The organism is Cupriavidus sp. 21MJTG02-4 (assembly GCF_057798975.1).
This window is the reverse complement of record NZ_JBYOJP010000028.1, coordinates 1-57,637: the sequence shown is the minus strand read 5'-3', so window position 1 is coordinate 57,637 and position 57,637 is coordinate 1. Positions and strand designations below refer to the sequence as shown.

General features: G+C 60.9%; 49 protein-coding genes and 1 pseudogene. 26 read left to right on the top strand and 24 right to left on the bottom strand.

Annotated elements, in window-relative coordinates:
- The 5 genes and pseudogenes from AC3FKH_RS32605 to AC3FKH_RS32585 all read left to right on the top strand — a co-directional run.
- Nucleotides 1-89, top strand: a pseudogene (locus AC3FKH_RS32605) (AAA family ATPase); the annotation flags it as partial.
- A gap of 284 nt (nucleotides 90-373) precedes the next feature.
- Nucleotides 374-991, top strand: coding sequence for a DUF1173 family protein (locus AC3FKH_RS32600; RefSeq protein ID WP_488679731.1), 618 nt, complete (start codon nucleotides 374-376; stop codon nucleotides 989-991).
- Nucleotides 981-1,424, top strand: coding sequence for a DNA translocase FtsK (locus tag AC3FKH_RS32595; protein WP_488679730.1), 444 nt, complete (start codon nucleotides 981-983; stop codon nucleotides 1,422-1,424). The genes AC3FKH_RS32600 and AC3FKH_RS32595 overlap by 11 nt, the downstream gene beginning before the upstream one ends.
- Before the next feature lie 77 nt (nucleotides 1,425-1,501).
- On the top strand, nucleotides 1,502-1,912 hold the full coding sequence (locus AC3FKH_RS32590) for a hypothetical protein (protein WP_488679729.1): 411 nt from the start codon (nucleotides 1,502-1,504) through the stop codon (nucleotides 1,910-1,912).
- A 53-nt stretch (nucleotides 1,913-1,965) separates the two neighbouring features.
- The gene (locus tag AC3FKH_RS32585) at nucleotides 1,966-2,556 is read left to right on the top strand and encodes a hypothetical protein (RefSeq protein WP_488679728.1); all 591 of its coding nucleotides are present in this window, start codon (nucleotides 1,966-1,968) and stop codon (nucleotides 2,554-2,556) included.
- A 566-nt stretch (nucleotides 2,557-3,122) separates the two neighbouring features.
- Here AC3FKH_RS32585 and AC3FKH_RS32580 read toward each other — a convergent pair.
- Nucleotides 3,123-4,274, bottom strand: coding sequence for an integrase domain-containing protein (locus tag AC3FKH_RS32580; RefSeq protein WP_488679727.1), 1,152 nt, complete (start codon nucleotides 4,272-4,274; stop codon nucleotides 3,123-3,125).
- 299 nt (nucleotides 4,275-4,573) lie between these two features.
- Between AC3FKH_RS32580 and AC3FKH_RS32575 the strand changes: the two genes are divergently transcribed.
- Nucleotides 4,574-4,807: a hypothetical protein gene (locus AC3FKH_RS32575; protein ID WP_488679726.1), complete on the top strand. Its 234-nt coding sequence runs from the start codon at nucleotides 4,574-4,576 to the stop codon at nucleotides 4,805-4,807.
- 578 nt (nucleotides 4,808-5,385) lie between these two features.
- Nucleotides 5,386-6,387 carry a PRTRC system protein D gene (locus AC3FKH_RS32570; protein ID WP_488679725.1) on the top strand — a complete coding sequence of 334 codons (1,002 nt, stop codon included), beginning with the start codon at nucleotides 5,386-5,388 and terminating at the stop codon, nucleotides 6,385-6,387.
- 777 nt (nucleotides 6,388-7,164) lie between these two features.
- Here AC3FKH_RS32570 and AC3FKH_RS32565 read toward each other — a convergent pair.
- From AC3FKH_RS32565 to AC3FKH_RS32540, 6 genes are all read right to left on the bottom strand, one after another.
- Nucleotides 7,165-7,374 (bottom strand): hypothetical protein, encoded by a 210-nt coding sequence (locus tag AC3FKH_RS32565; RefSeq protein WP_316157472.1) that lies wholly within the window; start codon nucleotides 7,372-7,374, stop codon nucleotides 7,165-7,167.
- A 101-nt stretch (nucleotides 7,375-7,475) separates the two neighbouring features.
- Entirely contained in the window at nucleotides 7,476-8,552 is a 1,077-nt protein-coding gene (locus AC3FKH_RS32560; RefSeq protein ID WP_488679724.1) for a primase-helicase zinc-binding domain-containing protein, read from the bottom strand.
- A gap of 210 nt (nucleotides 8,553-8,762) precedes the next feature.
- Nucleotides 8,763-9,332, bottom strand: a complete 570-nt coding sequence (locus AC3FKH_RS32555; RefSeq protein ID WP_488679723.1) for a single-stranded DNA-binding protein — start codon at nucleotides 9,330-9,332, stop codon at nucleotides 8,763-8,765.
- A gap of 12 nt (nucleotides 9,333-9,344) precedes the next feature.
- Nucleotides 9,345-10,145: a hypothetical protein gene (locus AC3FKH_RS32550; RefSeq protein WP_488679722.1), complete on the bottom strand. Its 801-nt coding sequence runs from the start codon at nucleotides 10,143-10,145 to the stop codon at nucleotides 9,345-9,347.
- Nucleotides 10,146-10,148: 3 nt separating this feature from the next.
- A complete protein-coding gene (locus tag AC3FKH_RS32545; RefSeq protein WP_488679721.1) occupies nucleotides 10,149-10,577 on the bottom strand; it encodes a hypothetical protein in 429 nt (142 codons plus the stop codon).
- A 94-nt stretch (nucleotides 10,578-10,671) separates the two neighbouring features.
- Nucleotides 10,672-10,980: a hypothetical protein gene (locus AC3FKH_RS32540; protein WP_488679720.1), complete on the bottom strand. Its 309-nt coding sequence runs from the start codon at nucleotides 10,978-10,980 to the stop codon at nucleotides 10,672-10,674.
- Nucleotides 10,981-11,575: 595 nt separating this feature from the next.
- On the opposite strand from AC3FKH_RS32540, the gene AC3FKH_RS32535 reads away from it, so the two are divergent.
- The 3 genes from AC3FKH_RS32535 (at nucleotide 11,576) to AC3FKH_RS32525 (ending at nucleotide 15,327) form a co-directional block, all read left to right on the top strand.
- Nucleotides 11,576-12,784, top strand: coding sequence for a hypothetical protein (locus AC3FKH_RS32535; RefSeq protein WP_488679719.1), 1,209 nt, complete (start codon nucleotides 11,576-11,578; stop codon nucleotides 12,782-12,784).
- A 12-nt stretch (nucleotides 12,785-12,796) separates the two neighbouring features.
- Nucleotides 12,797-13,972, top strand: a complete 1,176-nt coding sequence (locus AC3FKH_RS32530) for a FlhC family transcriptional regulator (RefSeq protein ID WP_488679718.1) — start codon at nucleotides 12,797-12,799, stop codon at nucleotides 13,970-13,972.
- A 533-nt stretch (nucleotides 13,973-14,505) separates the two neighbouring features.
- Nucleotides 14,506-15,327: a hypothetical protein gene (locus AC3FKH_RS32525; RefSeq protein ID WP_488679717.1), complete on the top strand. Its 822-nt coding sequence runs from the start codon at nucleotides 14,506-14,508 to the stop codon at nucleotides 15,325-15,327.
- A 60-nt stretch (nucleotides 15,328-15,387) separates the two neighbouring features.
- Here AC3FKH_RS32525 and AC3FKH_RS32520 read toward each other — a convergent pair whose 3' ends face one another.
- The 14 genes from AC3FKH_RS32520 to AC3FKH_RS32455 all read right to left on the bottom strand — a co-directional run bounded on the left by AC3FKH_RS32520 (nucleotide 15,388) and on the right by AC3FKH_RS32455 (nucleotide 30,368).
- Nucleotides 15,388-16,653 carry an adhesin gene (locus AC3FKH_RS32520; RefSeq protein ID WP_488679716.1) on the bottom strand — a complete coding sequence of 422 codons (1,266 nt, stop codon included), beginning with the start codon at nucleotides 16,651-16,653 and terminating at the stop codon, nucleotides 15,388-15,390.
- Nucleotides 16,654-16,819: 166 nt separating this feature from the next.
- A complete protein-coding gene (locus tag AC3FKH_RS32515) occupies nucleotides 16,820-17,458 on the bottom strand; it encodes a type 4 pilus major pilin (RefSeq protein ID WP_488679715.1) in 639 nt (212 codons plus the stop codon).
- A gap of 50 nt (nucleotides 17,459-17,508) precedes the next feature.
- Nucleotides 17,509-18,735, bottom strand: a complete 1,227-nt coding sequence (locus tag AC3FKH_RS32510; protein WP_488679714.1) for a type II secretion system F family protein — start codon at nucleotides 18,733-18,735, stop codon at nucleotides 17,509-17,511.
- Nucleotides 18,732-20,558, bottom strand: a complete 1,827-nt coding sequence (locus tag AC3FKH_RS32505) for an ATPase, T2SS/T4P/T4SS family (RefSeq protein WP_488679713.1) — start codon at nucleotides 20,556-20,558, stop codon at nucleotides 18,732-18,734. Before AC3FKH_RS32505 ends, AC3FKH_RS32510 begins: the two co-directional genes overlap by 4 nt.
- Nucleotides 20,559-20,566: 8 nt before the next feature.
- Complete coding sequence (locus AC3FKH_RS32500; protein ID WP_488679712.1) at nucleotides 20,567-21,265, bottom strand: hypothetical protein; 699 nt, start codon at nucleotides 21,263-21,265, stop codon at nucleotides 20,567-20,569.
- A gap of 13 nt (nucleotides 21,266-21,278) precedes the next feature.
- A complete protein-coding gene (locus tag AC3FKH_RS32495) occupies nucleotides 21,279-22,622 on the bottom strand; it encodes a type IV pilus inner membrane component PilO (RefSeq protein ID WP_488679711.1) in 1,344 nt (447 codons plus the stop codon).
- Nucleotides 22,619-24,421: a protein PilN gene (locus AC3FKH_RS32490; protein WP_488679710.1), complete on the bottom strand. Its 1,803-nt coding sequence runs from the start codon at nucleotides 24,419-24,421 to the stop codon at nucleotides 22,619-22,621. Before AC3FKH_RS32490 ends, AC3FKH_RS32495 begins: the two co-directional genes overlap by 4 nt.
- An 11-nt stretch (nucleotides 24,422-24,432) precedes the next feature.
- Nucleotides 24,433-25,050 carry a toxin co-regulated pilus biosynthesis Q family protein gene (locus AC3FKH_RS32485; protein ID WP_488679709.1) on the bottom strand — a complete coding sequence of 206 codons (618 nt, stop codon included), beginning with the start codon at nucleotides 25,048-25,050 and terminating at the stop codon, nucleotides 24,433-24,435.
- Nucleotides 25,051-25,083: 33 nt separating this feature from the next.
- On the bottom strand, nucleotides 25,084-25,530 hold the full coding sequence (locus AC3FKH_RS32480) for a lytic transglycosylase domain-containing protein (protein WP_488679708.1): 447 nt from the start codon (nucleotides 25,528-25,530) through the stop codon (nucleotides 25,084-25,086).
- Nucleotides 25,527-26,744, bottom strand: coding sequence for a TrbG/VirB9 family P-type conjugative transfer protein (locus AC3FKH_RS32475; RefSeq protein ID WP_488679707.1), 1,218 nt, complete (start codon nucleotides 26,742-26,744; stop codon nucleotides 25,527-25,529). The genes AC3FKH_RS32480 and AC3FKH_RS32475 overlap by 4 nt, the downstream gene beginning before the upstream one ends.
- The gene (locus AC3FKH_RS32470) at nucleotides 26,741-27,523 is read right to left on the bottom strand and encodes a lysozyme family protein (protein ID WP_488679706.1); all 783 of its coding nucleotides are present in this window, start codon (nucleotides 27,521-27,523) and stop codon (nucleotides 26,741-26,743) included. Before AC3FKH_RS32470 ends, AC3FKH_RS32475 begins: the two co-directional genes overlap by 4 nt.
- Before the next feature lie 4 nt (nucleotides 27,524-27,527).
- A complete protein-coding gene (locus AC3FKH_RS32465; RefSeq protein WP_488679705.1) occupies nucleotides 27,528-28,757 on the bottom strand; it encodes a TraB/TrbI/VirB10 family type IV secretion system protein in 1,230 nt (409 codons plus the stop codon).
- On the bottom strand, nucleotides 28,757-29,644 hold the full coding sequence (locus AC3FKH_RS32460; protein WP_488679704.1) for a TrbG/VirB9 family P-type conjugative transfer protein: 888 nt from the start codon (nucleotides 29,642-29,644) through the stop codon (nucleotides 28,757-28,759). The genes AC3FKH_RS32465 and AC3FKH_RS32460 overlap by 1 nt, the downstream gene beginning before the upstream one ends.
- Nucleotides 29,645-29,660: 16 nt before the next feature.
- Nucleotides 29,661-30,368 (bottom strand): VirB8/TrbF family protein, encoded by a 708-nt coding sequence (locus tag AC3FKH_RS32455; RefSeq protein WP_488679703.1) that lies wholly within the window; start codon nucleotides 30,366-30,368, stop codon nucleotides 29,661-29,663.
- A 437-nt stretch (nucleotides 30,369-30,805) separates the two neighbouring features.
- Between AC3FKH_RS32455 and AC3FKH_RS32450 the strand changes: the two genes are divergently transcribed.
- The 14 genes from AC3FKH_RS32450 to AC3FKH_RS32385 all read left to right on the top strand — a co-directional run bounded on the left by AC3FKH_RS32450 (nucleotide 30,806) and on the right by AC3FKH_RS32385 (nucleotide 49,309).
- On the top strand, nucleotides 30,806-31,858 hold the full coding sequence (locus AC3FKH_RS32450) for a TadA family conjugal transfer-associated ATPase (protein ID WP_488679702.1): 1,053 nt from the start codon (nucleotides 30,806-30,808) through the stop codon (nucleotides 31,856-31,858).
- 17 nt (nucleotides 31,859-31,875) lie between these two features.
- Nucleotides 31,876-32,223: a prepilin gene (locus AC3FKH_RS32445; RefSeq protein WP_316157499.1), complete on the top strand. Its 348-nt coding sequence runs from the start codon at nucleotides 31,876-31,878 to the stop codon at nucleotides 32,221-32,223.
- 1 nt (nucleotide 32,224) lies between these two features.
- The gene (locus AC3FKH_RS32440) at nucleotides 32,225-32,554 is read left to right on the top strand and encodes a VirB3 family type IV secretion system protein (RefSeq protein WP_058698205.1); all 330 of its coding nucleotides are present in this window, start codon (nucleotides 32,225-32,227) and stop codon (nucleotides 32,552-32,554) included.
- A complete protein-coding gene (locus AC3FKH_RS32435) occupies nucleotides 32,548-35,001 on the top strand; it encodes a VirB4 family type IV secretion system protein (RefSeq protein WP_488679701.1) in 2,454 nt (817 codons plus the stop codon). The genes AC3FKH_RS32440 and AC3FKH_RS32435 overlap by 7 nt, the downstream gene beginning before the upstream one ends.
- A gap of 11 nt (nucleotides 35,002-35,012) precedes the next feature.
- Nucleotides 35,013-35,750, top strand: coding sequence for a TrbJ/VirB5 family protein (locus AC3FKH_RS32430; RefSeq protein WP_488679700.1), 738 nt, complete (start codon nucleotides 35,013-35,015; stop codon nucleotides 35,748-35,750).
- Complete coding sequence (locus AC3FKH_RS32425; RefSeq protein ID WP_488679699.1) at nucleotides 35,747-36,796, top strand: type IV secretion system protein; 1,050 nt, start codon at nucleotides 35,747-35,749, stop codon at nucleotides 36,794-36,796. The genes AC3FKH_RS32430 and AC3FKH_RS32425 overlap by 4 nt, the downstream gene beginning before the upstream one ends.
- Nucleotides 36,796-38,055, top strand: coding sequence for a TraI domain-containing protein (locus AC3FKH_RS32420; protein ID WP_488679732.1), 1,260 nt, complete (start codon nucleotides 36,796-36,798; stop codon nucleotides 38,053-38,055). The genes AC3FKH_RS32425 and AC3FKH_RS32420 overlap by 1 nt, the downstream gene beginning before the upstream one ends.
- On the top strand, nucleotides 38,055-39,911 hold the full coding sequence (traD, locus tag AC3FKH_RS32415; RefSeq protein ID WP_488679698.1) for a conjugative transfer system coupling protein TraD: 1,857 nt from the start codon (nucleotides 38,055-38,057) through the stop codon (nucleotides 39,909-39,911). Before AC3FKH_RS32420 ends, traD begins: the two co-directional genes overlap by 1 nt.
- A gap of 6 nt (nucleotides 39,912-39,917) precedes the next feature.
- Nucleotides 39,918-40,424, top strand: a complete 507-nt coding sequence (locus tag AC3FKH_RS32410; RefSeq protein WP_488679697.1) for a hypothetical protein — start codon at nucleotides 39,918-39,920, stop codon at nucleotides 40,422-40,424.
- A gap of 10 nt (nucleotides 40,425-40,434) precedes the next feature.
- On the top strand, nucleotides 40,435-40,692 hold the full coding sequence (locus AC3FKH_RS32405) for a hypothetical protein (protein ID WP_488679696.1): 258 nt from the start codon (nucleotides 40,435-40,437) through the stop codon (nucleotides 40,690-40,692).
- A gap of 3 nt (nucleotides 40,693-40,695) precedes the next feature.
- Nucleotides 40,696-41,313 carry an IncC plasmid conjugative DNA transfer DtrJ family protein gene (locus AC3FKH_RS32400; protein ID WP_488679695.1) on the top strand — a complete coding sequence of 206 codons (618 nt, stop codon included), beginning with the start codon at nucleotides 40,696-40,698 and terminating at the stop codon, nucleotides 41,311-41,313.
- 58 nt (nucleotides 41,314-41,371) lie between these two features.
- The gene (locus tag AC3FKH_RS32395) at nucleotides 41,372-42,217 is read left to right on the top strand and encodes an ATPase (RefSeq protein WP_488679694.1); all 846 of its coding nucleotides are present in this window, start codon (nucleotides 41,372-41,374) and stop codon (nucleotides 42,215-42,217) included.
- 246 nt (nucleotides 42,218-42,463) lie between these two features.
- Entirely contained in the window at nucleotides 42,464-44,191 is a 1,728-nt protein-coding gene (locus tag AC3FKH_RS32390; protein ID WP_488679693.1) for an ATP-dependent helicase, read from the top strand.
- A gap of 3,258 nt (nucleotides 44,192-47,449) precedes the next feature.
- The gene (locus tag AC3FKH_RS32385) at nucleotides 47,450-49,309 is read left to right on the top strand and encodes a site-specific integrase (protein WP_488679692.1); all 1,860 of its coding nucleotides are present in this window, start codon (nucleotides 47,450-47,452) and stop codon (nucleotides 49,307-49,309) included.
- A gap of 895 nt (nucleotides 49,310-50,204) precedes the next feature.
- Here the strand turns inward: AC3FKH_RS32385 and AC3FKH_RS32380 are convergent.
- The gene (locus AC3FKH_RS32380) at nucleotides 50,205-51,176 is read right to left on the bottom strand and encodes a ParB/RepB/Spo0J family partition protein (protein ID WP_078201873.1); all 972 of its coding nucleotides are present in this window, start codon (nucleotides 51,174-51,176) and stop codon (nucleotides 50,205-50,207) included.
- Nucleotides 51,173-52,384, bottom strand: coding sequence for a ParA family protein (locus AC3FKH_RS32375; RefSeq protein ID WP_078201874.1), 1,212 nt, complete (start codon nucleotides 52,382-52,384; stop codon nucleotides 51,173-51,175). Before AC3FKH_RS32375 ends, AC3FKH_RS32380 begins: the two co-directional genes overlap by 4 nt.
- Nucleotides 52,385-53,622: 1,238 nt before the next feature.
- On the opposite strand from AC3FKH_RS32375, the gene AC3FKH_RS32370 reads away from it, so the two are divergent.
- Together AC3FKH_RS32370 and AC3FKH_RS32365 are read left to right on the top strand one after the other, a co-directional pair.
- Complete coding sequence (locus tag AC3FKH_RS32370) at nucleotides 53,623-55,134, top strand: replication initiation protein (protein ID WP_488679691.1); 1,512 nt, start codon at nucleotides 53,623-53,625, stop codon at nucleotides 55,132-55,134.
- A 97-nt stretch (nucleotides 55,135-55,231) separates the two neighbouring features.
- Nucleotides 55,232-55,609, top strand: coding sequence for a hypothetical protein (locus AC3FKH_RS32365; RefSeq protein ID WP_078201556.1), 378 nt, complete (start codon nucleotides 55,232-55,234; stop codon nucleotides 55,607-55,609).
- Between the two features lie 929 nt (nucleotides 55,610-56,538).
- On the opposite strand, the gene AC3FKH_RS32360 is transcribed toward AC3FKH_RS32365, so the two are convergent.
- Nucleotides 56,539-57,637, bottom strand: a 1,099-nt coding sequence (locus AC3FKH_RS32360; RefSeq protein WP_488679690.1) for a transposase, incomplete at its 5' end; no start/stop codon positions are given.

Genomic DNA, 57,637 nt, shown 5'->3' with positions numbered 1-57,637 from the left:
GGCTGGTCCACCAGGCACACAAGGTGCCGCTCAAAGGCGAATCCATGCGCAAGCGCACGTCAACCGACGCCAAGAAACGGGCATCGTGATCACCTACGCTACAATCTCCTGACCGCGCAGTACCACCGTCCTTCCCTGATCACGTTCGCCGAAACCGCTGATCACCTTCACCGAAATCCGCAGTCAAGGCGCAGATCCGCGCGAAGTGGCTGTCCTGGCCCGGCCCGACTACCGCAACCAATTTCATCTACATCGTCGACGAACTGAGCGGTGACCGGGCACGCCGGGTGGCCGAGGCCAACTCCGGCCATACCGAGATCCGACGCCGCGCGTGGGAATCCGTGAATCGCCAAGCCGCGCTGGAGGTGGTCTAATGGCCCCGACCGACGAGCAGGACGCCGTCGTTGACGCGGTAAAGGGCGGCGACGCCCTCAAGGTCAAGGCTTACGCCGGCGCGGGCAAGACCTCCACGCTCCGCCTGAAGCTAGTGATACGGCGCCACCGAGATATCTTCCTGCTCGCCCGCCGGCAGCGCTCCCATGGCACGGCTCTCGCGGGGGTGGGTCAGCCTGATCAGCGTTGCGTGGCGATCCTGCTGTTCGAACGATCCAAGTCGAACTACCTCACGATCGTGGACGCGGCCGCGATGCTCACCAACGCGCAGTTTCTGCCTTGCGACTCGGCGCACGAGGTGGCGATGGCGGACCACCTGGTGGCACAGCGGCGCGCCTTCCGAAAACCGCTCCGGCACATCGGCACCGCGCCGGTTCATCCCGATTTCGTGCTGACCGACACATCGCCAGAGGTGGTAATCGACGTGCTGGGAATAGCTGGCAACCCGGAATACGACACCCGAATGGCGGCAAAGCGCCAGCACTACCGCGCCGCCGGCGGGCCGTTCGTCGAATGGAACGCTCCCGCGCAACCGCTTTCCGCGGTTCGGCTGCCGTCCCCTGTTGGGACAGCCCCGGAGGCCACCCATGCAGGCTGAACACGCAGCGATGGATGAAGAACTGTTCCATAGGGCAGTGGAACTGGTCCACCAACACCGTGCCGCGTCGGTGGCGCTAATCCAGCGCCATCTGCACATCGGCTGGCAAGCTGCGGAAGCACTGTTGGCCCGCATGGCCGCCGAAACGATGGTCGTTCGCAAGATGCAAAACGGCCTTTACCTCTACATCCACGGCCCTATCGGCGCGGAACTGGCGCGCCTGAACGGCTTTGCGCAGGAGGTGTTGGCCGCGCTTACCGAAGATTGCATCGACGTGGCCCACCTTCGGGCCTCTGCCATTCGCTATGGCCTGGCTGCAGAGACAACCGTCTCGGCCCGTTGCGGCGACCAGTGCGCCTGCGCGGCGCTCTTCGAGTTCCCGGTCCGATGCTTCAGGGCAAGCGGGGCAGCGCTGGGCTCTGGTGAGCCTTAGGCATCCACGACTTGAGCGAGATACAGGGGATCATCGTCGCCCCTATGCGTTGGTCCAACCCGGACGAGCGGATTCCTATGTCCACACCCAAGGCAGATGAAAAAGAAGCCGCGTCCGTCCAGCTGTGGGTCTACCGCGTTAAACATCACCGAGCCGAGAGGCTGACGGGTCCCACATCCACCCGGCCCTGCATTGGGCCAATCAACAAGGTAGCAATGCAGCAGTTCGATAACAACCAATCCGAATACCCGGCGCCTGAAACCGTCCTAGCCATTCGCGGCGCGATCGCAACCGGCCGCCACGGCGGTCCGATGGGGCCTGAGGGTCACTGGCTCAACGAGTTCTGGCAGATCGGCCGGACGCTTCGCGACCACAGAGAAATACTGCAGGGCTTCCAGGGCACGGCGTGCCGGAGCCTGCTCAGCACTTCGACTCGATACCTCGCCATCAACGAGCCGCTATTCGAACGGCCTGACGAGCAATCTTAACGGGCAGCCGGTCGGTGCAGGCATAATTCCGGCTTTTCCACCCGGACCTTGCCATGCCAACCGGCCTGCTCAACTGCGCCCACTGCGATGGCGCCCCGCTTTTCATCGCCGGCCGGCTGCAGGCCGTCGTCGTCTGTGAGGAATGCGGTATCTCAACGTCGCCAGTCCGCCTGGAATCCACTGACACGGGCACCGCTTTTGCGCAGTTGCGCTCGATCTGGAACACCCGGGTGGAACACCGGCCGGCAGACCAGCAGACGATTTCCATGCTCGCCCGCCGTGAGCTGACCTCCTCCGACATTCCTTATTTCCTGAACCTGCTCGCGTCGACTACTGGCGAATGGGCAACGAGCGGACCGAAATTCGCCGCCATGGCCGCGGCGTTGGCGCAGCCTGGATTCCAGTTCAAACATGTATCCCCGCCCGAAACCGTCCTGGAGGACGCCGGCCGGTACCGCAAACTCGTCCGCCGCTCGAAGGTCATCTATATAGATGGCGCCCCCCTGGTCCGGTTCGATCACATACCGGCCCTCGCCGCAGCAATCGCCGAGGAAGCGAAGGAAGACGATGAATGGCCCTTCCCCATTCTTGAAGAGTTTGTCGCGCGGGCATTAGACAGCTTGCCGGATAACGCCGAGCCTTGACTTCGCGCAGGCCGCGGCAAGCTGGAAGCTCCACAAGCCAGGACATTCCCATGCTGCGACCGCTCGCCTCCGCCCTCTCGATTTTCCTCTGCTTTACCCCAGCTGCGGCCAGCGCGAAGGACTCACCGGCTCGGGCCTGTGCACACGTAATGGCGCAAGGCGGGCGCCAGCCATCACCAAGACCAGCCAGACGCGGCTCTTGTGTTACCGCGCCTATGCCGTGACGCGCTCCGCTCAGACCCGAACGGCGCTCCGGGAATACCTTACCCCGAAAGCGGTGGATGCCGCCCGCGAGCTGCCGCGCGACAGCGACTGGCTTGCCGCGAATGAGCGCGCCAGCCTGGCTGACTATGGGGCAACCAAAATGGCAACAAAGCACAAGGGGCCCGCGCAAGGATTTTGCTTTGACGCGGCTTTTCGGTAAAAGCGACCCCTTTTCTGCGAGCTTTCTGGGAAAACAGTATGAGCATGCTCATACCTTTGCCATCGAGCGTTTGCGGATATTGGCCGGAAGGCCGGCCGACCAGCGTCGAATAGGGGCCTGCTTCCGCAGAGCAGTTCCGGCCTCAGCCCTCTTTGGCAAGAATTCGATAGAGCTTGGTCCTTGAAATCCCAAGCTGCCGCGCAGCCACTGCTTTGTTGCCATCGGCGGCCAAGATTGCGGCCTTGACCTCATTCAGAGTGGGTTCCTTCTTACCCAAGCTCAACTGGGTGGAATAGGTAGAAAGATAGGCATTCGCTTTGGTCGCCCTGCTGTGGCCAGCGGCCTCCACCACCTTGCGCATCGCTTCGCGGTGTGCCTCCACATCAACAACTCGCCCGCCCCCCTTCACAGCCGCCGGCTGGCCGCTCTCCCGCTTATACATCTGCTGCAGGTATTGGTGACGCAGCCCGTGCGCCGTCACACCGTCGCCGTCTTTGGTGATTCCGTGCTTCTCCAGAACGGTATAGAAGCGTCGGCGCCACCGGCTCTGGGAGAAGGAAGCAGGCATCAGCGTGCCTCGCTCCGGATTCGTGACGTATGCAAGTGTTGCCGCCTGGCCGAGCAACTCGTACTGCCAGCCGAACTCTATCGGGACCCGGCGGGCGCGCCCGCCTTTTGTGCCGTCATGCACGAGCAGCATTCCCGATGGCAGGACGTCCAAAGCAGGCCGCAATCGCCAGCTTTCCTTTGCTCGCAGGCCAAAGCCAGCTTCCAGCTTGAGCTGCAGTGCGACGTGGGCGTCCGTGACCGCGATCTCGGCGATCTTCGCCGCCGCGTCAATGCCCTTGCCATCCCACGACCGGTCTTCGCGCGCAACATAGTTGCGCTCGTATCCGGACGGTCGCTGCACATAGTCGTCGATTCGGCCGACCACGTTGGTCTTCCCCATCCATGACATCAGCGCACGCAGGTGGGTGAGGCGTAGCTCCACCGTTCCCACGTTCAGCTTGCGTTCCTCCACCCAATACTGGACCAGCCAGCGGATGTGCTTATGGCGAAGGCTATAGGGCGAGGTGACGGCCATACGCCCGATGCTGCGCAGCTCCACGAACATGGCGAGATGTGCCTGCACGCGCTGCCGCTGTGACATCTGCGACAGCGATCTGCCGCTGACTCGCGTCCCGCTATGCGGCAGGTGCAAGTGTTCCGCAGCCAGGACTGCGAACTCAGCCTTGAATCTCTCTGGCAGGTTGTATTGGTTAATGATGGGGCGCAGGTTGATAGTCTTGGTCATAGGCGTTCTCGAACGTTTGCGCTTCGCGCGTGCGGCCACGGGCGAGTGTCCGCCATCGGACCTCGCAGCTCGCTGCTGGACAGCGCCGCCCCCCGATCCGGCTTTGTCCCCTCGGTGCTCCGGGGTACCACCCCCAGCTTTCCGGCCCACCCAGCCGGTCTTGCCACTACCTTCCTGTCCTTTAGCGATGCCAAACCGATCAGCCCTGAGCATGGAAGCAATGCGTCGTGACTGTCCGCAGTGCGGGTGCAGGCCTTCGCCTTGCACGCCGCTGCGCGGCCACCCTATCCGGTGCATCAATGGATGCCAGCCCTGACCGCGCCAGGGATTTCGTCCTGGTGCAGCCGGCCGATGCCGTGATGAGTGATTACTTGTTGCGCCGTTCTGGTACCGGTAGCGCCCCCCGGGTCGATATTGCTCAGAAGCCTGCGTCCACCGTTCGTTCGGTACGCAAACAGCTCCCCGCCCCAAAGCCGGATCATCCCCGCCGCGGTGTGTCGAGCTTCGTGATCCGCGCCCAGCCAAGCGGCTGAAAGGGCGTCGGGCATTCGTGGAAATTCCACAGAGCACCTGTCCGGTGTCCGGCTTCGGAATTGTCCACACTACGGTCTATTTTCACGAACAGACCGCCAATCGGCTTGCTATCGCGGTGTCCGGTGTCCTCACTATCCGACACGGTCCACTTGATTTGATTGAAAAAAATGCCGGTTCAATTTCCGGCGTGAACAACTGGCGATCGCAAGGCCAGGATGTCGGGGCTTTGCGTGCTGGATTTGCCGCGCAACTGGCGGCGAGGTCGATGCGTCGGGGACGCGGTAAGTGCTCAAAGCATATACCAGGCGTGCGCCAAACGGCAACGTTTGCCACTGCAAAATCGCGAGCTTTCGGCGACTTGACTTCGAATTTCCGACGGTAGAGTGGGCTATGTCGATCTGCCAATTAATCCGACGTTCTCAAAGCAAGACCGACAAAGTCCGACCAAGTCCCAGATGCCCGCACCGCCCCGATGTGAGTGAGTGGGACTCGGGAGCACGAAGTCTCACTTGCTCGAGGTACGAAGGACATTCGGCAAATCGAGCCATCCACCTCTATGAATCGCCAAGGAGTCCAAATGAAGTTCTCGACCGTCGCAATCGATGTTGGCTACGGCAACACCAAGTCCGCCTTCCCACTTGGCTCGGACATCGCAACTAACATGTTCCCGTCCCTGGCACCCGTTGCCGCGACATCCTCCCTCACCACGCACGCTGGTGGCATCTTCCGGGCACGCAACGTCGTGAATATGGAGATCGACGGCGCGCGATATGAGGTCGGGCCTGATGTCTCGCTGAGCGCCGCCCATGTCCATACCGGTCGCTCCCTCTCCGAGGATTATGTGACGACGCCCAATTACGCTGCCTTGCTTGCCGGATCGCTGCACTACGCCAATGCCAAGGAGGTTGATCGGCTGGTCCTCGGCCTGCCGGTCCACAATACCCAGAAGTACTCGGCCTACCTCAAGGACCGTTTCACCGGCACCCATGACTTTGGCTGGGGCGATGTCCGAATCAACAGCGTCCTCCCGCTGCCGCAGCCGTTGGGCACGCTGATCACGTACATCCAGCAGAGCGGCAAGAAGTACGACCCTGACAATGCCTACCTGGTCATCGATGTCGGCTACTTCACGACCGACTGGGTGGTGGCGCGCGGCTACACCATGGACGACACCCGAAGCGGCGGGGCGCCCGGTGGCGCAGCGCGCATCTACCAGCAGGTGGCAAGCCTGATCTCGGCTGACCGTGGGCAGCCAACCGACAGCATCGAGCGCATCGACAAGGCCATTCGCGATGACAAGCCCATGGTGTTCTATGGTCAGGATCTGGATGTTTCGCCCTACCTGGCGGAGGCCATGGCCGTCGCCCATCAGCCAGTCAAGGAGATTCAGGCACGCGTCGGCCGCACCGAAGATATCCGGGCCATCATCCTGACCGGTGGTGGCGCCCAGCTGTATGCCCCGACCATCCGTGCTGCCTTCCCGCTCAACGTGATCCACATCATGGACGCGCCGTGCTTCGCCAACGTCCGCGGCTTCTACACCATCGGTTCCGCACGGCATGCCGCCAGGGCTGCCTGAGGATGCCGGCCATGGACAAGCTTCAGATGACCGTGACGCTGTCCGCCGACTCGGCTCCCGATCTGCTCGCTTACCTGCGGCAGTACCCGGGAGCCCGGGAGCGGGCGTTCATGCTTAAGCTGCTCGCCCAGCGAGGGCTACAGCTTGTGCTCAGCTCAGGTCCCGACACGCTGCTGCGCCCGCATACTGTACCAACGGCTCCGATCGTTGCACCATCGGCACTAGATGCTCCGCTCCGGGGTCGGCCTGATCGGTCAGCAGCGAGCGAAGAGGAGCCGCCCGCACCGTATGCAGCCGTGTCGCAGATCTCGCCGTCGTCGCCGGCAGCGGTACGACAGCTTGTTGTGGAAAGACCGCAACACGCGTTAGCCTCCGCAGCGGAGGGGCAGCAGGCTGCGCCAGTGACCGCACCAGTGTTGGTGCCTGTAGATCCCGGCACTGGCCCGCTTGCCGGCCTGGATGTCGGCGCGCTCAATGACGCCATGGCGCGATTCGGGTGAGCGAGGCGCCGCGGAGTTTCGCGGCGCTTGACTGACTCTCGTTGTGTGGCAACCTGATATCGTTCAAAGACACGAAGGATACCGAGCCATGTTCGAATACCTGTCCAACACTCAAGGCATTAACCGTTTCGTCTTCACCGTCCTCATTGGGTGGTGCCTTCTAGAGGCCACTCTGGTTGTCTACAATGGCATCAAGAAGCGAAAGCGTCGCTGATATCCTCAGACAAAAAAAATGCCCAGCAGTACGCTGGGCTTTTTTTGTTAATGGGATTGCCTCTCAGTGAAGAGTCGGCGCCAAACAGTAATCGAGGGCGGAATCGAATGAGAACTTCCGGCCCAGGAAGGTGAAGCTGCCGGACGGCTCACGGCGGTACACATCGAAGAACTCCGCTTCCGATTGTCCGGCCTGGACTTCCGTAGCTGCCGTAGCGCGCATGGCCTGGATATGCAGTTTGTTGATGATTGCTGTGAATCCCTTTTGCGGCATTACATTTCTCCTTGGAGAATCTGCCACGGGATACCCTACCCTATGGGAAGGACCCACAGGGCAGAGTTTAAGTATGACGCCACCGTCTGGTGGCGATCTGGTCAGGCTGTAGCTACCTGCTGAGACATCAGGCGCAGCTGGTGCTCGGTGCGCCATTGATCGCAAAAATCCGTGCCACGGACTTTCGGTCTATGCATGACCGTGCACAGCCCTTCGGCCCGCAACCGCTTCTCCAACTTCAACGCGTCGGCCATGCCGGGCGACTTGCCTGTCTTCGGATCGACCTTGTCGAAATCCGCGAAGATGTGCACGGTGTGGATGCCCAAGTCCGGTGGCACCACGAACTGGCTAAGCAGCACACGGTTCAAGCAACTCCAGGCCGGCACGCCAAAGAGCATGTAAGCTGCATAGGCATTCTCCAGCCCTTCGGCAACGCCAACTTCACCGGCACGCGGCTGCATCAATCGCACCGCGCCACCTGCAACCGGTAACGCCGATGCGTCATTTCGCTTGGCCGGCAGGATTTCACCGTCCGCGCTTACGATCGTCGCCTTGGCAGGCGATACCGGGTCCAGCGACGTCCGATGCACCGTGGCCATGCGTCCATCTGGCAGGCTGAACTGCGCAACGATGGTGGGATAGCGACCGACTAGCTGGCCCTCATACCAGTAGTCCTGCACCGCCAGCCGCAACGAAGCGGGCCGCGGCGCTCGCAGATCCGGAACCCGGGCTGCGAGATAGCGCATGGCGTGATCGCCATGTACCAACTCGGCGGCAGAGTTCCACTGCTTGACGATGCGCCGCATCTTGGCCGCGGAGTCATCGGGCCTGCAATGCGGCGCGGGAACAGGCCGGTAAGGCCGAGGATCAACCGGAACGGCTGGCTCGCCGTTCAATTCGCGCTGCAGTTGCCAATACGGCATGCCGGTGTAGCAGCGCACAAGCTCCAGACCGTCGCCGGCTTTGGGGTTGCCCGCATTGCACTTGCGGCACACCCAATCGCCGCGGCCGCGCTTGTTGTCATAGGTAAAGCGGTCATGGCCGCCGCATAGGGGGCAAGGACCAGGACGTCCTCGCCAGAAGTTGTCCGTCAGGACTTCCGCTGGCAGGTACTGTCTCACCAGAGCGTCCCATTGAGCGGGCGTCCAGCTTTTCACAATGTCACTCAGTTCTTTCATGGGATGGCTCCAGATGGAGGGTTGGTCGATGCCTGAGACAGGCGAAGGAACGCTTGCTCAAAAGACATCCCGGCCGTAGCCAGAAGGTCTTTTCAGCACGGCGTTTTGCTGGGGAATATGGGGATTTGGCCGACCGGCCGAGAAAGGCACCGCTGCTACCGGACAAGCCGGTAGCAGTCAGTTCAAAGAGGTACTTCTTGGAGCGGCGCGTCAGTACATCGGCGCGCCATCGTTGCGGAAAGGAATGCCATCGAGCGCTGCAGGTCGAGCGAACGGAATCTCCTCGTCGTCGAATCCGCCGAAGCCACCGGACGGCGGTTGCGCAGGCTGCTGACGCGCCCCGGCCGAGCGTTGCGTTGGCGGAGCCGAGCGCTGCTCACTCCCGCGACGCTGCTGCAAAGCCACTCGCTCTACGCCGGCATCGCCGTCGTCATCATTGGCACCTGCGCGACCACCGAGCATCTGCATTTGATCGGCGATGATCTCTGTACTGTACTTGTCCTGGCCGGACTGATCCTGCCACTTGCGCGTACGAATGCGGCCTTCGATGTAGACCGACGAACCCTTGCGCAGGTACTGACCAGCGATTTCTGCCAGCTTGCCGAAGAACGAAATGCGATGCCATTCGGTTGCTTCCTTCATTTCGCCGGACTGCTTGTCCTTGTAGCGATCGGTGGTCGCAATACGGATGTTTGTCACCGCGTCGCCACTGGGCATGTAACGAGTTTCAGGATCTGCCCCGAGGTTGCCCAGGAGGATGACTTTGTTGACGGATGCCATGGTGCTTCCTATTCAATGAACGAGATTGATGTTCCAGACCCACCTGTCCCAGAGTTTCTGCTCTCCGGTCCTTGGATCCTTAATGGGATCGCCAGTCTTCTTATCAAAGGCTGGCACCTTCTCCTTGCGCAGGCGTTTGACCGCAACACGGTCACCCAGCTTGCAACCGGCTTCTGCGAGAGCGTCCTTCAGACCTTCGCCCTGCAGGGTCTTCTCGCCGGCACCCGTGTACAGCTTGACGGCAAACGACGTGTAGGTACGAGGCCCACCAGACTTACGATTGGGGAACTCCATTTCGCCCCATTCGATGAGCTTGCCCACGGTGTAGGCGGAAGAGGAACCCTTTTCAGAGGAGGCGCTTCCGCCCCCTTCCCGCTCGCCGCCTTCACGTTTGCTGTGCGATGGCTGGGCGCCATCCAAGCTGCGCGTTGGCTGAAAGCGGCGCCCTCCTGCTGGTACGTCACTACTTGTCGGCGAGTCCGCCGGGAGTTCCCGCTCGGCTTGAAAAATGACGTCAGCCGCGACCGTCTCCAGCGCTTCGCCTGGATGCACGCTGACCTGTTTCCAACGAGGGATCACCTCCGGCAGCAGCTTGTCGCCATACGGCGTGCTTTGCAGCCGATGATGAAAGCCCCCAACGAAGTGGATTACGCGATCACCTTCGTCCCGAAGCAGATGGGGGATGCCGTGAACATAGAACTGCCGCTCGTTGGCGGCGCCTGTGCCGACCGGGATCATGCTGGAAGAGGATGACCCTCTCTGTTCCGCGCTCAGAACACCGGCCACACGCTTGATGAGATTGAGCCAAGTCATGGTCTAAAGAAGAGAGCCACAGCACAAACGTCGGACCGCATCGAGGTCGCCACGCAGCCTGGCGTGATTGAGAATCACGTCTTGCAGGGTCTCAGGGTCGACCCCGGATACGCCGCAGACGTAGCTGTATGGCAACGCGCCATTCCAATAGCCAAATATCCAGCCGAGCGTCATGGAGTATTCCTCCAGGTCGAGAGCCCGATTGCGCATGCGGGTACGCAACATCTCGGCACAGTCGATAAGGGACTCCGGCATGTTGTCGCCGCGGCGGCTATCGCAGGCGAGGCTGATGAGAGCGTCGACCATCTTCTCGCGCACCGCGTCGCTCCAGAAGGAGGGGTCGGGTAACGGGTCAAGCTTGGGAGGGGGCATTACGATGGCGGCCGCTTCACCGAAGAAGTCGAGCTGCAATCCAGCTGTTGTCGTTTTCATTTGGTCTCCGGACAGGCACCCGAAGACCCACCAGCCGGCGGGTAACGGGTACCCGCGACAGGTGGAAGCGCCGCCTCAGAAAGGCGGCAACGGATCAGGAACGCTCGTACGTTGCCGTTCGACGAATCGGCGTAACCACTGCCGAGCGCTCATAAGGTTGTTGCTTGGGCTCCGCCATCTCCTGCGCTTCGTGCTTCGATTTGGATTGGATATCCGGCATGGAAACCTTGGGCGCTGCGGGAATGGCCTTGTTCCAGGCTATGACCCGGTGATACAGGAATGACAGTCCAACGACGATCACAAAGGCACCGACGATGAATGACTGCGACGCCATGTACAACACCATACAGAGCATGAAGAATTTGAACGGACGCTTGATGAGATTCGTGACAAAGGGTTCCATGGTTTCTCTCCAGAAACGTTGCAAGGGACTTCCTGGCGGATGCCAGGCGATGGTTCGATGCTCCGAGGAGCAAGGAATCTCTGGAGGAACAGCTGCGCTTCAACGCGCTTGCGGCATGCAGTAGCGCATGGCGAAAGCACGCTGGCGTGGGCGGAGGACTATGAGATTGAGCGCTGCCGCCATTCGGCACGCGCTAGGTCGATGCGTCTGAACGCAGGCTTTTCACGATCCTACTGGGACCGGATCAGAGAAGGCAGGCAGAAAGCTAACCAAAACACGCCGGCTTTCCAGGAAAAACGCATGAGCGTGCTCATGGTTTCAGGTCGCGCCTGTAAATTAAAAAGCGTTTATTTCTGTTTTTCGAATATCTAATATCGACCCCTGACGTTAGGGGTAAACCCCTAAATTTTGGGCAGACGGCACCGATAAGCGACGCATAAGCAACCAGCTTTGCACCCCGCCCGGCAAAAGACACCCCTTAATGAAGAGCTTTTGCTACCCAAAGGGCGCCGCACGTTCCGTACTCTCGATGAGGACTTGACAACGCTTCTGGGCCGTAACTCTGGTTGTCAGGTTCCTTCCAAGTGAGCGAAACATGCCGCAGAAAAAAATCAAAACTGAAGACCTTCCTGCCGTGCGGGCAGACATCGTGAATTTCCCTTTGCAACCTGAGGTCTCCCGAGCGGAGATGGCCTTACGCAATGCGCTGGGTACCGTTCCAGTCAACGAGGACGCATTCAGCCGACTTCTCCAATGTGTCCGAAACATTCAGCGCACGAAGGACAAGATCTCTCGTCTGCTCCAGGACCTTGGGGCGGACCTTCAGCTCGTGCATGAATCGACGACGGAAATCGTCGCTGCTGAGTACGGCGACACCCGAGCGGCACGGTCTCGCGCGCGGGACATGTTTTTCACCATCGCTGAGGACGCCCTCGACCTCACTCGTAGCCAGGCACAGCTATACCTGAGTCTCTACCATCGCTTTCTGCAGCACAACGGCGCGCTTTCGAAGCTCAATATCGGTGAGCTGATGGTACTCCGCCGGCGTGACTACTCTGCGGAGGAAATCGACGCGGTCATCGAATTCAAGGAAAACGACCCGGCCTACCATCGCAAGGACATTCGCAAGTTCGTCGAGCGGCTTCGTAAGCAGGAGGAGGAGGTCATCGACGTCCAAACCAAGTTGGACATCGCGACGGCGGAGCTTGCAAGCACGGTTTCCGAGAATGCCGACAAGGATTTTGAGATTAGGCGCCTCAACGCTGAGCTCGGTCGATTGGCGTCAGAGCGCGACGCCGACCGGGAAGCGCTGAGTCACGTACGGGAGGAGATGACCCGTCAAAACTTGAGCTACAGCGCCATCCGAATGCAGATCGACGATCTGGAGCGCGAGAAGCGAGAGCTGCAAGAACGCATGGCGTTTTCGAAGGCCAATACCCGCCCGGAAACCGTTGAAGTGCAAGTCGTTCCGCCAGGCTACGCCTCCCTGGAAGACGCCCTGGCCGCCAAGAATGACGAACTCTCCGCTGCAAAGGCAGAGCTGGCCGATATCCAGTCGCGGCGCCAGCAGATTGAGGACGAAATCGCAGAACGCTCGTCCGTCCTGGATAAGCGGGCACGCGCCCGTGATGAACTCGCCAAACTGGTGACGGAATTCGAGCAACTCGTTTCGACATTCGCGTCGGCGCAGCTCACCGTACAGATGGCCGGAGACGTTTCCGAGTTCCGCCCGGTCTTGACGGTGCTCGACAGCATCGTCTCCCGTCTCCACGCCGACATTCGCTCGGCCCTGAATGCCCGATGAGAGCAAAGAGCTATGCAACACCACTCCCCCACCTCAGAGTTTGAGCGCTTGCGACTCACCAGGATGACCTGCGACCGGATTCGGTCGGCAAACTATCACCTCACCGATCACCTTGCGGAACTGCTCGGCGCGCACCCCGAGCTTGAGCAGATGCTGCATATCGGCAAAGGTTCCGTCGACAAGGTTCGCAAGGCTGAGGCCACGCAACGCGATTTGATGGGCACCCCGTTCCTCGTTGTCGTGCCGACGCTCTCCGAGGTACAGGACTGGCGTTGTTTGAGTGAAAACACAACGACCACGCTGGCCGTCGACACGCTGCGTTCCCAGTTACCTGGCTGGACCAACGACGACAAGCTTCGCTTGTTCTACAACAATCGCCATTACATATGGCTGATGGTTGAACTGCTCCATGTCAGCATTCTGGCCGCGCCTCTTCTCGGGATCACCAAGGATCTAGCGGAGTATCTTCGTTCGCTCCCGCAGCACGTCCTTGACAGGGCCATTGCGCGGGTCGACTTCCCGATTTTCCGTTGGCGCCTACATAGCAAGACTTTCTGGATCGACTTCGATTCCAGTCGGCTGGGGACCGATTCGAATGCGCATCACTTCCTGACCTCCACCCCGCTGCGCGCTGATCGCATGGCGACGAAGAACAGCTGGACCAACCTTCGTTTGGAGCCATTCCAGAAGAAGGTCTACAGCGAAATGATGGTCCGAAGCCACTGCCGCGCCTCGACTATCACATCGCTGCTGGGCATTACCTCGACGCGTACCCGCAAGCTGTTCCAGCAGATCCACGGAAAATCCTCGCCCTCGGGTCAGCTACCGACGTCGACGGCCTGGTACTTCGAACACCATACCCATCGCCTTCAGGCAACGATCATCGTCTCGCTGTATCGCATTGCATTGGCGTTCGGCGCCAATGTTCCGGAGGCATTCATCGCAGCCTACGATCTCTTCGAAAAATTCTTCGGAACTGCGTCCAAGGTCTCTGCCGATCGGGCATGTCACATTTGCCGAACCATGTCCACCGATGCGCAACTCGAATTGGCACCCTGCAGGGTATGTCGGACACCCTATCTCATTGCAAACGTGGCACCCCGTATTGAACTCAGCCATGCATTCTCCTGCCCCGGCTGCAGTGGCCTACTGGGCGGTGCAAATGGCGCGGCGCGCCGGCGCAAATAGATCAAAGAGGACTGAACGATGATGAGTACCGCTACTCTATTCGTTCTCGTCTTTGTGGTGCCCCCGGGCCTGGCATACAAGCTCGCGCGACAATGGGGACGAAGCGGCTGGAAGTGGGCGTTGATCTGCTTCTGCACACATTACATCGGCCTCTTCCTGCTGTATCTGCTTCCGTCACGGGCGACCCCAAGGCTTCAGCAGTACTGCGGGAAGCATCCTGAATGCCCAACGGGGAATGTCATGCCCTGCTCCTATTGCGGATCGCGCAGCATCCGCCTGTGACGCGAACAACGGTTCCTCTCCATGCGGCAGCACCATATTTGCAACCACTGCGGCCGGATCCTTTACACGACTGATGCTGATGCCCCACCTTCAGGGGGTCAAAGTTGGCTTTAGTTTGTCGTCTAGATAGTGGTCCCCTTCGTGTATGCTCACGCCGGCCGAAGGCTGGGCGCGGACTTGACTTTGCGCCCCGGACGTTAAGCTAAAAATAACGGACCGATCCCCGGCCGATTCAAAATCAGAGAAGAAAAATGCAAAACTCCAAATTCGCTCTCAAAGCACTGGCCACCGCTACGACGCTCGCCCTCGCGGCGTGTGGCGGCGGTGGTGACGAAGCGCCGACCAACGGCAATCCGTCGACCACGGCCCCTCCCCCGGCTCCGACGATTGTGGTTCAGGGTACGGCCCCGGCAGTGAATGCCGATCCGCTGGCGGTGATCTTCGTGCCACAGACGGAAACCTCCACCAAGTCGGTGCTGCAATCCATCGCCTCGAATATATTCCCGGCCTCCCTCCAGAAGGCGACTGCCGAAGGCGCATACACCCAACTCGGCATTGACGCAAACAGTCTCATCACTCTGACTAGCGGAAAGGTCGCCGACGTAGCTGGCAATGGTGACTTCGCAATTGGTCGGTGGACGGATGGATCGAGCAGCATCGGGAGCCTCAACGCGAACCAGGGAGCGCACTACGCTTTCGGTAAACCTCTGAAACTTCAGCCTGACCTCACGCCCGGCGCAGAAAAGGCATGCTCACTGATCGCTAGCACTGCGCCTACCGCCATTAGCGGCAACTTTGTACCAGGCAAGGTGAATGCAGCGACCGCCGCAATCGCAATGGTGGGGCCAACACTTAAGTCCTTCAGTCTAGATGTCGCAATTGGGTCGGATGCACACGCCAACGCAACCGCCACGCTGACGGCTCTCGATGGGGTACTGCAGTCACAGGGCTTTCTCCGTCATATTCAGGCAATGGGTAGCGACGCAACGAAGCCGCTGCTTGCAATCGGCTACGCAATGCCGACGCCGTCGAGTGGTGATGTGACCGGGGTGGTCGTTCTACAGTGTCAGTAAAGCAAGTAGCTGCATAGGAAAGACGGCGGGGAGTTCCCGCCGTTCGTGCCACACGATGAATTAGCCACCTCCGTTAGAGCATGATCCGCCAGACGGAGAGAACATATCTTTCGTTGTTCCGTTTGCGTAGACTACACGCCACCACAACCCAAAGTCGTTGTTGTAGCAGTTGCTCACGAACTGTATGTCAACGACTCCCGCGCCTCCCGACGAATTTCGCCAAACGCCATTTTGGCACGACATGATCTTGCCGTTTGGATCGCTTCGCATCGCCCCCTGCGGGTCGCCGCAGCCCCAACCTTCCCAAACCTGCTGTCCTCCGCCGGTTGAAGGAACGATTGCGCCAGCAGCGAAAAGATAACCAGAAGACCGAACTGACCCGTTAGACGCGACATCGCCCCACGACTGCACCACATTTCCATAGACGCCGTCGCCGATGACATTGGACCCGGCGCTCAGATCGCCGTTCGAGCGCACGTAGTTCCCATACACTCCATTGCCTGATATGTTGGAGTTCGCCCGCAGATCACCGTTCGACTGAACATAGTTCCCATATACACCATTGCCAGAAACGTTCGCCCCTGCCGCGACATTGCCGTTCGCGGAGACCGACCCATTCGATTGGAAGTTCCCAACCCGGTTCATCGCTTGGTTGTTCGCATCCATCGGGCCGGTGAGGTTCAACGAACCGTCGCGCTTGTAGAACTGGTTCATGCTTTGCGCGAGCAGCGAGGTATTGCCAACGCGCATCATCAGCACGCCGGCCTGGTTACCGGGTAGCGGATTCGGCGCCGACCAGCTGGCCGCCATCCCGGTAATAACCCCAGGGCTTTCGGCGTAGGACATACCAGCATCGACACCTGCGGTGGCAATCGCGCCGCTCAGCTGATCGGTACGCACACTGCCCGAGGAATCCCGGTATGCCGTAGTCGAGTACATGATGCCGGGGATCGTGCAGTTTGACAGGCCCGCGCTGCAGTTGGTCGGTGTCAGATCCACTTTGAACGACAGTCCGAGCGGGCTTACATCGCTGAATCCGATCGGTAGCAACTGCAGGTTGATCAGGTCCTGGATGGTTGGGTGCAGTGGACTGGCTACTGTCGCCGTCACGCTCCCCGCTGTGATCACCGTCGGGCCGGCTGGGCTGCCGGCCAGCACCGTCATATTGTCAAAGACGTAGGTGTTGACCGCGCTGCCGACATTGGCCATGTACTGGCCGGTACCCATCGCCAGTGCATCGTCGACCAGACTGTTGGTGTTGTGAATCATCACCGCCATCCCGGCGGCGGCGATGGTAAGCTGAAAAGCGGCTTCCGTCAGGAACACGGTGACCTCCGTATAGGGAAACGCCCAGCCAGAGGCCGGGCGCGAGTTGTACTGGAACTGTGCCTCAGATCAAGCCGGCACTGACGATCGAAAGGTCATGGATTTGCTATCTCTTTTCAGAGGAGCCGCATCCACGTGCCTGTCAGTACCTGCTCCAAGACCGTCATCAGGCAATCAAGAGGTCAATCGTGTTGCTGCCCCCCGAGCATGACACCTTGGTCGGATCGACGGAGCCGCCAACCGCCTTGATGGTGGTGCCGTTCACCAGAATCTTGCCGGCGCTGCCTTGATAAGAAGCGACGATCGAGATGCAAGCCGCGTCCGGCTGTTGCGGAATCGTCCATTGAATCGAGTCGTTTGCGCTCAACAGCTGGGCGGGCGCAACCGTCAGGGTGCCGCCGCCCGGCTGCAGGATTACCGAAGTGCCCGACACCGTCATAGTCGTCAGATCCTTGAACACGCCGTTACTGATGAGTGCCGTGACACTCACTTTGCTGTATTGGCCGCGGTAGCTGGTCTTCACCTTACCAACCACGCCGTTCAGCTCCGTGGTCAGCTGCTGCACCTGCGAGTCCGTCTGGTTGCGAGAGAACAGCACGAGGATCGCCACCAGTGCGATCCCGGCTAGCAGCAGGTAGAAGCCATATTCGTCCAGCACGCCGCCACCCCACTGCTTGCGCGTACGGCGATTGCGCTGCCCGGCCGGGGCAATCGTGGGGTCCATCAGATGCAGCTGGTTAGCGATCGGACGCACGTCGTTCGGGGCGTCTTGCGTTGCAGTCAGGGTCTTGGCTACGTCGGTCATTGAAGGTTCTCCAGGTGGAATCAGGGTTGCGGGTTGGAAGGACAGGGGTTTCAGGGTTGCGAGGACGATGCCGGCTGCACGGGACGCTGCCCGCCCATGCCGACCACTTGCGTGCGCATCTTCATCTCCTGCGCCATGAAGGCAGGCATGAAGGCGAGACCGGTGATTAGGATGATGAGGATGAAGGTCGCGCGGCGATTGAACTGCGAGGCACGCTGCAGCATCAGCTTGGGCGTCTCCAGCAGCAAGTCCTCGGCTACCATGTGCAGCATCTTCGACAGGTCGCTCTCGTACTCGGCGATGTCCTGAATCCGGTAGCTCGTATCCTTGTCAAAAATGCCCGTATCGAAGACCTTGCCGCCCTCGTTAGGGATGTATTCCAGATTCAGCTCCATGCGCTCGATGTGGTGCGCCAAATAGGGATAGGCATTGGCGCGCATGAGTGCCAGGCCGTCAGAGAGGCTTCGGATATCGCCGCCGAATCGCTTCGTGACGGCCGACAGGCCCGACAGGAACTGCGCACTCTGGAAGCGGCGGAAGAAGTCGAACACCAGGACCTTGCGGTCCAGCCACGCGCGGTGATGGCCGGTATAATTTTTGAGGGCGCGCAGCATCCATACGCAGGCCCCGACTTCGACCAGCAACACCAGCCAGCCCCAATGCCGCAAGAACGTCGTGGCGTTGTGGAAAGTCTTGCCCACCGGCCCATACTGGCTCACGTCCAGCATGGTGCGGAACGACTCATCGACCTTGGGACCAACGAGGAAGGCCATGGCCCCCAGATAAGCGTGCAGGATCAACAGCGTCATAGCGACGCCCGCGAGCGTTAGGGCGATGCCGGCACGCGCCTCGCCGAGCGCCGTCAGATTGCGTGCGAGCGTTTCAAGGCCTTCACGAATATCGCCGCCGTCCTCGGCCACGGCCAGGATCGGGATATCCTCGTCCGGCACCGTCCCGCGGAAGATTTCCGTCAGGCGCGAGCGCTGCATCTGGCCGTCAATACCTTCGGAGCGCGACAGCCAGTGCGCGGCAAGAATCCCCAGGGGTTCGCCTGCGCGGCGTGCTGCGTCCTTGGCGAAGTGGTTGGACACCGGCTCACCCGGCATATGCTGGATGCGCTTGGCGAGGTCGTGGTAGTACGTGGCCCGCATGCCCCGGAACCGGTACTTGGCCCAGAAGAGCTTGTCGGCGAATACTCGGTCGCCGGCGCGCAGGGCCGGTGTTCCCACCTTGCGCGAGAACACGGTGGCCACACGTTTAATCAGGTTCTGCATCATGCTTGAATCCCCATTGCATTGGCTGCGCGCGCCAGGTCACGCTGGCGCTTGGCTTCGTAGGCATCCAGCGACGTGAGTTTTTCTGCCTCGCGCGGATCGACGATGCCGGCGAACACCTTGTACAAGGCGACCTCAAATACAGTCTTTCCGGTACTGTCAGGCACGTCGAAGCCTAACTTTCGCTTGCTACGCTGGTAGGCGGCCAGCTCGATGTTCTTGGCGTCGCGGATAAAGGTGAGATCGAGCTCGTCGGGCTCGAACATTTCGGCCACGACCGTGCGCCCGCGCGCGCCGTTTAGATCCGGCAGGTTAGGTCGGCGGCACAGGTCACATCCTTCCGGGTTACGCAACCGGATCCCCTCCACGTCGAATTGGAAGAGCCGCTCAATCTGCCTGAGCTTGTCCGCGCCCAACACCCGCTTCATGTCGGCGTCGCACAGCCCGCAAGAGCAGGTGTTTGGGAGCAGCGCCTGGTAGACGTACAGGTTTACGAAGCCAGGCGTGGCCAGGACGCTGCGCGGAATGCGCAGCTCGCCGTCCGAGAGCCGATCCGGAGCTGTCAACGCGCTGGGCGCGTGGACGGTGGTGAGCGCTCGCAAGCCAGCGCCGGCCACATCCCGGAACAGGCCCGCCGATTCATGGTCACGCAGCTCGCCGACCATTACGAAGTGCGGGTTCATCCGCTTGATCTGGCGCTTGGCGGCAATGAACGGATCCTCGTCGCGGTTCGCGCCGTCCAGCGTGCGCGAGACCGAGAAATGGTGCGTGCCTTCGGCCAACAATTCCACCGGATCCTCGATCGCCATCTTGTTCATCCACGCTGGCAGGCGTTGCATAATCGCGTGCGCCGTGGTGGTCTTGCCCGAGCCAACGACGCCGACCATCACGGTCCCGCCGCCGAGATGCATGGTGTTGCGGTCGAGCAGCTTGGCCTGCTGTTCGAAGTAGCCTAGATCCTCCACGAAATCCACACGCTTGGTCTGCACTTCCTCGCGGTGCATCCGCATGACCGTCACATGGCCGGTTGCGCTTTGCATGGAAGCCCAACGAAACGCCACCGACTGGCCGTCGATCGTCGTGCGGATGCTTGTCTGCTGCGGTAGCACGCGGCTGAACACGCCATGCGAGCCGCCTTTGCCCTTCTGGTAGATGTGCGAGAGCGTGTCCAGCATCACCCCCGTTTCCATGCGGAATTCGGGTGGCGCGACCAGATAGCCATCGATGGCCAGGCGCACCTGCGAGTAGCCGCCCTGGTCCTCGATCTCCCAGTGCAAGTCGGAGGCGCCCTCGCGCAGCGCGAAACGACCGACCGCATCGAAGTTCTGCCACAGCGCGCTGGCGGGCTGCCGTCCCACCCCGACGGCGAGCTTGTCGCTTGCGCCCACCGGCTCGACGCTGCCGCGCGAGAGCGCGACCATCACCTGGGCCGCAGCCAGGTGCATCAGCGGTGATGCCGGGTCGAAGCGCAGGCGCAGTTGCCGAAGGATCTCCTCGGTCACGTCTGAGTTGGCCATGTCCCGCGTCAGGATCAAGGCGAATTTGCCCCGGCCGTCGCCGCTGGTGGCCGCCTCGATCAACACCGGGCAGATGGCATGTCGCAGCGATGGCGCCATGTCCAGCTCGTCGTAGAGCGTGCGCGCGAACACAGGCACGTCATCGACAGTCCCGATCTCGTCGGGACGAATCTCGCTCGCCTGCTGCACCGGCGCCGCGGGCTTGCCTGGTGCGGCCGGCAGGAAGGTCGCCGCGCCGCCCGTCACGACGGTGACACCGGAGCTGCCAGCCAAGCCCTCGCTCTTCGCGCGCTTGCCAAAGAATCCCATCTGCGCGCTCAGCGTTGGGCGAAGCTGGCCGACGGCGATGCCGCACCAACCGGCATAGCGGGCGTAGGGGGCAACGGGAATGGGGTTGGCAGCGTCGACGAGGCCCCAGGACCGGGGCCCATGGACGGCATCGGGAAGAACGGCGGCGTGCCCTGCGCCGTAGGCTGACCCGCGCCCTGAATCGGCAACGGACCCGAGCCGGCGGCTGCGCTCGCTTTGCTCGACTGTGGCGCATCATCCAGCAGCACCACCGCGTCATCCTGCACGACCGGTGCGAACAGCTTCGCCTTGCCGCGCGTGAAGGTAGTGCCGATCTCAGTGATCGCCGAGACGGTATAGCCGCGCCACTTTCCGCCGACCTTTGCCGGATAGACCTGGTCGCCCCAGCGCACATAGCTGCGCAACGTCATCGCGCCACCTGCAGCGCGGCCGTCCACCCCATAAAGGGCGATGGTCTGGGGGGTACGTTCGGCTGCAGGCTTGGCGGCCGCTGCGCCGGCGGGCGCAGCCGACACGGCAGGGGGCGGCGCGTTCTTGTCGAGCTCCTGCTGGAGCTTTTGCAGCGCCACCTTGGCGTCGGCATCGATCAGCTTTTGGGCGAGCGACTTATCGTCGTCGGCCAGCGCCGGGCCCGCCACCAGCAGGGCGAGCGCAGCCACGGCGGCGCGGCGCAACGGGTACAGAATCGGGATTGGGGTTGCACGCATGAGAGAGTCCTTTTCAGTCGCGAGCGAACGCATCGCCGCCGACCGTCAACATGAATTTCGATTGCTTCAGATCCGGTGCAGCGTTCAGATTCACCGTGAGGTCGATCGTCTTTACTGTGACGTGCGGCGGGAAGCCCGCAACCTCGGTCACATTGCGCAGCGGTCCGGCCAATTCCCACTTGGCAGACAGCACCGGATTGGGAATGGATGCCGGCCCTTCAGGCGGCACCGTGCCAAAGATCGACAGGTTTTTCAGATCCGCCCTGGTGGCGACCGGGCGCAGCGTCTGCAACTGAGAGCCGAAGCCCACCCGCAACGCCATTGCCGTAGGCAGCTTGTCCAGCACCATGCCGAGACGACGCGTCTCGCCCACCGGTACCTGTGTACTCACCACCGCCTTGGTGTCGTCGGCCTGAAACACCGGCGCCCCGAAACTGTCAGGCAATGCTGCGACAAAAGTCTGGTTGGTCAGGCCCCTGGCGTCCTGCTTAATCTCATAGGTCAGGGTGCAGTTTGCCTTGGGGGTCACTACGTCGGCGCACTGGATGCTCGCCAGAGACCAGCCGCCCACTTCCAGCGGCACCTCGTTGGCAAACCATTGTGCCCAGGCCGGCAGCGCCACGTCCGCCCGCGCGATCGGGCCAGCCGCGCGGGCGGCCAGATCCTCGGCGTAGCGTTCGGCCGGCGTCTTCTGCGGCGGGGGCGGATGCAGACGGCGCTGATAGGCGTCATACTCGGCCTTGCCATACTTCCAGCCGACCGTCACCATGAGCCCAAGCGCCGCGAGCGCCAAGGCGCGCTTGCGCTGGCTGGCTGTGCTGGGCTTCTTCAGGAGCGCTGCCTGACCGGCGTGGGATATCAGCATGTCCAGCGTATACGGGATATGCGTGACGTACCGCTCGGACGGTAGCAACGACAGTAGCTCAGGCGCGTTGCCTACCAGCTTGAAGTCGCCGTCGCACTTTGCCGGAAAATCCGCGGTCAACTGCCCTAGCGTCTTCTCGTCGTAAATGACCCGGTCGAAGCCCACCCGCGGGCGGCCCTTCACGATGCCACAGACGAGATACATCGCCTGCTGGCCCGGCGCTTCCAACCGGAACACAAAGAGCGCGTTGGGCACCAGCTCCGGGACGCGGGCAATGACGGCGGCACCAGAGTACAGCTTGTCCTTGATCAACGCCCGTGCGTCGGCCGCATCCAGATATCCCATGTGCAGCGCCTGGTCCTCATGCCAGATGCGTGTCGCCCGCACCTCGCGGGCGATGTTAGCCGCCAGCGCTGAGGGGGAGCCGCTGCCCGTCAGCGTGCGCCACTGCATACCGAAGACGAGCTTCTTGCCGTGGATGTCGAGAATCATTGCGGCTCGCCCTGGTCCTGCACCATTACCGTCGCCAGCACCAGCGTGAAGGTGCGCGACTTCGCGGCCGTCAGCGAACCCCCGAGGATGGTCGGCAGATATTCGCCAAGCGTGCGATGCGTCATCTGCGAGTCGGTCTGGTCGAACGCCGTCACCACCACGGTCTGGCCATTGCGCACGATCAGGTCCTGCGCCGGGATGCCCTTGGCCACGATCTTGGGCACCTGCACCGACTGCTGGTTGCTGCCCGAGCCGGAAGTAAACGTCTCGATCGGGCCGTCCAGCGCCGACTGGTCGAAGGCAAGCGTGAGGTTGACGTCGTCGCGCGTGGTCGCGTCGGGAAACACCGTCAGCTTGAAACCGACCGACCCGGTCGAGGTAGTAATGCCCGGGATGCCGCCCGTGCCGCCCGCGGTCGTGGAGGCCGGAGTGGTCGACGACACGTAGGTGAACTGGCGGCGGTTGTTGTACTGGGCGCCGTGCCGGTTGCGCAACGCCATCGGGATCGTCACCGTGGTGGTGACGGTGCCATACTGCTTAAGCGCGCTGACAATCGCCTGCGTGCCATTCCAGCCGCCCGAGGTGATACCCAGCCCGAAGCTGCCGGCACTTGACGACACGAGCGACGCCGGCGAGAGGGCCGTGAAGGTGAAGCCGGGAACGTGTTCGAGCGCCTTCGTGAGCACCGCGTTCCAGTCCACGCCCGCTTCGCCGTTGTCGGTCACCGTCCAATCGATGGTCTGGAATTTGAAATAGACCATGCGCGAGTAGATCGCCACTTGTTTGCGTACAATCTCGTCGGCGGCCTCGACGGCTTCCTTGGTGTCCTTGAGGGTCAGGATGCCGGTGGTCGGATTCAGCTCCGCGCGGCCCACCATGGTGAGCGCCGGCTCGATACTCTTGCGGATGCCCTCCATGTCGTCCATTTCCTTCGCCTCGGCCTTGACCGCCGCATCGATCTGCGTGGCCTGCCCGCCGCCGCCCACGTTTGCATTACCGCCGCCCTGCGCGGATTGCTTAAATTCCGTAGTGAAGGAGCTGGTGCCGGCCTTCATCGGCAGTTGCCACATCTTGGTGGTGAGCCGGTAGAAGCGAATGAGGCCCTTGGAGTCGCTGTACTCCCAGTTGATACCCAGGCGCGTCGAGATCAGGTCCAGCATGTTCGCCAGCGGCATCTTTTCGCTATTCTTGAACTCGACGCTTAGTGCCGACTCGACAAGCGGCGTGGCCTGGTTTGCGGCGGCCGTGCTGGCGCCCCCCGAGGCCAGCGATGCCGGCAGCGGACCATTCATGGTCGGTGTCGGACCCAGCCCCGTCGGAGTCAGCGGATTGGTCCCGAGAGGTGTGCTCTGGCTCCGCAGCTGCCCGCCGGCCTGCGCCACCAGGCTGCGCGGCATCAGCAGATTGGCTGGCAGGTATACGTCGGACTCGATCTTGACGGGAATGCCCGTCGCCATCGTGATGCGCTGCGCGGCCACGGCCAGCGGCATCACGCGCTCCGGGAACATGACCCACGTATCCACGTTGTTGCGCAGTGCGAGCGGCAGTGTCACATTGCGGGCGGTCGGCACGGGCTTGCCCACTAGATACGGCTTGGACACGTCCTGTTCGGCTTCCACGGCAGCGCGATCGCGGCGCATCTGCGCGTAGAGCGATTCCGTGCGGCTGGTGAAATCAGCGCGCGCGTCATCCGAGGCTCGCCGGGTGTCGTGCAACAGGCGCGGCGAGACACAGCCAGCAAGGGTCGAGCACACCAGCAAGGTGCCAACGGTGGGGCGAACGAGGCGGTTCAGTTTCATGTGGAGTCGGCTCACTTGCTGAGGTCGCACTTGGTGGTCTGCTTCACGACCCGCACGACGTTGTTGGAGTAGAAGCACGGCTTGATGATGTAGTCCGTCATCTCGGTGGACGACAGCACGCGGCGCACGGCATCCTTGAAGTCGCCTTCGAACACATCACTGCCAACGATGGGCACGTCCTTCTCCAGCTCCCACGGCGCCGCCCTCCAGCCGGCGCGCGGCGCCCAGGCTTCGATTAGCTGGCGGAAGTTGCCGTCAACCGGGGACACCGTCCATGAGGTGGGCGCCGGGGGTGCTGCAGGTGCGGCTTTGCTCGCTGCGGCGACCGTGCTGATTCGCGTAGCGGGGACGGAGACCGCCGTAATGTCGGCTGCCGGCGCTGCAATAACTGGAGCCGCAGCGACTGCAGCCGGCCTCTCGGCGGCGCGCTTCGTATTGGCGGCGAGCAGCTGCCAGCCCGTGCCGACCAGGGGCGCGGTCGGCTCGAAGTGGCCCACGCCGTCGACGCCGAAGGGCGACGCGCTCGCGAACACGGCAGGCATGTCTGCATGCGCCACGGCACAAAGGGACAGCGTGCCCGCCGCGACGACGGTCCGGATCAACCGGGCAGGAGAAAGAGACTGGAACATGGGTCGTACCTTCTGGAATCGGGATGCTTCTCGTTACTGGGGCTGCGTGCTGAGCAGGGTCTGGTAGATGCGATTCGCGTACCGAATTCGCTTCTCGGGAGCGCCGGCGTTATAGCAACCGACACCCGCCCAGGTCGCGCCGACCCGGTCGAGGCAATCGCGCAGGATCCACGCGCCGACATAGGCGCTCACGCAGGGATCGAACAGCTTGGCCCGCGTGATGCCGTAGGTGGCAAGGCGCGGCAGGTGCACCGAGTTGATCTGCATGAGGCCAATGTCTTCGGTGCCGTTGGCGTTCCGGTTCACCGCATAGGGACGCATGCGCGATTCGTGCTGGGCGATGGCGCGCAGCAACACCGGGTTCAGGCGGTGGTACGTCGCGGCGGCGTCGATACAATCGGCGCGGGCATCTCCGCTCAGGACAACCGAGCCAGCGACCAGAATTAGGCCTACGGTGGCGGTTGCAGCTCGGCGGATCATTGCGTCACCTCCCGCTCATAGAAGCGCACTTCCGGCACGCGATCGACCTGCACCACGTTGCCGTCGGCGACGACCGTCAGGTGCGCCGAAATGCCGTTGAACTTGTAGTAGCGATCCTTGTGCTCCCCACTGCCGCGCCGGCTTTCGTCGAACACCGAAATGTTGCCAACCGACTTGTCGAAGCTCAAATACGTCGCGCCGTCCTTCTCGAAGACGCGGGAGAGGCCGGCGTCGTTCTTTTTGGCGAAGAGGTAATGAATGCCCGGCACACGGGCCACTTCCACCGCCTTACCGCCGCCGCGCACCGTGAAGCGGTCCACGGTCGCCAGCGACAGCGTCTTGTCCTCGTCGCGCCACTCGGTGGAGAGCGTCTTGCCCGAGGCGTCCTGGAACAGCAACTCGCCCGGCTTCGCATCGAAGCGGATCTCAATGCGGCCCACTTTGTTGTCGCGAATCGCGTTGGCGTCGAATGCCGAAGCGAGTGTGGCGCCGTCGTCGGCCGGTGGAGCCGCAGCAGGGGCATTAACGGCTATCAACGAGGCGGCCTGGGAATCACTCTTGCGGACACCATCTACGGCGAACGCCTTGGGCGCAGTGGAGCGCAGGGCCACGTGCCGGCGCTCAAAATCCACTTCCGCGTATAGACCACGTTGCTCAAGCACTCGACCGAGTGCCTGCAGCCAGTTCTCACCTGCCGCGCTGTGCAGCGACACATCTTCTGTGAGCGCAATGTCCTTCTGTGCCGATCCTGTCCAGCCCGCCGGCGCGAGCGACTTGACCATCGCGGCCAGCGGCATCGCCGTGCGGCCGGCGCGCACCAGCGCGAGATCGCCGTGCTGGCCAATCAGGGCAATGCGTCCGGAGAAGCCGGCGAGGTTTTTCGGCAGGTCCCCAACCGGATTGGCGGGCTCGCTCGTGAAGCCGTTGGCGCGCTTCCAGCGCGCAACGACGCTCTGGCCGTTCGCGCTGTAGCGCACCACGTCCGGCACGCCATCGATGACCCAGTACGGGCCGTCCTGCAGGGCGCCGTCAGCCTGCACCACCTGGCCCGGCCGCGGTTGGATATACGTCGAGAGCCCGTCATTGAAGATGAGGGCGGGGCGATCCGCGGCCCGTGCAACGACCTGGTAGTCGAAATCCAGCGGCTCGGTATTGGTCGCAGCGTGAGCGCTCGCCGTCAACACCAGCGCGGAGAGAAATAGCGACCTGATCATCGGAATTGGGCGAAGTGGTTCATGAAACGAGCGAAATACGGCCCGCCGCGCTCCGGATTGGCGCTGTGGTACCAGGCCACGGCCTTCATCGGAGAGCCGCTGCGCCGCAGGTTTTCGGCCAGGATGTCCTCCGCGACGCGGATATTGGTCGCCGGTGCGAGCGCTTCCCACGGCGACGAGAATCGCTTGCCGTGATAGCACCAGTTCACCTGCATGAGACCGACATCAAAATCGCAGCGCTGGCTGGCCAGCAGGCGGTTGATGGCCGCGTACGCCTCCTCGCGCGTGGCGAAGAACATGCCGCGCCCCGCGACGTTCAAGGTCCACGGCCAAGGGCGGCCGCGGTATGCCGATTCATTCATCGCGATGCCAGCCGTAATCTTGGGATCGACTCGTTGGCCCATCTGAGAGAACGGCTCGGTCTTTGGCGCGCAAGCCCACCCGCCACGGCGCTCCGCGAGCGCTTCCTGGGCTGCTTCGGTGAGGATGGGCGGCCGCAGCCAGCCTTCGCGTGCGAGGAGGACTGCGATCGGCACGGCCTTCCCGTCGAGTTGGACGACCGGTCCTTCCTCGACCCCGGGCTCGATCGATGCGCCAACCAGCCTCGCCGACCAGCCTAGAAACGCGTCGAGGCCGCAATACAGGACCGGGTTTCCGGCGATCGTGTGCAGCCGATCATTGCCATCGGCATGCACTACCACCGCATTCGGGCTGATCACAGCCTGAATCGTTGCGGCTTGCGCCGCGCCGGCCAGTACCAGCGTGGTCAGGGCAATCATGGTGTTAGTCACGATATGCCTCCAGCACCATGTCGTGCTTGACTTGCACCATCATCTTCTGGCCCGGCTCGGTCGTGATCGTCGGACGGATACTTTGGTTGCGGTTCAGGATGGTGGATGCGGTTTGCGCCGCAATCTGGCCGGCAGCATTGCCGTACGTCGTCAGGCCAGACGGTCCCACGGTTGTGGCTGTGTTGCTGTCATTAAAGCGCTGCTGAAGCAGGCCAATCACTAGTGCGCCACTGAAGATCTTCCAGAAATGGTTGTTGACGTCTCCACTGATGCCGGAGTACCCGTTTGGGTCCGCCCCTTGCATACCCATGAGGGGCACCGTCTTCCCATTGGGCAACTGCATACGGACGAACGCGGCGAGGATGCGCTCCTGGCCGACCGTGACCTCGGCGCTGTAGGCACCTACCAGGGTGCTGCCGGCCGGGATCACCTTGCACCGCCCATTCACCGTGTCGTAGACGTCCTGCGAGACGGTCGCGCGGAATTCGCCCGGCTTGTCCGAATTGAGGCCGCCCGCGAACGTTGCCGGGATGACGAAGCCTCGGCTCAGCGTGCACTTCGGGAGCTTGCCGTCAAAGCCGGTGCGCAAGGTCGTCATGGCACCTGCTTCACGGAGAAACTGCTTGTCCGGCGAGACGGCCAGTTCCGGCGCTTCCGGCGCCCCGTTGGCAGTGCTGGCGCGGGCCACGGCGGCTTGCTGCAGCGCCCGCATCTGCGCGGGATCGGTCAGATCAGCAAGCCCGGCCGGCACCTTGGCCTGCCCGAGTTGGGACTTGCGTATGCCCTTCTTGAAGATCGAGGCCGTGAAGATATCGTCTTCTTCATTCTTCTTCGCATCGGATGCTGCAGCTTTGGCCGGGGCGGCAAGATCCTTCGCCGTCATCACTGGCGCGCTGCCTGTGTCCGGCTTCACTGCCAGTGCGCGTTGGCGCTCCGCTTCAGCACGCGCCTTGGCCGCCTGATCACGAATCGTGGCCTCAAGCGTCTGCCCGTTGTCGCCGCTGCTGGCCCGTTGGCGCAGCTGCTCCGCCCGATCCTGCTCGGCCTTGGCATCGGACTGCTCTTCGCTGACCGACTGGAAGTAGTAGCCGAGCCCACCCACCAGCAAGGCGGCGATCACGCCCAGCACCATGACGATGTTGCGCGGCAGCTTTCCCTTGACGGTACGCTCCTGCGCATCCGTCACATCGGAGACACCGGTGGATGATGTGCGATCGCGCATCAGAACAGCCCCAGGATGCGCCGGCGACCGCGCTCGACCTTGACCTCTTCGCTCCCGGAGCGCAGGGCGATGGCTTCCGCCAGCCGCTGTACGACCAGAAAGTCGCCACGGCGTATGAAGTTAACCACCACATAGTCGCTGCCGTCCTTGGCCAGCGGCACCGGCCAGTCCGCGCCCTTCGGTATCCGCAGCCACACCGCCTTGCCATCATCAAAGGCTGCCTCCGGCTTGAAGCTGGCGCTGCCCGAGATGGAATACTCGAAATTGAGCTGCTCAGGCCCTACGGCAAGGGCATCCGCATTGGGATCAGCTCTCCCCTCGCCCTGCTCGCCTCTCGCATCACTACGCGCCTTGGCCTTTGCTGAAAATGTCGTGGGGATACGAAAGCGCACTTTCTGGTAGAAGATGCCGCCCAACGGCGACGATACGAGCGTGAACTCGTAGCTGCGCTTGTTGGTGTTGACGGAAAGCGTATTCACCAGCCCCGCCGCCTGCGGCTTCACGTACAGATGGTTCAGGCCATCGGTTTCGTAGTCCCAACGAACGCTCTCACCCCACGCCGGCTCGCCAACGATCTGCTCGTCCTCGGGGAACTCGATCGTGCTCATCTTCAACGGCGCGCTCAGCACACGAAAGATCTGGTCGCGGTTGTAGGTAAAGACGACGAGGCGGGAGTCACCCGGCAGCGCGATCGGATCCACGCCGCCGTTAAAGGGGTTGGCCGGGTTCATGGCGTCGCTAATGTCGCCTATGCCAAGGCCTGCGACGCCGGCGCTGACCCGACGCGCCGGCTTATCGGCCGCGTGCGCGTCCGGAGTGGCGAGGCTCAGCGCCACCAGTACGGCGGCAGCCAGGGAACTCAGCGGGGATGACTGGCGAATTTCCATGTGCATAGACCCGGCCTCATGCCGGCGATTTCTGGAGGCTGAAGAACACGGGATGGACACCGAACGGATTGGTGCCAAGCACGGCGTCGCTGGTTGGCGGTTTCACCTGGTAGCGGAACGTCATCGCGTACCGCAGCTTTCGCGGCTTGTAGCCGTCCTCCGTCGTGGTGGTTATGAATTCCACCGCGACGGTACTGTCGGGCAGGACGGCGACATTGGTTACCCTGACTTCGCGGACAAGGGTTGCCGACGCACCGACCTGCCGGAACGGTTCATCCTCAGCCACCCAATCCTCGAACTGCTTGCGAGAGGACCCGATCATCTGCTCACGGACAGAGCGCAGGTTGCGCGCCATCCGTGAGTCCTCGACCTGGGTTGTCAGGATCGGTTCGATGGTGAACCAGCGCGTCACGAGATCCTTGAATGCCCATTGCAACTGGATGCCTTCCGGCTGGAACGCCTCAAGCTCCCGCACGATGGGCTTGCCGTTCGCATCTGCCGACACGCCTACAGCCTTTACGACCGAAGGCGGCGGTTCACGCGTCATGATCGCCGCCAACGCAATGCAGCCCAGGCCGAGCGTTGCGACCTTCCAATGGTTGCGCTCCACGGAAATTCTCGTGGTGCGATCGAAGATCAGCTGCTCGGGGCTTTCATTGCCATACATCCCTGGCGCAACGGCGAGGGGCTTGGCATTGTCGGAATCTTTGCGGAAGAAGCGCATGCTGCGGCAGTTCTTTGGGATGCCGCTAATTTAAGCAGTGAAGTCGACCCTGCAGATCGCAGAAAGCCATGCGATTTTGCGCGGCTTTCCGAGAATCTCCGCGATCTCGCCAGATCACGCAGGACACTTGAGAGGCCTCCGGACGCTGTAGCGACGCCTGGATCCTGCGACGGGCTTTGGGAGCCGGCAAGAGGCGTCGTTTCATGCTGCCTCTCCCGTCCCACCCTATATCAAACCGCTCGAGGATTACCCGGAAAGCCGATCGTTTTGGTATCGCTTTCCGGGAAAACAGCGTGAGCACGCTCAGACTTTTCGTTTCGCACCACCACCGTTGGCTCAGGCCAGAGCCGTACTCAACGAAAAACCGTAGAAAGCTCGCAAAAGTCGTATAGCTTTCAACGCGCCACACGATTCATCGCCCGCCAACAATATCGGGCATGGAATCCTCAGTCGCCAACCATCCCGTATTGCAGCTCAGCCAGCTCGAAGAAAGCGCGGTCGCGATGTTCTTTGAATCGCTCGCGCCAATACGCGCCTACATCGATGCATCCGATGTGGCTGAAGTCATGGTCAACCGGCACAACAGCATCTGGGTGGAGCGGCGCGGCGAGATGAAGCGACTGGACGTGAGGATCGAGCCCGCTAAGCTGGAAGGCGCCGTGCGCTCCCTGGCTTCGTCGGTGCAGAAGTCTGCGGTGCGGGGCACCGCACAAGGCATCATCAATGCGGGCCACAAAGGTCTTCGGATCGCCGCCGTCATGCAGCCCACAGCCATTGACGGCCATGCGCTGAGCATCCGCCGGCACCGCGAGACCAATCTCTCTCTTAGCGACTATGTCAAGGCGGGGGCCTTCTCGTCCCGGCACGCCCGCACCAAACACACCGATCAACCCATATTCACGGGCGCTGTCGAAGATGAAGCGCTCAAGGATGCGCTCATTGAGCTGGTTCGGCAGCGGAAGAACGTCCTCGTCGCTGGCGGCACATCTTCCGGCAAGACCACCTTCTTGAACGCCCTGGTCGAGAACATTCCGGACGGCGAGCGTGTCCTGACCATCGAAGACACGATGGAGCTCAAAACGCGGGTACCCAATACGGTCCGCCTGCTCTCCAACACCGACAAGAACGTGACCACCCAACAGCTGGTCGCGCTCGCCCTGCGATTCCGCCCCGACCGCATCCTGGTTGGCGAGGTCCGCGGCGGTGAGGCGTTCGACCTGCTGCAAGCGCTGAACACGGGTCACGACGGCGGCATGGCGTCGCTGCACGCGAACAACGCCCGCTCGGCCCTCTCCCGCATGGAAAGCCTTGCCATGCTTGGCATCCCACCGGGTTCGCGCTGGGAGCTGGACGACATGCGCAAACTCATCGCCGAGTGCTTCAACTACGTGGTGCACATGCGCCGCACCGGCGAAATGCGGCACGTCTCGGAAATCATCGAGATCAAGGGCTTTCGCAACAACGACTACGACCTCGAACGCGTTTTCTAAACCAAGGAGTCTTTCCAATGTCTTCCCCGCTCGTTCAATGTGCCGCCAAGACAGCGCGCAAGTACGCCCCGTCGATGCTGGTCCTGGTCGGCATGATGAGCGTGGCCACATCCGCCGTCGCGGCCGACTACGGGTTCCTCGGCAACCTGGGCGAATTCATCTGCGGCATCGCCACGTTCATCAACACGAAGTACCTCTTTGTCGCCGGTCTGATCCTGATCGTCCTGGGCGCTATCGGTATCGCCAACTCCGAGTCGACCATCATGAAGTTCGTCTCGGTGATCTGTATCGGCATTGGTCTTGCCGCTGCAGCACCCGCGATCATGAAGACGCTCGGCGTTGCTGCCCAGTGCTCAGGATTCTGATATGCGCGAACACCACGTCAGCATTGGGCTTTCCCGCCCTCGCCAAATCGGCGGGGCCGTGCGCGGACTGGCCATCGCCAACGGCACGGTCGTCGCATTGCTGGTGTATGTGACCTTTCGAAGCGGCTGGAAGATCCCGGTCGCGGTGGTGCTGATGGGCATGGCGTTCCATGCGCTCTTGCGCTGGCTCACGACGCGGGACCCATGGTGGAACCAGATCCTGAACGTCTATAACCACTACGGCGATCTGTACGAGTCCACCCCGTGGCACGGCAAGCTGCATACCCTCTTTCGCCGTCCCTACGGCTTTGACAGCGACCTGCCATGCTGAAGCTAAAGCGACGCCCCCTCTATGAGTTGGTGCCGTGGCTGACATCGATCACACCGGAGCTCATCCTTAACAAGGATGGGTCGCTACTGGCCTCCTACGAGTTTCAGGGTGTGGACGCCGACAGCCCCGATAGCAATGACATCACGTCTGCGCGTAATCAGCTGGACCAGGCATGCCGCACGTTCGATAACCGGATTACCGCGTGGTGGAAGATTAGCCACCGGCGCGCCCGGGACTACGTCGCAGGAGAATTCGCGTCGCAGGCCGATGGGCGTCTGGACGCGCTGAACCGGGCGCACATGACGACCGGCAAGTACTTTCATAATGCCCACTCGCTGGCACTCGCTTACACGCCAGAGAGCGGCATCGCGAAGTTCTTCGACAAGGCCGGTTTCCACATGACGGTCGGTGGCAAGTCCATCTACGCGGCGATCTTCGAGGCGACGAAGGACACGCTCTTCGCGCGCAGCGCCTTTGCCTTTGATCTGGAGAAGATCTCGACCGATGCGCGTCGCTTCGAGTCGATGCTCGACGCGTTCACCGGCGGCGTGCCGCGCCTGCGCACCCGCCGCCTTGTCATGCAGGAAAGCTATGCCGCCCTGCACCAGGCTGCCAATCCGAGCGTTCCGCCGCGGTGCATTCGTTACCCGGTGACTCTGCTCGATACCCACCTGACTGAATCCGAGGTTACCGTCGGCGCCGAGCGCTTGTTGTTCGAGTCTGCTCACGGCAAGCGGTACGCAGCAATCGTCGCCATCAAGGAATGGATGAGCTTCCAGGAAGCGGCACTGGACAGCCTGATGCGGATCGACGCCGAGCTCGATGTCTGCATCATGTACCGATTCCTCGACACGGCTCGCGCTGCGGCCTACATCGAGAAGGTCAGACGCTTCTACAAGATGGCAGCGCTCAACATCCGCTCCATCCTGAAGCAGTACTTCGCCAAGGAAGAGGCCGAGAACGACGAGGGCCGCGAGGAATTGGCCAAGGAAGCTGGCAAAGCGCTCCAGCGTCTGACGGCCAAGAACACGCAGCACGGCTTTGCCAACATCTCCATCATCGTCTACGGCGAATCCGAGGCAGCCGTCGAGGACTCGGTCAGCGAGGTGGTTGGCGCGCTCACCAACGCTGGCTTTGGGGCCATCCGCGAGAAAGCGAATCTGATGCCCGCCTGGAACTCTACCCTGCCCGGCCGCTGGGACAAGCAGCGCCGACTGCAGTTCGTCGAGACGCCGGCGGTTTCCGACCTCGCCCCCGTGCGATCTGTCATGCCCGGCCCGTTGCGCAATGACTGGCTCTCGGACAAGGCGGGCAAGGAAGTGCCGCCGCTGACCTGCCTACCCACCCGCCATCGGACCGCGCAACGTGTCGACCTGCACCAGCCCGGTGGCAATGCCCATCTGATCGTCATTGGCCCAATCGGTGCGGGTAAGTCCGTGTTCCTGAACTTCCTGGTTTCCCAGGCTGGAAGACACGACGCTCGTCGCATCCGATTCGACAAGGACCGATCCACTCGCATCACGACGCTCCTGAGTGGCGGGAAGTTCATCGACATCACCGGCAAGTTCGAGGCTGCGACTCGGGTCAATCCGCTCTCGTTGCTGGCCGATCCTATGAACTTCACCTACGTCTCCGAGTGGGTCACGCTGGCCATTGAGGACGACTCCTTCACGCTTTCGCCCCAGCAACGCCAAGACATCTTCGAGGCAGTGAAGATCCTTGCCGGATACGGGCGAGAGAGCTGGACCATGGGCCGGCTCGCAACGCTGCTGCACGACAGCTTGCGGGAACGTCTGCAAATCTGGCTGCGAGGCGGACAGTACGGGCATTTCTTCGACCATGCAGAGGATGCGTTTGAGATCAGCGACAACCTGTCCATCGAAATGGGGGATCTGTTCCTGAACTATCCGAGGGCGGGCGCGCTGTTCATGGACTACGCGTTCTATCGGATAAGCCAGAGCCTCGGCACGCGATACACGATCATTGAAGTCGAAGAGCTGGGCTTCTTCTTCACCAACAAACGATTCTACGAGCGGTTCGAAATGTGGATCGTGACCATCCGCAAGCTCAATGCTGCACTCTGGGGTGCCACGCAATCGCTCAAACAACTGGCCCGGGTCGCTGACTTCGAGATCCTGAAGGAGAACGTCGGCAACTTCGTCTACCTGCCGAACAGCCAAGCCAATACCAGCAAGGATCTCTACAAAGAGAAGTTCGGCCTGACCGATGACCAGATCCAGATGGTCACCGACGCAGTACCGAATCGTGACTATCTGTGGATCACGCGCTCCCAGACCCGGATGCTGCAAAGCCCGTTCTCCGACGAGATGGTAGCGATGCTGCGCTCGGATGGTGTCGCGCAATCGATTCTCGATCGTCATTACGCGTCGGGTGCACCCGACTGGCAGCAAGACTACGTGCGCGAAATGCTCGCGCGATCCGTCTAAGGAAAGTTCCAGTGAACAAGTGGTTCATCAAGGCCGCGGTCGCGGCATCCTTTCTTGTTTCGTCGGTGACCCACGCCAGCGGGCTTCCCGTTATCGATGTGGCCAATCTGGTCCAGACGACCAGGACCGCCCTGCAATCGCTGAAAACGGAGATCTACGAGAACACAAACATTGCCTATCAGTACCGGATGATGGCCAACCAGCTGCTGCAGGCCACCGGCATGGACCCCGTGCACCTGGCTGAACAGCTGGACGCCATCAAGAACGACATCGGCAAATACGACGTCTACGGCGTGACGCTGAAGGATCTTTATGGCACGGTCTCCGAGAATGCCGATTACCTGAGCAAGGTTCAGAGCATGGTGGCCGCATCCGGAAAATCCAGCGGTCAGTGGCTTGAGGATCAGCGCACGCTTCTCGCCAACGGCGACAAGACCGCGAAGAACCTGTTCAACCTGGGGAACAGCGTCGCCAAGAACGTGCAGACCCAGGCGAAGCGGCGCCAGAAGATCCAGAAGGAAATGAAGCTGACCGGCACGGCACAGGCCGCTGCCGAAGCGACGAACGAGATGCTGGATGTCCTCGCAAACCAGAACTCCGATCTGCTGCAGATCATGAGCGCGAAGACGCAATCAGACGCCGACAAGGATCAGAGGGCACTGGCCGTCGAAGCCGAGTCCGTAGACGCAGCGCGCCGGCTGCAGGCAGAACGTGAACAGCAACGTCAGCGGATCCTGAACTTGAAATGAGCCACCACTCGCTGGTCCGACACGGCCTCTGTGCAATGCTCACCGCGCTCGTCTTCAGCTTGCTCACCTTCTTTTCCTGCGTTGCCGCTGCACAGGAATCGAACAGCGGTCCGGAGAGCGCCGCGGTAGCAAATGCTGGCGCACCTGGCGAGGTCGGTCAAGGCATCAAGAAAGCGCTGGACAAGATGAACGGCCTGCGAAGCGGCCTCATCCAGGCCGCCACATCGCTGAGCGAGCGCACACGCGACGACGCAGACAAGATCGCCTTTGGGCTGGGCGTGATTACCCTCGTATTCGCGGGCCTTCGGTTCGCGGCAACGAGCGACGCAGTTGCCGCTTGGACAGATCTGTTTGAGACCTTTCTGGTAGTTGGCATCTTCGCGTCACTCTACGCCAGCTACGCCAGCTTCGCGCCCGGTCTATTTGTGTGGTTCAACCATCTCGCCCAAGCGATCAATGGCGGTGTGGACATCTACAACGTGCCGATCTCGTTGGCAAGGACCGGAGGCAGCTTTTACGACTCCGTGCTCAGGACACTGCTCGCTGGGTTCGCTAACCCACTGAAACTGATTGATGCCGTCGTCTCAGCGATTCTGTTCGGCTTGGCATTCATTGCGGTGTTGATTGCCGCCTTGATCTACTCCTGGTTCATTCTGGTGGGTCACCTTCAGGTAGCCGTAGGCATCGTGGTGGGCCCGCTAGCCGTTGCATTTGGCATGGCGGACATCTCCCGAAAATACTTCACAGCGTGGCTGGACTACATGGTCACCGGTTCGATGTATATGGTTGTCGCCGCCATCATCTCTCAGCTGGTGAGCGCCACACTACTTAGCATCGTCACAGACGTTGGCAACATCGGCACGGACACGCTTCTTGCTGCAAGCTATGCACTCAGTATTGCCATCCTATTGGGCTTTGTCGCCCTGGAGATTCCGAAGATCGCCGGATCTCTCTTTGGAACTGGTGGCGGGGTGAGTGGCACCGGTGGGATGAAGATGTTTGGGCGCGGAGCCTGGAACCTCGGCAGGAAGTTGGCAGGGAAATGATGACCCCTCACATACACCTTTCCGCTTCCGCTCTCCTTTCCTCCCAGGCAGACCGCGTCGCGCTCATCCGACAGTACGCCAATGAAGCGGACGGCGCGGACTTCAACAGCAAGTGGCTTGATGTGCTGGAGCGTTGTGCAACTTGGTTCTCAAGTATGCCACTGCGGCACAACGAGCACGCCGAGGCCGGTGGGGCTTTTCGCGCAACGGTTGAGGCGGCCTACTTCGCCATGCGCCTGTCTGGCGCACAAAAGTTCGCGGCCAATCAGACGTCCGAACGGCGCAGGCAGTTGGAACCGCAATACCTGTATGCGCTCTTTCTCGCCGCCTGTTGCTCCCGCCTTGATGAGTCATGCCGACACTTCCAATTCTTTCGGGATAGGGATGGGGCGGAGTGGATCCCCGCCGTGCATGGAGCTTTCGGTCCGTGGCTAGGCGATGACACGTATCGCGTCACCCGTCGTGACGCGGTGCTCCCACTGGAGCGCATGCGCACCGCGTTGCTGACGCGCGAGATTCTTGGTGCTGACCGGCTCGCACAGTTCGACGGCCAGGTCCTCGCTGATCTGTTTGGCGCCATCAACCCCGAGCCTCGACCGACCGGCCTCGAGACCTTGCTTCACAAGGTTGTCCGGCAGGCCATCGACACAGTGACACAGTTCGAGATCAAAGCCCGCCGCGCCGCCTTTGCGCCCGACACGACGCCTGCACCGAGTGTCGAAGCGCTAACCGCCGCGGTAGATTCGACCCAGATCAAGCCACCCGCCGCACCAGCAGCGGCGCAAGCCGATTCGACACCCGGCCCGGAGATCGCGAGCACTGTGGTGGTGTCGCAGATGGATAAGGAAGCGGGCCCTGGAACTGGCGAAGCCCAGTCTCAAGCCGAGTCTGCCGAAGGCACGCAACGCGAGGTAGCGCGAAGCGTCGTACAACTCGACGGCACCAAGTCGCTGCGCCCCGATCAGACTGCCGACCCGTTCAAGGAAGCCTTGGCGGGTGCGTCCAACCTGATGCGCGAGTTCTTCAGGGCGCTAGCACAGGACGTGGCAGCGGGAAAGGTGAAGGTATCGTGGGTCGACAACAAGCTCGCAGTCAGCAAGCGCATGCTCGGCAGCTACGGCATCGCTTCCGAGACACTCATCGACAACCTTCGCAAGTTCCAGCTGCTCTACAAGATCGTCGGCCAAGACATCCTTCTGGTTGACAAGGTGGCGACCCTCATCGCGTCCCGTCCGCAATCACCAGAGAGCAGCGAGTGATGCACCACAACATCAATCACTTTCGGCCCATTTATGAATTTCGAGCTGCGATCGGGTGGCTTCTTGCCGCGGCGCTGATGTTGCTAAGCGATATGCCGAGCGCCGGATATTTTTCCCTGTTCTGCGTTGGCATGCTGCTGTTCCGGTCGTCACAGGTTTGGCGCGCGCTGAAGTTTCGGCTGGCCATCTCCACCAAGTGGCTTGCGGTCCTTCCGATCGAGGCGCTGCTCGCGCTGAGCGCTCGCATGCGAAAGACCGACGATGCCATGTATCTTGGCACTGGCTTTGAGTGGACACAGAAGCATTGCCAAATCGCGCACGACATCCTTCGCATGCCGTCAAGCGATATTCCCGGCTTGCCGCGGTGGCTGCCGCAGCCTATAGTCGAGCGAGTCGAGAAGCTGTTCGCGCCTGCGGGCAGCATCGCCGACCATTCGCCTCAGGGGAAATCATGGATTCACGGCATGGAGCCGAAGAAGATCCAGGTGCCCTTTCACTACAAGGCGATGCCCGGCCATACGTCGGTAAGCGGGACGACCGGCTCAGGCAAGACCAGGACCTACGAGGTCATTTCGACTCAGGTCATCCACAATCCCAACGACATTTTAATTATTGTCGACCCGAAGAATGACGGCGAGTGGGTCGCACGCGTCAAGCGCGAGTGTGAGCGCACTGGCCGCAAGTTTCTTTATTGGAAACAGGCCGCCCCGTCGCAATCCATCCGCCTCAATCCGCTAGAGAATTGGTCGCAGCCCTCGGAAATTCCAACGCGCATCGCGCAACTGATGGAAGAAGGCCCATTTCGCCAGTTCGCGTTCCTCTTCATCGACCGCGCGGTGAAGGGCGAACTCTACGTCGGCGACAAGCCGAACCTGCGGTCTATCCTCCAGTACGCCCAGAACGGCATTAACAATCTTCTGGATCGGGCCCTGCAGCGCTTCTTCCCTGAGGCCGGCAAGCCGGATTGGGAAGAGGAAGTGATGGGCTACATGCAGCAGGCCGGCCAGCGCCCAGGCGGCACGCGCTTAGACGGGATGGCTCGGCTCTACATCGAGCGCTTCTCCGACAAAGGGAATGGCCACGAAGCTATCGATGGCCTCATCGCCACGTTCCAGCACGATCGGGACCACTACGGCCGCATCATCGCCTCTGCCCTACCGCTGCTCCAGATGCTGGCCACCGGCGAGACGGGCCTCATGCTGGCGCCGAAGGCGGACGACTTCGACGATGACCGGGAGATCTGGGACATCGATAAGGTCATCAAGCAGAAGGCGGTGCTCTATGTCGGTGCAGATTCTCTTTCCAACTCAATGGTGGCCCAGGCTGTCATGTCGATGCTGCTGGCCGACATCGCATCCGTCGCCGGCTCCATTTACAACTTCTACAAGAAGCCTCCGGAAATCGTCCTCATCGTCGACGAGGCTGCCGAGGCGATCAACGAGCAGATGCTGCAGATCCTGAACAAGGGGCGTGGCGCAGGCTTCAAGGCATTCGTCGCCTACCAGACGCGCTCGGACTTCACCGCCAAACTGGGAAACGTGGCGAAGATGCAGCAGGTTTTGGGCAATCTGAACAACCAGCTCGTCTTACGATTGGAAGATATCGACACGGCCGAGTGGTTCTGCGAGAAGGCTGGCACCACGGCCATCCGGAATGTCGTGGTGTCGAGCAGCACGAGCACTGGCACCGAGGCGCATGTCGGGGAGTTCAGCGGTTCCGTGGCACGTTCGACCCAGCTTGAGAAGGCGCCATTGATTCCGCATGAGTTGATCATGCAGTTGCCCAATCTGCAGTACTTCCTGCGTATCTCCGGTGGCTCCGTCTACCAGGGTCGAATTCCAATCATCCAAGGTTAAAGGTCAATGCGCACCAGCCTGTTCCGACAAATCGCCAAGGAATACAAACTCTCCGCGAAGCTCTCGCCCGTGTTCATCGTCTCGCCAGACCTGGACGACGTATGCACGCGGGTGGTCGATTACATCGGCGTGAACTTCCGTGTGCGTGAAGACCCGTTGGTCAAGGAGATGCTGACAGACGCTATCGCCGCCTGGCGCGCCGCTCGAAAGCATGGTGACGCCAACGTGGCCTTCGTGAAAGGTCTGTTCGGCCGTGCCCATGATCTCTACGCCAAGCGCTACGCCGCATTCAAGGGCGAGAAGTACAACGTTTGGTATCCCTATCACGAGTCGATCCCCTCTTTCGAGCAACGCCAGCCCGTCGGCTACGTCTGCCAGGTGGTCGACGAGCCGGTTCCCGGGAATGTGACGCAGCGATGCGCAGCATTCCAGTTGGCCGCGCGCGTGCTGACCGGGTACAGCTTTACCCGCTACTTCGAGAACTACGATGTCGCTCGAGACTTTGCACACTAAGGCGAGGCAATTGCTCGCTTCGCTGCGCAAGACGCAGCCGCGGGTGGCCGCACGCCTCTTCCGCGTCGACAAGGCCCTCGCATTCGAAATGCAGACGTGGATTGCCGCCGGGAATGCGGACGCGCCCATACCAAGCACATTCCTGATCGGCAACGCTGCCGCATGCTTCGCGCTGATTGGCATTGCTGAGCGCAAGCCGGCGTTGTTCTGGGGCGCGCTCGCTGCGATCCCTGCACTGCTTGTTCTGCTCGCCCTGCACTGGATCTGAGCCATGGCCGACAGTCGATTCGTCTCCCATGTTCGGATGTGGATGCTAGCGGCACCCCTGATGATATGTGCCCTCGCGCCGTTCATACAGGACGATGCCGCATTCGAGGTGAGTGAAGGGGAGCAGGCTTCGGTCGAACATGTGCTCGGACAGCCCAAGGCGGACAAGGCAACGACGGTGGCTAACGACCGCTTTGATCGATGGTTTGTCCGGTCTGGTGCGTTGCGGGCATCGTTCTCGGGATCGGATGCGAACACGGCGCTGCCCGATGCCGGCGCATCCGAATTCGGGCGTGGTTGGATGCGGCACTTCTGGATGACCATCTATCGGGCGGTCTATCGGTCGGCCGTTGTGCATTACTGGTTGTTTGGCGGGATGGTGCTGCTTGTTGCGCTGCTCAACGACGGCGCCGTGTCGAGAAAGATTCGAGCCGCGGGCGCTGGGTTCGCGAACCCGGTGACGTTTCACGTCGCCGCACATGGCTTGCTGCTGTGCTTCGGCTTCGGTGCATCCGCCCTGCTGCTTCCGTTTTCCCTGCTGGCCTACTGGTGGACCTTCGGCGTCGGCCTGGTTGGCTTGCTTAGCTGGCGCCTTGCGGCGTCATTCCACGTCGGCAAGTAGTCGACACCATCTTTCTGAATGCCCAAAGGCCAAGTGGCTGGCCATCCAAGGAGAAAATATGACCACTACCGATCTGTCCCCTGCCGAGTTGCCCGCTACGGCAAGCGATGCGCTCGATCATCCTCTGACCGGTGTAGCGGTCGACGCTGCCGGCGGCATGGATCGGCCCGATGACGTCGAGTCGGAGCTGCTTGAGATGGAGGCGTCTGCCGACGCCCTGCGCAAGGAAGGCATCATTTCAACGGTCGACCTGGAGAAGAAGAAGGCCGAGGTCGAGCGTACCCGGAAGCTGTTCCGCGAACTCTCGCCCGAAGACCGCCAAGCCATCGTTCGCCGGCGACGTGAACTGGGTCGTCAAATTCTCGAACGTGAACTCGCCGGCGCAGCCGTGGTGGCAGTCGGGCTGAAGCTGAACCATACGCGCCTGCGTCCTCTGTTCGAGCAATGGTGGCCATACATGAACCGCATGTCGCTCAACCTGCAGCGCTTCGGTCAGTCCACCTTCTCTCGCAGCGAACTGTCGACTATCGAGACGTTCCTGGAGCGTGAGTTGGCAAAGCTCGAAGACTACGTCGACGAGCAGCTGCGCGTTGCCACCGCCTACCGTCAGCAGCGCGAGCAGGAGATGCGGGCGAAGGACGACATCGTTTTCGAACCGACGATTACGCGGGCGTCCGTCGAGCTTGAGGTCCAGGCCTACTCCCGATTTGCCGTTCGCGCACTCCAGGTGCTCATCAAATTTGATCAGACCATGGACCAGTTCGATTTCATGGTTTGGAACGGCATCCGCGACATGACGGACGTGAATGACGAGGTCGCGCGGTTCCTGCGCAAGTTCCAGCCGCTCGGCCTCCGTTGCTATACGACACACCTGAAGCTGATGACCACCGTTCGCGGCGTCTGACCGTCCGCCTGCACGGTCCCGCTCAGTCATACCAAGTCCCACCCAGCCCTAGTTTCTATCTCCGTTTGGAAGCAAGAGGATTGGCACTCTGTGGGGACGTAGTGATGGCTAGTGGGACCACGTGGGACATGCTCCCACCTTCGAACGAATCAATAGACGTCGACATCTGCCCTGAGGTACCACTTCTGGGCACTTGCTGTATTGAACCGGCACCAAGTGCCACTTACTGACACACTGCGATCCGCCATGTCGCTCGAAAAGGTATTGGAAGGACTGAACCCCGCCCAGCGCGAGGTGGTCGACCTGCGTCAGCACTGCGTCGCCGTGGCCGTGCCTGGCGCCGGAAAGACGGCGACAATTGCGGCGAAGGCAGCCGTGCTGCTCGCCAACCCAGACGTGACGGTGGGCGCGGTAACGTTCAGCAAGGACGCCGCGATCGAATTGCGTGACCGTATCCTGGGGCTAGCCGGCGCCGATGCCAAGAAGCGACTGCTCGCGGGCACCTTCCATTCGCTGGCCTATAAGCAACTCGGGAAGGGAACCGGCAAGCTCACCGATATCGTCCACGACGGCGTTCGGTTCGCTATCGTCGGGCAGATCCTGCAGGAAGGGGGATTTGATGGGAAGGTCGAGGACGCTATCGCCGCGATTGAGCGCGCCAAGATGCAACTGTCCGACCCGCCTTCAGGAACCGTGGAGGCTCAGTTGTATGAGGCCTACCAGAGTGCCCTGGCCCGGAACGGCAAGATCGACTTTCAGGACATGCTGCGGTTGGCTGTAGCTGGGATGCAAAGCGGAACAATTGCGCCCTACCGTATGACGTACCTGCTTGTCGATGAGTACCAGGATTGCGACAGCTTGCAATCACGCTGGACGGCGCTGCACGCGGCGGCCGGTTCGATCGTGACGGTGGTCGGGGACGATGATCAGTCGATCTACGGATTTCGAAGTGCGCTCGGATTTCGGGGCATGGAAGCATTCATCAATGAGTTCGACGCGCGGTCCGTCATCCTCGGGAAGAACTACCGCTCACACGCTGAGATCCTGGACATCGCGGATCGTGTCATTCGAAACAACAAGGACCGTATCCTGAAGGAGCTGGTAGCCCATCGCGGGCCAGGCGGCGCCATCGAGTTCAAGCGTTTGGAGGACGAGTACAAGGAAGCGGTTTCAGCCGTTGAGGCGCTGACACCGGTTCTGCGGGCTGGCAAAACGGCGGCCGTGCTGGCGCGGACGAACCGCATTCTCGATCCATTGGAGGCTGTCTGCCGCTCGCACGGTGTCAAGTACTACCGCGCGGCCGGCCGCTCTATCCTCGATCGCCCGGAGGCAGCGTTGATGGGGGACCTACTGGAACTGATCCAGAAGTCCAAGGACTCTGGCGTCGATGCCCTGCTAGGTTTCGCCGGCATTGGCTCGCATGAGCTGCAGCTTCTACACACGCAGACTGCGGCGAAGCCGGAGGGGTCGATTCCGCGAAAAAAGGACCTCGTGCAGGCCGGGATCGTAGAATCAACAGTCGACAAGTATCGCGACTTCCTGAAGAAGCTCGCGGAATGGCAAGCGCTCTGTGAACGCCAGTTCTTATCCCTTGTTCTCGATGGCGTGCGCGAATGGATGCTCAAGTTTGTGGCGGACGACCCGGGCAAGCGCGCTATCAATACTGCCTATGACGTCCTGACGCGGCTGAACGGTCCCTTCTCGGAACGTCTTCTGTTTCTGCGGCAAAAGAATAACGAACCGGCCGACGACGCCTTGGTGCTGACGACCATGCATGCCTCCAAGGGGCGCGAATGGTCGGCTGTTGTTGTGATCCGTGCCGAGGAGACCATCGTTCCGGACGAAGCCAGTCCGGAGAGTGAGGAGCGGCGACTTTTCTACGTTGCCCTCACGCGCGCCCGCGACTGGCTGCAGATTTCTACGGCAAAGAAGAACCCCACGTCCCGGTTCGTTGTTGAAGCCGGGCTAACTTGATTTGTTAAGCAGCCGATCGTTCGTGGCGTCTGTTGGTTGCGAGCTCCCTGCCATCGTGCGTGCCACAGCCGTCCGGCATTTCATTTTTGTGCGTAGCGTTGGCACTCGGATTTCAAGGAGGGGTTGTTGAGCCCGTAGGCATCCTCATAAGCGAAAAAAGCCTGGAGTTGCAGCTCCAGGCTTTTAATCGGCATTGACAACAGGCGTAGCAGGCTTCGAAACCCTCTTGACTCGTCCAACAACAAGACAGTCCGAGTTTATGAAGCCCACCCTTCGTTGTCAATGCTCCCCCACAAGTTTGCGCATTGATCGAAGAAAATGAGATATCGCTTCGACGGGCTTCCTATTGCCCGAAGAACAACAACGTGTGGCGGTACGCCGCACTCTCCGTCCGCTGTCGAAAGCTACGGTTCGCAACCCAAGGCAGCCAGGTGCGATGCCCGCCGGCTGCCGCAGCGGATTCTCAGAGCGATCGCGTTGGTCTACGAGTCCGATGGACTCCGGGCTTTACACATCACCAATCGCCAAGTCTTGGCAACGCTCATACGGTTCGCCCTGAACCAGAAGGATCCCACCTCGCTCGCCTTCATAAAGAAGGCAACGATTGCGCAGCACCTTGCGATTAGCGAGGCCACTGTCTATCGGGCGCTTGGCGCACTTGAAGATGCCGGGCTTATTGAGCGTGAAAGACAGCAACGCACGAGGGCGCAGCTCGAGGTCGTTGGGCGGATCGGGTTCACCACAAAGTTGCTACAGTGCATCGGGCTCGCTGGCGGGGAGCTTGGGTACCCGGAGCCTCGAACGGGCTCAGATGTGTCGCGGTTAAGCGCTGCGTGTCTCGCACCGGTGAGTGACGTAAACAGACCCAAGCAGTCTTCTACGAAGAAACATTCCGGGCCGGGAGAGTTTGTGCAAATTGATGATCGGGCTGTGCCCATTGATCTAGCGCCTCTCGTGCGCGACCAAGAGCTGACGACGTCCGCCCTCTTCCTTCTGATGCGGCTCGCGAGGGAGGCCGGCCATCGACTGTCGGACGTTGTCTCGGCAGCGGGTCATGTTCTTGGGCCGCTCCGGGGACGAGAACTGTTCGCCTACCTCAAGTCGCTCCTCGGAAAGCCCATAGACTATAGCCATGTGGTCCAAACTCGGAAGGCCCAAGAAGACGAGAGGCGCGCAACCGCCGCGCAGGCGGCGCAGGACCGGCTGGAGGTTGCCCAACTCATTGAGCGATACCGTGGGCGACGGGTGTCTGCACCTGACGGTCGGATCTACGAGGTCGACTCGGCCTCGATTGTGATCACCGAGGCCAACGGTCGCCGTAGTTCATTAGGGCATGACCAAGCGCGTGCCTGGCTAATCGCGATGGACCGAGCAGCTGCCGGACTCTCCCCCGCTTTTCCCCCACCGAGGTCAACGAAACGGTCGTCGTCGGCCATGGCAGACGCAGCTATTCAGCTCCTTCGCAAATTGGTGGGGTGTCAGACTGGCCTCTCAAGAGGTTTTGTGCCCTGAGTTCGAGGCGCATACCTTGAGCTCGCCTCCCAGCAAACGAGGGACTCAATTTTGCGACTCGCGGCATGAGCGGTCAGAAGAGGTTTGGGGAAGTGTTGGGTCTGAAGGACGGGCGAGCGTGGTGAAGGCTCTGTCGCGCGGCCGATTGCCGCTTTGTCGCTCGTTGGGATCATGGACCTGCTGCAGGTATGCGCCGCGACACTGAGCGCGGCGATCGCAGGCCGGCAGCGTTGTGCGAAGGACTACCAGCGGGATCGGCCGGGTCGCGTTACCGTTCGGCCCATCACCGCTGGCCGTGACGCCCGAGCGGATCGAACTGGTACTGCGACTTTGCGGTAACAGCCCGCGCCAGCCATAGACGTGCCCGTCGGGATGCTGCTTAAGACAGTGCTCGGTCAGCAATCGGTAGGTTTGGCTGCGGCCCATGCCGCAGGCCGCTTTGATCTGGATGTCGGTCGCGCCGTCGAGATAGAGGCGGATCGCTCGCGTCGCCGATAGGACTCTCTATGAAAAACCCGTGGTAGGCCAAAAGCTGTGGCTCGACGGCAGTTTGAACGGCAGCGCGAAGAAATCGAGCGGCGAAAGTGACCGTCAAGTCGGTCGCAAGAAGCGGATGGAGGTCGCCGGTGCTTTTGTAGGCCCATACGGCCTTCTTTACTGATAATCTATATTATCAGTAAAGATTTTTTGCCTGAAATACGGGGTTTTGGCGTTTCCTTGAGGGCTTTCCTGGGGTTCTGAGGTCTTGATAAACCCGGCGTGGCGGGCGTTTGGCGGCTTAGCGGCTTGGCGCGGGTCCGTGGCGCCAGCTGCGGGGACCCGGCGCGCTTCACGCAGCCTGGTCGAGTTTGGCGGCTCGTTGGCCGCGCGCTGTCCTCTCGGACTACGTAAATGATACGTCGCATTGCGTCGCTTTGGTGCCTTTTTGGTCGGGGTTCGGCATGGCGTCGCAGCCGCCCAACATATGTTTAGAGCGCGCCTTGAGCCTGACTGCCGGTTTCCGGGAGCGTCGGAGGCTATATGGGACGACGCGGACTATCGCCCAGACCGAGAATCCGTGGTCGCGGTGAGCACGTACCGCGCACGGTGCGCGCTGATGGCAAAGCCAAGTGCAAATGCACCGGCGTGATGGTCCCGTACAGCCGGGACTGGGAGGAGGTCGTCAAGCAGGGTGACTTTGACGCCGGCGTGAAAGCTCCGGAGCCTGACAAGACCATCGGTCGCGCTTTCATCTTCAACCGCAAAGTGTGCGACGAAACGGTGGAGGGGTGTTCCGTACGGCTGAGCTCCTCGCGACCAGCGGTGGGTACCGCGACATGAACTCGGTCAACGCGTTCGACGTGAACGACAGGCGTCCGGACCCTTGGCCAAAATGGCTGGAACAGGTGCTGCGTCGCGTGGAACCCGTTTCCGCGCACGACGACAGCGTTCGTGGAGTTCAAGAAGACGGTTACTTCGAGAGCCTGCCTGCTAACTTTGCTGTGCTGATAAACAATCCCGGCGCCAAGCCGGATGCGTCAGCTGTCCATCCACTCCAGAGGCGCCCCCGGTCACGGCCCAGTGAGCGGATTCCTGCCGCTCCACGCCCTTCCCCGCCTCAAGGTTTTTTTACCCCCAAAGCGGCAATCTAGAGGCGGCCAATTGTATACCTATCTACCTACCTATCTACCTACCTATCTATCGGAATCGCTTCGGAGGGCTCCATGAATCCATTATGATTAGCGGGAGTTTCTGACCGGATGGCCCATGGCCCAACACAACAACATTGCCGAGCCCGTACGGGAGTATACCCGGACCGATTTCGCCGCCCTGCGCTTCAAGCTGCAACGCGTCCAGGGGCCGGCGATTCTCAGCCTGTACAGCGAGGAGGATCTCGAAAAGCGAGGCCTCTCCTCCCCTGCCGAGCTGTACGCCTGGCTTGACGAATTGCGCGACCATCTGGTCGAACGCGCACGTCTCGCTAACCCTCTTGTTTCCAACACCCTGGACGACGCCCGCCGCCGGGGCTCCTGGCCGAAGGCCGTTCTCGATTTCATCATCAAGGCCGGCGAACAGGACAGGGCCCTGCCGAAGCTGTCGGACGGTATCTCGGTCTGGTTTCGCCCCGTGGTGTTTCGCACCTTGGCGGCCGAGGGGCTGCAAACACTGGGCGACCTGAAGCAGTGCATTGAAACTCGGGGTAGCGGCTGGCACCGGCCGATTCCGCGCATCGGTCCTGGCAAGGCGCGCGCGTTCGAGCGGTGGTTTGCGACCAACCAGGCCTCCCTGGGAAGCCTTCAACTACAGCCCGAGAAGCTACCCAACAACCTGGTTACGCTGACACCAGACGTCGCCATGCCGTTGGTGCCGCTGGAGCGCGTCTCCACGATCGTCCACTCGCTCGATGGCAGCCAGGGTCGAAACCGCAATGCCGCGTTCTGCCTCATCTCGGCGCGCAACGACCTGGAGGTGGTGCAAGCCTATCTGTACCGTTATCGCGGCCGCGACAAGACGCACCGTGCCTACCAGAAAGAGCTTGAACGCTTCCTGCTGTGGTGCGTGTGCAAGCGCAAGGTGCCGCTCTCAAGCGTCCTGACTGACGAATGCGAAGCCTACAAGGACTTCTTGGCTAATCCCGACCCGGAATGGATTGGGCCCAAAGTCCCCGGTGGTCGCGGTTCGCCGCGGTGGCGGCCATTCGAGGGCCCGTTGTCGCCCCAGTCCCAGAAGTACGCGGTGCAGGTCATCCGGGCCTTCTTCGAGTGGCTCGTCCGCGTGCGCTACCTTGGCGGGAATCCCTGGGCGACCGTCGCCGACCCGGTAGTCGAGGAGAAAGAGCTGGAGATGGCCATCGACAAGGCATTGCCCTCCCAGCTCTGGCAGGCGCTCACTGCGGAAGGCGGCTTGCTCGACCGCGCGTGCGACCGTCACGATGAAGCCCGACTGGCGTCCGCCGGCGCGCTGCAGGCCAAGCAAGCAGCCACGCCCGGCGCGCAGTACCGCCTCGCGCGCGCCATCATCTTCCTGCTGGGGTACACCGGCATCCGGCGGGAGGAGGCGGCTGGCGCTACGCGCGACAAGCTGCAACCCGTCCGCGAGCAGGCTGGGGCAGCAAATGGGCTCTGGGAGCTTGCCGTGCTGGGCAAGAGGAAGAAGTGGCGCACCGTCTTCCTGCCGAAGCGAGTCGTGGATGCGCTCCAGGCGCACTGGGACGACCGCGGCCACGACTTCGACTTACCCGATGGTGTCCACGCACTGCTATCGCCCGTCGTCGTGCCGAATACGCCTTGGGCCCAGGACAAGCACTTTGTCCCTAACGAGGCGGTCAGCACGCTGTCGGGTAATGGCTTCTCACCGGACGGGATTTACAAGGTCATCAAGAGTGCATTGCTCCGACTGGCCGACGACCAGGACGTCAGCCTTTCCCCTGAAGAACGGATACTGCTCAAGCAAGCCGCCCCGCACGCGTTCCGCCATACCTTCGCCACGCAGGCCGCCGCCAAGCTGATGCCCATCGACGTACTTCAGCGCTTGCTAGGCCACGCCTTCCAACAAACCACGTCCATCTACGTCCAGGCCGAGCGTGCCCGTGGCATCGACGAGGCGACGAAGTTTTTCAGTAACTGAATTCGTGCCCTTCGGTAATGAGCGCGTAGCCCCACGTTCGGCCTAACTCTACGACGTCTGCCTCCCCGTACGATTGGGTAGCCGCCTCTAGCGGGTTCCCGGTCGGGACACCGCGTAGCCGCTCGGGCGGAAAGTGTCCCGTTCGGGACACTCCCACGCTGACTCTCGTTGTGAAGGTGTCCGGCGGAATACTGCCTCGCGCTCTCCCGGTAGGGAAGGTGTCCCGGTCGAGGGGAACGTGTCCCGTTCGGGACACCCTGATTCTCGCTAGGAAAGTGTCCGGGGGGATGCCGCCTCGCGCTTACCCGGTAGGAAGGCATCCCGTTCGGGACACTCGGATCCTTGCTGCGGAGGTGCCCCAGCGGGATGCGGTCTCGCGCTTACCCGGCTAGGAACGTGTCCCGCTCGGGACACTCGGATTCCTGCTGCGAAGGTGTCCCAGCGGGATGCCTCGCGCTTACCCGGTAGGAAGGTGTCCCGTTTGGGACACTCGGATTCCTGCTGCGAAGGTGTCCCAGCGGGATGCGGCCTCGCGCTTACCCGGTAGGAAGGTGTCCCGTTCGGGACACTCGGATTCCTGCTGCGAAGGTGTCCCAGCGGGATGCGGCCTCGCGCTTACCCGGTAGGAAGGTGTCCCGTTCGGGACACTCGGATTCTTGCTGCGAAGGTGTCCCAGCGGGATGCCTCGCGCTTACCCGATAGGAAGGTGTCCCGTTCGGAACACTCGGACTTCCCTGCGAGGGTGTCCTGGGCGGGAAGCTGCCTCGCGCTTAGCCGGTAGGAAAGTGTCCCGACCGGGACACTTCAGTGGACAAAAAACCCGCCAAATGGCGGGTTTAATGAGATAGTCATCCCAGACTACGCGCGGGATACGCTGCAGGGTGTTTTGGGTGTGTCACTCGGGTTGTATGGAGAACATCTTCCCGATGTATTCGCGTAGGTTGGCTTCCTGCGCCTCAGTGACTACACCTGCCTTGAACTTGAACGTGAGACCCTTGACGTCCTTCGTGATGCTACCGGCTTGAACATTGCCTGAGAAAATTTTCAGAATGCTACGACCGCCGGCATTCGAAGTCGAAACTCCTCGGGTCACTTGCGCGGCGATAGACGGTTCGAGTTTGGTCTGGACAAGGTCTCCCGAGACGACAAGCGGCCACAATTCTCTTGCCGCCTTCAATCCATTTTCGCCAGTCTTCTTCAATACGTTGGCCACAAGCTGCGCGGCATGTGCCCCCAACAAAGCAGGATTCAGGTCGAGGTCCCGCTTGATGAAATCTGGCAGTTCGTCGAACGATAGATACTTATAGAGTTCGCTCCGAGTGACGCCAATCACTTCAGCGAGACGGGTGCGGTTTGGAAACTCCGACTCTGCGCGTCGCACCGAAATAGCAATTTCGTAGTCTGAGAGGTCATCGCGAGTTACGTTCTCCATCAATGCGAATGCCGCCATGTCCTGGTCGGAGCATTCAATAACGACTGCTCGAATCATCTCCAGATTGAGCAGCTTATGCGCGCGCCATCTCCGTTCCCCTGCAACCAATTGATATGTCTCGCCGACCCGGCGAACAGTCACAGCTTGCAGGAGGCCCGCTTCCGCAATCGACCGTGCCAGCTCAGACAGCTTTACTTCGTTGAATTGGCGTCTCGGCTGCCATGGGTTCGGTACGATAGCCGAAACCGGTAGTTCGGACGGCACGCCTTTCGCTTCGAGCTCCTGCACTCGAAGCTGTGCCGCAGCCAACGCGCCTGCCATCCCCGGCGCCGTCTCCGTGCGAGTGGTCGTTCGACGAGTAGCGTCCGGCGTGCGCTCCGCCGTTGAGCGGATGCCCGCTGTCTTAGCAAGCATCTGTTCTCGAATGTTGCTCATTGTGCGGGCCTCCATTGCTTCACGAACATGTCATCAATCCAGCGGCAGTACTCGACCAGGGGCTGCCGGACGCGCTGAAGCGACTTAGACTGGCTGTGCGAGCTGCTGATGTCGAACACCGTGGTGAATGCAAGTGCACCGGAGCTCATAACCGTACTTGCAGGCACCTCGAAGGGGTCAAGCCAATCTTTGTATGCCCCCTGCGCCCAAGTCCGCACTACAGGAGCCGCGGATTGGGGGCCATTATTCACGCGCGTCAGCAGCACAGACACGAAGTCGTATGTCTTGTCCGCCTCAAACTTCATGAACGATTTTGCAACGTCAGAGAATAGGCGCCAGAACGAAATCGAACTGAACAAGTCAAGGTTCTCCGGGACCATCGGCATTACCATGGCATCTGCCGCCAGCAATGCATTCAGGTTCAGATAAGAGAGCGATGGTGACGTGTCGATAATGATGTAGTCATACTTCTTGCGCAAAGGCTCGAGACCTTTGCGCAAGACTTGCCAGAACCGGAAACCAGGAATCTTGAGCTGCATTGCGGGCAAGTGGTACTCCGCCGCAACCAGCTCTGTGTGAGCTGGGATAAGGTCGAGGCCATCCCAATAGGTGGACTGAATCTTCGATTCCAGACTGTCTTCGTGCCCCTCAATGAATGGCAGAACAGTATTCTCAGCAAAGACTTCCTTCTCCGCATAGAGACCGCAAAGCTCCGACAATGAGGCTTGCGGGTCCAAATCCACAAGCAGAACCCTCCGACCCCGCAGACTCAAGCCCTGCCCCAGGCACATCGTTGTAGTGGTTTTGGCCGAGCCACCCTTCAACTGCGAAGTGATAATGATTTTTCCTTCAAAATCACTGGGTCCGGCCTGTAGCGGAGTCTGATAGATGTTGGATACCTTCTGCACCCACTCGCGCGCCTCAGGTAGAGTAAACAGCCGACTGCGCGACCGGCCTGTACCGGTAGACTGACCTTCCGGCAACATCCCATCCCCCTTGGTAGCCAGGTATTGAACCTGCTGCCGCGTCAACCCGCAGAGCTCCGCAATCTCCCCAGTGGTAAACATGGGGGCAACCTTGCGAGGTCGCGGTGCCAAGATATGGTCCCGAAGTTCATTTGCGTAGTCAGTGACGACGGAGGCAAAGGTGCTGATTTTCTCGAGCGAAACCTTTCGGTCTTTGGGCAACGGTGTACTGACGTTCGCCATTTCTGAGTTTTCCCGTGAAAATGAGGTTAAACGGAGAATACATGAAAAATTGGAAAACTTCCGTGTTCTAGGCACATCCTGTACTTCCACGAAAGCCAAAAGTGCCTTTATCTCCTCTTTACCAAGTGATGTCCTTGCTTTTGAGCTACTCGCGCCGAGACCCCCAATATGAGCAGCCTGCACAAAACCTCTCACCTTTGCACTGCGCAGAGAGCCTGAAGTCAGATTGATCTTGAGAGTTGAAGGTGAGAGATTTTGTGTATTGCACCATAGTCAGTGCGGACCAAGCGCACGGGAATGGGCAATGGAAGGCTTCTGCGGCCGCACACAGCCCGCGAAGGAAGTCAAAGGTGAGAGATTCTGTGCAACTTGCCGAAGGCGACCTGGGCAGGGGGCGGGACGGAGCACAAAATCTCTCACCTAAGACAGACCAGACGGTCGCGAACGGCAGAAGTGGGCAAAGTACTGCCAGGCAAAGGTCTCAAAATCTCTCACCTTCACGCTTGCCTGCGCTCCAGCTACGCCAGGGATGATGAGAAGCAAGGTGAGAGATCTTGTGCAAATGAAATCCCAACCACGTCAACACAAGTAGCTGCGTGCACAAAATTTCTCACCTTCAACTGCTAGCAATCAATGCCGCTTGAATCTTGCGACGGGACCGAATAGCTCGCGTAGTGCTGTCCTGTAACAGCTTGCGCAAATCCAGGGGGCGGCCAAGTCGTACCGCTCCTGGCGGGCGGGCTACTGGAGACATGCCCAAGGTTCTGAGCGGCCCGTTTTCTGTCGTCCCTGTCGGTTTGTGGGTTGTTGTTTACAAAGAAAAACCTACGAACCTACAAACAAGAAGAATACTTGTGTTTTAAAAACAAGCACTTAACCACTGAGAGGAGAGAGAGTTCAGCTACAAAAGTGAGAAGTTTTGTGCGCTACGGTGATAGATTTTGAGGATGAAGGTGATATGCGACCCCGGAAAGGTGAGAGTTCGACCATATCAGGGCCCGCAAAGTGAGAGATTTTGTGTCACGCGTGTGGATAACTGTAGTTCTCCCTTATCAGACAGGAACTTATCCACGTTCCTGCTAACGGACAGGTGAGAGGATTTGTGCGTAGGTGAGAGATTCTGTGCGTGCGGCAATCAGCGTGAAATGAGGGTGATATTCGTGGATTGACATCTCACCTGCATCTGCTACAGTCTCGTGCAATTTTGTGCGACAGGCAGCCGACAAGAGGAATCGGGCATGACCAGCAGCGTAGACCGGCGTGTCACCTCTCTTCAGTATGCTCTCGACCTGTTTGTCGAGATGGCGCCTGTGCAAAAGCCCATTGACGAAGTCAAGAGCGACCAAGACATTGGGTTTCACAAGAACACGATTTTTGCCCGCATCATTGGGCTTGGCATGGTGGCTCGCCGCTTCGTCGACGCAGCCTACTTCATCGTTGCTCAAGAGCCAGAGTCTCGCGACAGCTACGAAGTTTCGCTCAGTTTCTTCAAATGGCTGATGCGGTACGACAGCCGGAACACCAAGCACTTCTCCGCGGTCATCCGGGAGGTCAAGGCTTCCATGCTTGAGGTGACGAACGCCCCAGTCGAGGTCGTCGACGGAGCAGGGCGCATCGTAGAGAATTCTGATTCTCGTGAAGAGGAAGACGAATTCGAGGACCGGGTGAGTTCCCGCCAAGTCGTCACTGTCAGCAATGAGGATGGGGATTGGTTAGAGCTCATCGGACGTGTGCGCGTGCGCAACGGCTATATTCGCTTCCGCGTCCCAGAAGAGCTGCAACGTCTCATCAAAGACCCAGAGAATTCTTACTGGACCAGTCTGCTGGTCACCTCGCGGTTTACGCTCATCTACGCCCGAGGAATCTACGACCACGTTCTGCCTACTGTGGACAAGGGACGGACGGACTGGTTGCCGCTTCAGCTCGTGCGAAACCTACCCGGCAAGTCCTGGGCGAACAACAATGAGTTCAAGTTCTTCAAGCGAGACTACTTGGAGAAGGCGGTCGCACAGATTAATCAACTCTCGGACATCACCATCTCGTACGAGACTAGGGCGGGAACCCCGAAATCGCGCAAGCAGGACCAGATTCGGTTCAAGATGGAGCGCAAGGAGAGCGCGCAAGCATCCAAAGCCGCAATGCTCAACTCGGTCGCATTGTTCCAGACGTTACAGCGCGAATTTGGGCTGACGGACCGGCACTTTGACCGCATTGCTTCAAACCGAGAAACTTGGTCTGACGCAAGGATTGAACAGGCCATCGAGTACGTTCGCCGAGAAATCCGCCGCGGCAACAAGATCACGCGTGTCGCTGGCTACCTGATGAAGGTTATCGACGCTGGCGGCTTTGTTTCCGAAGCTGACAAGGAAGTTGACCGTATTCAGGCCCAAATAGCCGCCAAGAGTTCTGCTGAAGATGTGGCTAAGACCTCGACGCAATGCGCAGTCGCTGCGAGCGTTGCTGCGGCCGATGCGGCGGCAGAGAAACGCCGGGCCGAGGAAACGCGCATGGCCACGGAATTCTTTGCTGCCGCCGACAAAAAGATGCGAGACGAGCTCGTTCGAAAGTTTGCCACTACGAACACTATCGGAATACGGACCATCGAGCGGCAAGGCCTCAAGCCCGCTGACGTCAGCGAAGCTAACATCATGGACCGTCCGACGATTGCTGCTTCGTTCTGCTCGTTTGTCGCGGGTGAAATGAGGAAAGCGGCGCGGACGCGCTCAAAGAACCAAAGCAGCCTTATCTAGCAGAGAACACGACAGCCGGTAACCCGCCCTCGAAATCAACAATGGAGCTGCAGCAGCTCTACACCGACATCTTCGGCTAGGCCAACGGGAGCCCACCGTGACCAAAAAAATCGGTACCTTCAGCAAGTCACCCAAAACGGAAGCCGCCAAGGGGGCGGCCTCGCCGGCGGCAGTCGAGAGCTTTCTCGAGTCCAGCGCTATGGTCGGGCGGGACCCGGCTGAGGCGACTACGCCAGCAGCCTCCCTGGCCGTGACTGGACAAGCTGCGCGAACCGCACGGGCTTCAACTACCGCAGACCTGGACGAGAACAGCGTCTATCGAACGGTCAACGTGAAGCTCAACAAGCGCCGGTACACCAACCTGAAATTGCTGAGTACGATGACCGAGACGTCCATGCAGCAATACCTGGTGGAGCTGGTCGACGAGCTCATCGAGCGTAACAAGGACATGCTGCCCACAATCAAATCCCGCTAGATTCTGACCTTGCAAACTTTAGCTACTGGCTCCCCCGCCGGGTCGGGCCTTGACCACGGTGGCATTAATACAGAGCACATTGCGTCCGAAGCGCTCACCAAGCTGGCGGATATGGCCACGACGTAGGTGCGCGCGCGGGGACGCGTGGGTACCGCCGTCATCGCCGCGCGTGTCCGGGGTTGGCGCGGGGGGAGGTCCAAGACCTTGTAAGGGTTTTAAACTGTAGGCGGATTCTGCGATCAAATCTGATCATTTACACCCGCGCGGCGGCGTAACGGCGTCAGGTGCAACTATTTTCGATCAGTGAGTTAGCGGTGATGTTATCCCTGTTTGATCCTGAATCGTGCCGATGTCTGTTCGCCATTCTGGAAACGCGAGTGGCTGGATCCGACCTTGAGGCGATCAGGTTCTGGCGACTCGGCGACTCAACAGGCTTGGCAACTTTCATCAATTGCTTCGTAGAGCTTGCGCAGCGCTCCACAGGAACGTTGTTTCGCACTGAAAAGCCAAGCTCGCATGAATGATGAGCGCGGGTCGCACGAATGACGATCTGCAACACCTGTCTCTACGAGGGAGGGCGCCGGCAGGGCGCGCTTGGGACCAGCGCAGCGGCGATGCATTGGGTTGCCGCACCGCAGCCGCATCAACGCGCTGGCGGCGGCTGGAACGCCGTGAAGTGTAGTAGGAGTGGGTCTTCCGCAATTTGTGTGACAACGGCGTGAAGTGTAATAATCGCGGGTCTTCCGCAATTTGTGTGACAACGGCGAATTCGTGTCGAGGACCCTTGCCGTCGTCTTTGCCGCCCGACTACCACTATTCTTCTTACTGACTAACGTAAGCGAGTCCGCCAGCCTCGCCGTGGCCACACGAACTCACGCGCCTGTGATCGCGACCGGACTGGCGGGGTCTGTAGAACAAAGCCGGCCGGTTTAGTTTGGCTTCAACACCCGCAGCCGCAGAAGTTCGATATTTGCGCGGCCATACATTTGGCGCTTGAGGAGCTTGAGCCGGTTGACATGACCCTCAGTCTGGCCATTGCTCCATTGCAGCCTGAAGGCCGCCCGCACAGCCGGTAAGTCGGTGCTCAGGCTTTGCGCGAACCGACGCATTTCCTCAGCGTCGCAGCACGACAAACGTTTCAACCATCGATCGAAATGCAGCACACTTCGTCGGTGCATGAGTCCGAGAAACTCCCGCGCGAGACTGCGGACTTCGCCCACCACGGGTTCGATCTTGCACAGCGCCTTCACGAATCGCTCGTGGTCCGCGCTTTTTGGCTCCTCGATGGCGAGGTTCCTCCATCCGACAAGCCATCCGAACACGCGCCGGGCCGAGGGCATCTGCATCGTGGGCTTCAGGGCAAGCGGGGTCTTGCCCAGCGGAAAGAGGAGGCGGGTCACGCAACTCTGCACGCAGGCGGGACTGCCCTTATAGCCGCGCTGTTTGATTTCTTGCCAGATCAGTTCAGGAAAGCGACAGCCCTGGATGATTCGTTCCTCGATATAGTCGCGATAGGGATCCAAAGGCGTCGGACCCGGCGCCTTGAGTGCGCGCTCGGGGAATGCTCCGGCCCTGACGTACTTCTGCACGGTTGCTACGCTGATTGAGAGTTCGCGCGCGATTCCTCTGATCGTGCCGCCCTGGGCGCGTAGCGCCATCAACTGCTCGTACAACGCCAGCCGCGTGGCGCGTCGCTGATCGCTCAGACGCTCCCATGACCGCTGTGCGTTTCGGCGGGGAATCCCCTGACGTTCCAGAGGCGTCGGACCCCGCGCCCTGGGTGCGCGCTCGGGGAATGCTCCGGCTTTGACGTACTTCTGCACGGTTGCTGGGCTGATTGAGAGTTCGCGCGCGATTCCTCTGATCGTGCCGCCCTGGGCGCGTAGCGCCATCACCTCCTTATACAACGCTAGCCGCTTGGCGCGTCGCTGAGCGCTCAGACGCTCCCATGACCGTTGTGAGCTTCGGCGCAGACCCTGCCGGCCCAGGGTCACCCTACTGACGTTTACTTGCTGGGCGGCTTGGCGC

Bases quoted from the DNA above. Each gene is read 5' to 3' on its own strand.
- AC3FKH_RS32600 (WP_488679731.1), top strand. From the start codon at position 374: ATGGCCCCGACCGACGAGCAGGACGCCGTCGTTGACGCGGTAAAGGGC.
- AC3FKH_RS32595 (WP_488679730.1), top strand. From the start codon at position 981: ATGCAGGCTGAACACGCAGCGATGGATGAAGAACTGTTCCATAGGGCA.
- AC3FKH_RS32590 (WP_488679729.1), top strand. From the start codon at position 1,502: ATGTCCACACCCAAGGCAGATGAAAAAGAAGCCGCGTCCGTCCAGCTG.
- AC3FKH_RS32585 (WP_488679728.1), top strand. From the start codon at position 1,966: ATGCCAACCGGCCTGCTCAACTGCGCCCACTGCGATGGCGCCCCGCTT.
- AC3FKH_RS32580 (WP_488679727.1), bottom strand. From the start codon at position 4,274: ATGACCAAGACTATCAACCTGCGCCCCATCATTAACCAATACAACCTG.
- AC3FKH_RS32575 (WP_488679726.1), top strand. From the start codon at position 4,574: ATGGATGCCAGCCCTGACCGCGCCAGGGATTTCGTCCTGGTGCAGCCG.
- AC3FKH_RS32570 (WP_488679725.1), top strand. From the start codon at position 5,386: ATGAAGTTCTCGACCGTCGCAATCGATGTTGGCTACGGCAACACCAAG.
- AC3FKH_RS32565 (WP_316157472.1), bottom strand. From the start codon at position 7,374: ATGCCGCAAAAGGGATTCACAGCAATCATCAACAAACTGCATATCCAG.
- AC3FKH_RS32560 (WP_488679724.1), bottom strand. From the start codon at position 8,552: ATGAAAGAACTGAGTGACATTGTGAAAAGCTGGACGCCCGCTCAATGG.
- AC3FKH_RS32555 (WP_488679723.1), bottom strand. From the start codon at position 9,332: ATGGCATCCGTCAACAAAGTCATCCTCCTGGGCAACCTCGGGGCAGAT.
- AC3FKH_RS32550 (WP_488679722.1), bottom strand. From the start codon at position 10,145: ATGACTTGGCTCAATCTCATCAAGCGTGTGGCCGGTGTTCTGAGCGCG.
- AC3FKH_RS32545 (WP_488679721.1), bottom strand. From the start codon at position 10,577: ATGAAAACGACAACAGCTGGATTGCAGCTCGACTTCTTCGGTGAAGCG.
- AC3FKH_RS32540 (WP_488679720.1), bottom strand. From the start codon at position 10,980: ATGGAACCCTTTGTCACGAATCTCATCAAGCGTCCGTTCAAATTCTTC.
- AC3FKH_RS32535 (WP_488679719.1), top strand. From the start codon at position 11,576: ATGCCGCAGAAAAAAATCAAAACTGAAGACCTTCCTGCCGTGCGGGCA.
- AC3FKH_RS32530 (WP_488679718.1), top strand. From the start codon at position 12,797: ATGCAACACCACTCCCCCACCTCAGAGTTTGAGCGCTTGCGACTCACC.
- AC3FKH_RS32525 (WP_488679717.1), top strand. From the start codon at position 14,506: ATGCAAAACTCCAAATTCGCTCTCAAAGCACTGGCCACCGCTACGACG.
- AC3FKH_RS32515 (WP_488679715.1), bottom strand. From the start codon at position 17,458: ATGACCGACGTAGCCAAGACCCTGACTGCAACGCAAGACGCCCCGAAC.
- AC3FKH_RS32510 (WP_488679714.1), bottom strand. From the start codon at position 18,735: ATGATGCAGAACCTGATTAAACGTGTGGCCACCGTGTTCTCGCGCAAG.
- AC3FKH_RS32505 (WP_488679713.1), bottom strand. From the start codon at position 20,558: ATGGGATTCTTTGGCAAGCGCGCGAAGAGCGAGGGCTTGGCTGGCAGC.
- AC3FKH_RS32500 (WP_488679712.1), bottom strand. From the start codon at position 21,265: ATGCGTGCAACCCCAATCCCGATTCTGTACCCGTTGCGCCGCGCCGCC.
- AC3FKH_RS32495 (WP_488679711.1), bottom strand. From the start codon at position 22,622: ATGATTCTCGACATCCACGGCAAGAAGCTCGTCTTCGGTATGCAGTGG.
- AC3FKH_RS32490 (WP_488679710.1), bottom strand. From the start codon at position 24,421: ATGAAACTGAACCGCCTCGTTCGCCCCACCGTTGGCACCTTGCTGGTG.
- AC3FKH_RS32485 (WP_488679709.1), bottom strand. From the start codon at position 25,050: ATGTTCCAGTCTCTTTCTCCTGCCCGGTTGATCCGGACCGTCGTCGCG.
- AC3FKH_RS32480 (WP_488679708.1), bottom strand. From the start codon at position 25,530: ATGATCCGCCGAGCTGCAACCGCCACCGTAGGCCTAATTCTGGTCGCT.
- AC3FKH_RS32475 (WP_488679707.1), bottom strand. From the start codon at position 26,744: ATGATCAGGTCGCTATTTCTCTCCGCGCTGGTGTTGACGGCGAGCGCT.
- AC3FKH_RS32470 (WP_488679706.1), bottom strand. From the start codon at position 27,523: ATGATTGCCCTGACCACGCTGGTACTGGCCGGCGCGGCGCAAGCCGCA.
- AC3FKH_RS32465 (WP_488679705.1), bottom strand. From the start codon at position 28,757: ATGCGCGATCGCACATCATCCACCGGTGTCTCCGATGTGACGGATGCG.
- AC3FKH_RS32460 (WP_488679704.1), bottom strand. From the start codon at position 29,644: ATGGAAATTCGCCAGTCATCCCCGCTGAGTTCCCTGGCTGCCGCCGTA.
- AC3FKH_RS32455 (WP_488679703.1), bottom strand. From the start codon at position 30,368: ATGCGCTTCTTCCGCAAAGATTCCGACAATGCCAAGCCCCTCGCCGTT.
- AC3FKH_RS32450 (WP_488679702.1), top strand. From the start codon at position 30,806: ATGGAATCCTCAGTCGCCAACCATCCCGTATTGCAGCTCAGCCAGCTC.
- AC3FKH_RS32445 (WP_316157499.1), top strand. From the start codon at position 31,876: ATGTCTTCCCCGCTCGTTCAATGTGCCGCCAAGACAGCGCGCAAGTAC.
- AC3FKH_RS32440 (WP_058698205.1), top strand. From the start codon at position 32,225: ATGCGCGAACACCACGTCAGCATTGGGCTTTCCCGCCCTCGCCAAATC.
- AC3FKH_RS32435 (WP_488679701.1), top strand. From the start codon at position 32,548: ATGCTGAAGCTAAAGCGACGCCCCCTCTATGAGTTGGTGCCGTGGCTG.
- AC3FKH_RS32425 (WP_488679699.1), top strand. From the start codon at position 35,747: ATGAGCCACCACTCGCTGGTCCGACACGGCCTCTGTGCAATGCTCACC.
- AC3FKH_RS32420 (WP_488679732.1), top strand. From the start codon at position 36,796: ATGACCCCTCACATACACCTTTCCGCTTCCGCTCTCCTTTCCTCCCAG.
- traD (WP_488679698.1), top strand. From the start codon at position 38,055: ATGCACCACAACATCAATCACTTTCGGCCCATTTATGAATTTCGAGCT.
- AC3FKH_RS32410 (WP_488679697.1), top strand. From the start codon at position 39,918: ATGCGCACCAGCCTGTTCCGACAAATCGCCAAGGAATACAAACTCTCC.
- AC3FKH_RS32400 (WP_488679695.1), top strand. From the start codon at position 40,696: ATGGCCGACAGTCGATTCGTCTCCCATGTTCGGATGTGGATGCTAGCG.
- AC3FKH_RS32395 (WP_488679694.1), top strand. From the start codon at position 41,372: ATGACCACTACCGATCTGTCCCCTGCCGAGTTGCCCGCTACGGCAAGC.
- AC3FKH_RS32390 (WP_488679693.1), top strand. From the start codon at position 42,464: ATGTCGCTCGAAAAGGTATTGGAAGGACTGAACCCCGCCCAGCGCGAG.
- AC3FKH_RS32385 (WP_488679692.1), top strand. From the start codon at position 47,450: ATGGCCCAACACAACAACATTGCCGAGCCCGTACGGGAGTATACCCGG.
- AC3FKH_RS32380 (WP_078201873.1), bottom strand. From the start codon at position 51,176: ATGAGCAACATTCGAGAACAGATGCTTGCTAAGACAGCGGGCATCCGC.
- AC3FKH_RS32375 (WP_078201874.1), bottom strand. From the start codon at position 52,384: ATGGCGAACGTCAGTACACCGTTGCCCAAAGACCGAAAGGTTTCGCTC.
- AC3FKH_RS32370 (WP_488679691.1), top strand. From the start codon at position 53,623: ATGACCAGCAGCGTAGACCGGCGTGTCACCTCTCTTCAGTATGCTCTC.